54 protein-coding genes, 1 tRNA gene and 2 pseudogenes (2 of these 57 cut by a window edge) are annotated in these 57,671 nt (G+C 67.8%); 40 read left to right on the top strand and 17 right to left on the bottom strand.

Going from position 1 to position 57,671, the window contains the following annotated elements; genetic code table 11:
- From RS83_RS14795 to RS83_RS14915, 25 genes are all read left to right on the top strand, one after another.
- On the top strand, positions 1-289 hold the 3' portion of the coding sequence (locus RS83_RS14795; RefSeq protein WP_045280260.1) for a hypothetical protein. Its footprint begins 239 nt before the window's first position; the window shows 289 of its 528 coding nt (coding positions 240-528); the start codon falls outside the window, past its left edge; it ends in the stop codon at positions 287-289.
- The gene (gene carA, locus RS83_RS14800) at positions 286-1,431 is read left to right on the top strand and encodes a glutamine-hydrolyzing carbamoyl-phosphate synthase small subunit (protein ID WP_045280261.1); all 1,146 of its coding nucleotides are present in this window, start codon (positions 286-288) and stop codon (positions 1,429-1,431) included. Before RS83_RS14795 ends, carA begins: the two co-directional genes overlap by 4 nt.
- On the top strand, positions 1,431-4,718 hold the full coding sequence (gene carB, locus RS83_RS14805) for a carbamoyl-phosphate synthase large subunit (protein WP_045280262.1): 3,288 nt from the start codon (positions 1,431-1,433) through the stop codon (positions 4,716-4,718). Before carA ends, carB begins: the two co-directional genes overlap by 1 nt.
- Positions 4,715-5,557 (top strand): orotidine-5'-phosphate decarboxylase, encoded by an 843-nt coding sequence (gene pyrF, locus RS83_RS14810; RefSeq protein WP_045280263.1) that lies wholly within the window; start codon positions 4,715-4,717, stop codon positions 5,555-5,557. The genes carB and pyrF overlap by 4 nt, the downstream gene beginning before the upstream one ends.
- On the top strand, positions 5,550-6,458 hold the full coding sequence (gene gmk / locus RS83_RS14815; RefSeq protein WP_045280264.1) for a guanylate kinase: 909 nt from the start codon (positions 5,550-5,552) through the stop codon (positions 6,456-6,458). Before pyrF ends, gmk begins: the two co-directional genes overlap by 8 nt.
- Before the next feature lie 64 nt (positions 6,459-6,522).
- Positions 6,523-6,780 carry a DNA-directed RNA polymerase subunit omega gene (rpoZ, locus tag RS83_RS14820; protein ID WP_045280265.1) on the top strand — a complete coding sequence of 86 codons (258 nt, stop codon included), beginning with the start codon at positions 6,523-6,525 and terminating at the stop codon, positions 6,778-6,780.
- Positions 6,781-6,871: 91 nt separating this feature from the next.
- A complete protein-coding gene (gene metK / locus RS83_RS14825) occupies positions 6,872-8,065 on the top strand; it encodes a methionine adenosyltransferase (protein ID WP_045280266.1) in 1,194 nt (397 codons plus the stop codon).
- 16 nt (positions 8,066-8,081) lie between these two features.
- Positions 8,082-10,040, top strand: a complete 1,959-nt coding sequence (locus RS83_RS14830) for a primosomal protein N' (RefSeq protein ID WP_156153222.1) — start codon at positions 8,082-8,084, stop codon at positions 10,038-10,040.
- 15 nt (positions 10,041-10,055) lie between these two features.
- A complete protein-coding gene (fmt, locus tag RS83_RS14835) occupies positions 10,056-10,976 on the top strand; it encodes a methionyl-tRNA formyltransferase (RefSeq protein WP_045280267.1) in 921 nt (306 codons plus the stop codon).
- Complete coding sequence (locus tag RS83_RS14840) at positions 10,973-12,463, top strand: RsmB/NOP family class I SAM-dependent RNA methyltransferase (RefSeq protein ID WP_082071685.1); 1,491 nt, start codon at positions 10,973-10,975, stop codon at positions 12,461-12,463. The genes fmt and RS83_RS14840 overlap by 4 nt, the downstream gene beginning before the upstream one ends.
- 4 nt (positions 12,464-12,467) lie before the next feature.
- Positions 12,468-13,148, top strand: coding sequence for a ribulose-phosphate 3-epimerase (rpe, locus tag RS83_RS14845; RefSeq protein WP_045280268.1), 681 nt, complete (start codon positions 12,468-12,470; stop codon positions 13,146-13,148).
- Positions 13,145-13,408, top strand: coding sequence for a phosphoribosyl-ATP diphosphatase (locus RS83_RS14850; protein WP_045280269.1), 264 nt, complete (start codon positions 13,145-13,147; stop codon positions 13,406-13,408). The genes rpe and RS83_RS14850 overlap by 4 nt, the downstream gene beginning before the upstream one ends.
- A gap of 38 nt (positions 13,409-13,446) precedes the next feature.
- Positions 13,447-14,289, top strand: coding sequence for an ATP phosphoribosyltransferase (gene hisG, locus RS83_RS14855; protein ID WP_045280270.1), 843 nt, complete (start codon positions 13,447-13,449; stop codon positions 14,287-14,289).
- Positions 14,289-15,050, top strand: a complete 762-nt coding sequence (hisF, locus tag RS83_RS14860; RefSeq protein WP_045280271.1) for an imidazole glycerol phosphate synthase subunit HisF — start codon at positions 14,289-14,291, stop codon at positions 15,048-15,050. The genes hisG and hisF overlap by 1 nt, the downstream gene beginning before the upstream one ends.
- Positions 15,047-15,406 (top strand): phosphoribosyl-AMP cyclohydrolase, encoded by a 360-nt coding sequence (gene hisI / locus RS83_RS14865; RefSeq protein WP_045280272.1) that lies wholly within the window; start codon positions 15,047-15,049, stop codon positions 15,404-15,406. The genes hisF and hisI overlap by 4 nt, the downstream gene beginning before the upstream one ends.
- Positions 15,403-15,993: a Trp biosynthesis-associated membrane protein gene (locus tag RS83_RS14870; RefSeq protein WP_156153223.1), complete on the top strand. Its 591-nt coding sequence runs from the start codon at positions 15,403-15,405 to the stop codon at positions 15,991-15,993. The genes hisI and RS83_RS14870 overlap by 4 nt, the downstream gene beginning before the upstream one ends.
- A gap of 48 nt (positions 15,994-16,041) precedes the next feature.
- Complete coding sequence (locus tag RS83_RS14875) at positions 16,042-16,287, top strand: DUF6704 family protein (protein WP_045280273.1); 246 nt, start codon at positions 16,042-16,044, stop codon at positions 16,285-16,287.
- 2 nt (positions 16,288-16,289) lie between these two features.
- Positions 16,290-17,060 (top strand): indole-3-glycerol phosphate synthase TrpC, encoded by a 771-nt coding sequence (trpC, locus tag RS83_RS14880; protein WP_045280876.1) that lies wholly within the window; start codon positions 16,290-16,292, stop codon positions 17,058-17,060.
- Positions 17,060-18,328, top strand: a complete 1,269-nt coding sequence (gene trpB, locus RS83_RS14885; protein WP_045280274.1) for a tryptophan synthase subunit beta — start codon at positions 17,060-17,062, stop codon at positions 18,326-18,328. Before trpC ends, trpB begins: the two co-directional genes overlap by 1 nt.
- Positions 18,325-19,128 (top strand): tryptophan synthase subunit alpha, encoded by an 804-nt coding sequence (gene trpA / locus RS83_RS14890; protein WP_045280275.1) that lies wholly within the window; start codon positions 18,325-18,327, stop codon positions 19,126-19,128. The genes trpB and trpA overlap by 4 nt, the downstream gene beginning before the upstream one ends.
- A gap of 10 nt (positions 19,129-19,138) precedes the next feature.
- Entirely contained in the window at positions 19,139-20,179 is a 1,041-nt protein-coding gene (lgt, locus tag RS83_RS14895) for a prolipoprotein diacylglyceryl transferase (protein WP_045280276.1), read from the top strand.
- Between the two features lie 140 nt (positions 20,180-20,319).
- Complete coding sequence (gltB, locus tag RS83_RS14900; RefSeq protein WP_156153252.1) at positions 20,320-24,843, top strand: glutamate synthase large subunit; 4,524 nt, start codon at positions 20,320-20,322, stop codon at positions 24,841-24,843.
- Positions 24,836-26,302 (top strand): glutamate synthase subunit beta, encoded by a 1,467-nt coding sequence (locus tag RS83_RS14905; RefSeq protein ID WP_045280278.1) that lies wholly within the window; start codon positions 24,836-24,838, stop codon positions 26,300-26,302. Before gltB ends, RS83_RS14905 begins: the two co-directional genes overlap by 8 nt.
- 59 nt (positions 26,303-26,361) lie before the next feature.
- Entirely contained in the window at positions 26,362-27,813 is a 1,452-nt protein-coding gene (gene pyk / locus RS83_RS14910) for a pyruvate kinase (protein ID WP_045280279.1), read from the top strand.
- A gap of 77 nt (positions 27,814-27,890) precedes the next feature.
- Entirely contained in the window at positions 27,891-28,556 is a 666-nt protein-coding gene (locus RS83_RS14915; protein ID WP_045280280.1) for an esterase/lipase family protein, read from the top strand.
- On the opposite strand, the gene RS83_RS14920 is transcribed toward RS83_RS14915, so the two are convergent.
- Both RS83_RS14920 and RS83_RS14925 read right to left on the bottom strand, forming a co-directional pair.
- A complete protein-coding gene (locus RS83_RS14920) occupies positions 28,553-29,806 on the bottom strand; it encodes an alpha/beta fold hydrolase (RefSeq protein WP_045280281.1) in 1,254 nt (417 codons plus the stop codon). The genes RS83_RS14915 and RS83_RS14920 overlap by 4 nt on opposite strands.
- A gap of 135 nt (positions 29,807-29,941) precedes the next feature.
- Positions 29,942-30,024: transfer RNA gene (locus tag RS83_RS14925), tRNA-Leu, on the bottom strand.
- Positions 30,025-30,125: 101 nt separating this feature from the next.
- On the opposite strand from RS83_RS14925, the gene RS83_RS14930 reads away from it, so the two are divergent.
- Complete coding sequence (locus RS83_RS14930; RefSeq protein ID WP_045280282.1) at positions 30,126-30,746, top strand: ANTAR domain-containing response regulator; 621 nt, start codon at positions 30,126-30,128, stop codon at positions 30,744-30,746.
- A gap of 3 nt (positions 30,747-30,749) precedes the next feature.
- Complete coding sequence (locus tag RS83_RS14935) at positions 30,750-31,313, top strand: GNAT family N-acetyltransferase (RefSeq protein ID WP_045280283.1); 564 nt, start codon at positions 30,750-30,752, stop codon at positions 31,311-31,313.
- On the opposite strand, the gene RS83_RS14940 is transcribed toward RS83_RS14935, so the two are convergent.
- On the bottom strand, positions 31,288-31,716 hold the full coding sequence (locus RS83_RS14940) for a hotdog fold thioesterase (RefSeq protein ID WP_045280284.1): 429 nt from the start codon (positions 31,714-31,716) through the stop codon (positions 31,288-31,290). The two genes, RS83_RS14935 and RS83_RS14940, sit on opposite strands and share 26 nt — an antisense overlap.
- A 45-nt stretch (positions 31,717-31,761) precedes the next feature.
- Between RS83_RS14940 and polA the strand changes: the two genes are divergently transcribed.
- The 7 genes and pseudogenes from polA to RS83_RS18595 form a co-directional block, all read left to right on the top strand.
- Positions 31,762-34,395, top strand: coding sequence for a DNA polymerase I (gene polA / locus RS83_RS14945; protein WP_045280285.1), 2,634 nt, complete (start codon positions 31,762-31,764; stop codon positions 34,393-34,395).
- Positions 34,396-34,488: 93 nt separating this feature from the next.
- Complete coding sequence (locus RS83_RS14950; protein WP_045280286.1) at positions 34,489-36,165, top strand: DUF885 domain-containing protein; 1,677 nt, start codon at positions 34,489-34,491, stop codon at positions 36,163-36,165.
- A gap of 53 nt (positions 36,166-36,218) precedes the next feature.
- The gene (locus RS83_RS14955; protein ID WP_045280287.1) at positions 36,219-37,253 is read left to right on the top strand and encodes an LLM class flavin-dependent oxidoreductase; all 1,035 of its coding nucleotides are present in this window, start codon (positions 36,219-36,221) and stop codon (positions 37,251-37,253) included.
- A gap of 49 nt (positions 37,254-37,302) precedes the next feature.
- Positions 37,303-38,655 carry an MFS transporter gene (locus RS83_RS14960; RefSeq protein WP_156153224.1) on the top strand — a complete coding sequence of 451 codons (1,353 nt, stop codon included), beginning with the start codon at positions 37,303-37,305 and terminating at the stop codon, positions 38,653-38,655.
- A gap of 37 nt (positions 38,656-38,692) precedes the next feature.
- On the top strand, positions 38,693-39,448 hold the full coding sequence (locus RS83_RS14965) for an SGNH/GDSL hydrolase family protein (RefSeq protein WP_045280289.1): 756 nt from the start codon (positions 38,693-38,695) through the stop codon (positions 39,446-39,448).
- Positions 39,449-39,479: 31 nt separating this feature from the next.
- Complete coding sequence (locus tag RS83_RS14970; protein ID WP_045280290.1) at positions 39,480-40,226, top strand: formylglycine-generating enzyme family protein; 747 nt, start codon at positions 39,480-39,482, stop codon at positions 40,224-40,226.
- Positions 40,227-40,288: 62 nt separating this feature from the next.
- Positions 40,289-41,014, top strand: a pseudogene (locus tag RS83_RS18595) (arginase family protein); the annotation flags it as partial.
- 87 nt (positions 41,015-41,101) lie between these two features.
- On the opposite strand, the gene RS83_RS14975 reads toward RS83_RS18595, so the two are convergent.
- The 5 genes and pseudogenes from RS83_RS14975 to RS83_RS14995 all read right to left on the bottom strand — a co-directional run bounded on the left by RS83_RS14975 (position 41,102) and on the right by RS83_RS14995 (position 45,137).
- On the bottom strand, positions 41,102-42,433 hold the full coding sequence (locus tag RS83_RS14975) for an MFS transporter (RefSeq protein ID WP_045280291.1): 1,332 nt from the start codon (positions 42,431-42,433) through the stop codon (positions 41,102-41,104).
- Between the two features lie 113 nt (positions 42,434-42,546).
- On the bottom strand, positions 42,547-43,023 hold the full coding sequence (locus RS83_RS14980; RefSeq protein ID WP_045280292.1) for a hypothetical protein: 477 nt from the start codon (positions 43,021-43,023) through the stop codon (positions 42,547-42,549).
- A 98-nt stretch (positions 43,024-43,121) separates the two neighbouring features.
- Positions 43,122-44,388 (bottom strand): annotated as a pseudogene (locus tag RS83_RS18850) (MFS transporter).
- A gap of 73 nt (positions 44,389-44,461) precedes the next feature.
- Positions 44,462-44,692: a hypothetical protein gene (locus RS83_RS14990; RefSeq protein WP_045280293.1), complete on the bottom strand. Its 231-nt coding sequence runs from the start codon at positions 44,690-44,692 to the stop codon at positions 44,462-44,464.
- A gap of 94 nt (positions 44,693-44,786) precedes the next feature.
- Positions 44,787-45,137 carry a cupin domain-containing protein gene (locus tag RS83_RS14995; protein ID WP_045280294.1) on the bottom strand — a complete coding sequence of 117 codons (351 nt, stop codon included), beginning with the start codon at positions 45,135-45,137 and terminating at the stop codon, positions 44,787-44,789.
- A 173-nt stretch (positions 45,138-45,310) separates the two neighbouring features.
- Here RS83_RS14995 and RS83_RS15000 point away from each other — a divergent pair, with 173 nt between their 5' ends.
- Positions 45,311-46,156, top strand: coding sequence for a class I SAM-dependent methyltransferase (locus tag RS83_RS15000; protein ID WP_045280295.1), 846 nt, complete (start codon positions 45,311-45,313; stop codon positions 46,154-46,156).
- Positions 46,157-46,160: 4 nt separating this feature from the next.
- On the opposite strand, the gene RS83_RS15005 is transcribed toward RS83_RS15000, so the two are convergent.
- The 5 genes from RS83_RS15005 to RS83_RS15025 form a co-directional block, all read right to left on the bottom strand.
- Positions 46,161-46,553 carry a hypothetical protein gene (locus RS83_RS15005; RefSeq protein WP_156153225.1) on the bottom strand — a complete coding sequence of 131 codons (393 nt, stop codon included), beginning with the start codon at positions 46,551-46,553 and terminating at the stop codon, positions 46,161-46,163.
- Complete coding sequence (locus RS83_RS18395) at positions 46,541-47,113, bottom strand: hypothetical protein (protein ID WP_052679140.1); 573 nt, start codon at positions 47,111-47,113, stop codon at positions 46,541-46,543. The genes RS83_RS15005 and RS83_RS18395 overlap by 13 nt, the downstream gene beginning before the upstream one ends.
- Before the next feature lie 94 nt (positions 47,114-47,207).
- Positions 47,208-49,568: an ATP-binding cassette domain-containing protein gene (locus RS83_RS15015; RefSeq protein WP_082071690.1), complete on the bottom strand. Its 2,361-nt coding sequence runs from the start codon at positions 49,566-49,568 to the stop codon at positions 47,208-47,210.
- A 30-nt stretch (positions 49,569-49,598) separates the two neighbouring features.
- Entirely contained in the window at positions 49,599-50,009 is a 411-nt protein-coding gene (locus RS83_RS15020) for a VOC family protein (RefSeq protein ID WP_045280878.1), read from the bottom strand.
- A gap of 5 nt (positions 50,010-50,014) precedes the next feature.
- Positions 50,015-50,413, bottom strand: a complete 399-nt coding sequence (locus RS83_RS15025; RefSeq protein ID WP_045280879.1) for a helix-turn-helix transcriptional regulator — start codon at positions 50,411-50,413, stop codon at positions 50,015-50,017.
- 178 nt (positions 50,414-50,591) lie between these two features.
- Here RS83_RS15025 and RS83_RS15030 point away from each other — a divergent pair, with 178 nt between their 5' ends.
- Positions 50,592-51,188: an HdeD family acid-resistance protein gene (locus RS83_RS15030; protein ID WP_045280298.1), complete on the top strand. Its 597-nt coding sequence runs from the start codon at positions 50,592-50,594 to the stop codon at positions 51,186-51,188.
- A gap of 73 nt (positions 51,189-51,261) precedes the next feature.
- Here the strand turns inward: RS83_RS15030 and RS83_RS15035 are convergent, their stop codons facing one another.
- Positions 51,262-52,026, bottom strand: coding sequence for an SDR family oxidoreductase (locus RS83_RS15035; RefSeq protein ID WP_045280299.1), 765 nt, complete (start codon positions 52,024-52,026; stop codon positions 51,262-51,264).
- A 121-nt stretch (positions 52,027-52,147) separates the two neighbouring features.
- On the opposite strand from RS83_RS15035, the gene RS83_RS15040 reads away from it, so the two are divergent.
- The 4 genes from RS83_RS15040 (at position 52,148) to RS83_RS15055 (ending at position 54,840) form a co-directional block, all read left to right on the top strand.
- Positions 52,148-52,621 (top strand): NfeD family protein, encoded by a 474-nt coding sequence (locus tag RS83_RS15040; RefSeq protein WP_045280300.1) that lies wholly within the window; start codon positions 52,148-52,150, stop codon positions 52,619-52,621.
- A gap of 9 nt (positions 52,622-52,630) precedes the next feature.
- Positions 52,631-53,560: an SPFH domain-containing protein gene (locus RS83_RS15045; RefSeq protein ID WP_045280301.1), complete on the top strand. Its 930-nt coding sequence runs from the start codon at positions 52,631-52,633 to the stop codon at positions 53,558-53,560.
- Entirely contained in the window at positions 53,557-54,351 is a 795-nt protein-coding gene (locus RS83_RS15050) for a glycerophosphodiester phosphodiesterase family protein (RefSeq protein ID WP_045280302.1), read from the top strand. Before RS83_RS15045 ends, RS83_RS15050 begins: the two co-directional genes overlap by 4 nt.
- A gap of 105 nt (positions 54,352-54,456) precedes the next feature.
- Positions 54,457-54,840 (top strand): RNA polymerase-binding protein RbpA, encoded by a 384-nt coding sequence (locus RS83_RS15055; RefSeq protein ID WP_045280303.1) that lies wholly within the window; start codon positions 54,457-54,459, stop codon positions 54,838-54,840.
- A gap of 78 nt (positions 54,841-54,918) precedes the next feature.
- On the opposite strand, the gene RS83_RS15060 is transcribed toward RS83_RS15055, so the two are convergent.
- The 3 genes from RS83_RS15060 to lnt all read right to left on the bottom strand — a co-directional run.
- Entirely contained in the window at positions 54,919-55,719 is an 801-nt protein-coding gene (locus RS83_RS15060) for an NAD(P)H-dependent oxidoreductase (RefSeq protein ID WP_045280304.1), read from the bottom strand.
- Complete coding sequence (locus RS83_RS15065; protein WP_156153226.1) at positions 55,716-56,333, bottom strand: TetR/AcrR family transcriptional regulator; 618 nt, start codon at positions 56,331-56,333, stop codon at positions 55,716-55,718. The genes RS83_RS15060 and RS83_RS15065 overlap by 4 nt, the downstream gene beginning before the upstream one ends.
- Before the next feature lie 85 nt (positions 56,334-56,418).
- Positions 56,419-57,671, bottom strand: partial view of an apolipoprotein N-acyltransferase gene (gene lnt / locus RS83_RS15070; RefSeq protein ID WP_045280305.1) — the 3' portion only. 271 nt of this gene lie beyond the right edge of the window; only the last 1,253 of its 1,524 coding nucleotides appear in the window; the start codon falls outside the window, past its right edge — the gene reads right to left on this strand; its stop codon occupies positions 56,419-56,421.

A 57,671-nucleotide genomic window follows, 5' to 3' on the forward strand; every position in this document is an offset into this window, starting at 1 on the left:
CGAGCTCGCCGTGACCGATCGCGGCGTCGCCCTGTGCCTCGACGGCACCCCGACCGTCTTCCTCGCCTCGTCGCGCCTGGTCGGCGTCGACAGGGCGACCGTCACGATCGATCGGGTCGTCGAGCCGGGTGGACTGATCCGCATCGCCTGGAACGTCGACGACGAGACCGTCGTCGACTCGTATGTCCGCCTCGCCACCGGCGATCCGAAGAACCTCATCACTGCACTGCAGCACCTCGTCGCCGTGCGCGATGACACCGCTGCCCCCGACACTGGAGCCATACGATGACCTCCCTGCCAGAAACCGCCGTCCTCGTCCTGGAAGACGGCACCCGTCACGTCGGCCGCGCCTATGGAGCGCGCGGCACCACGCTCGGCGAGGTCGTCTTCTCGACCGGCATGTCCGGCTACCAGGAGACGATCACCGACCCGTCCTATGCAGGCCAGATCGTGCTGCAGACCGCACCGCACATCGGCAACACCGGGATGAACGAAGAGGACCCGGAGTCCCGTCGCATCTGGGTCGCGGGCTACATCGTGCGCGACCCCTCGCGTGTCGTGTCGAACTGGCGCGCGACCACCTCGCTCGACGAGACGCTCGTGCAGGACGGCATCGTCGGCATCAGCGGTATCGACACGCGCTCGATCACCCGGCACATCCGCTCCGCCGGTTCCATGCGCGGCGGCATCTTCTCCGGTGCCGATGCGGCGCTCGACGAAGCGGAGCAGGTGCGCATCGTCCGCGAGGCGCCGCAGATGGCCGGTCGTAACCTGTCTGCCGAGGTTTCGGTCGACGTCGCCACCGTGACGACCGCGGTGGGGGAGAAGGTCGGCAACCTCGCCGTCCTCGACCTCGGCGTCAAGCAGGCCACGATCGACAACCTGGCCGCACGCGGGTTCGAGGTGTTCGTGCTCCCGCAGGACGTGACGATCGACGAGATCCGCGCGATCGACCCGGTCGCGGTGTTCTACTCGAACGGTCCCGGCGACCCCGCCGCATCCGACCGCCATGTCGATCTGCTCCGCTCGGTGCTCGACGACGGTCTGCCGTTCTTCGGCATCTGCTTCGGCAACCAGCTGCTCGGCCGTGCGCTCGGCCTCGGCACCTACAAGCTGCCCTTCGGTCACCGCGGCATCAACCAGCCGGTGCTCGACAAGTCCACCGGTCGCGTCGAGATCACGGCGCACAACCACGGCTTCGCGGTGGACGCACCGCTCGACGGCACGTTCCAGAGCCCGAACGGCTACGGCGAGGTCGAAGTCAGCCATGTCGGACTGAACGACAACGTCGTCGAGGGCCTTCGCGCCCTCGACATCCCCGCATTCTCCGTGCAGTACCACCCAGAGGCCGCAGCCGGCCCGCACGACGCCAACTACCTCTTCGACCGGTTCCGCGATCTGGTCGTCGCCAGCAAGAAGGACTCCAAGTAATGCCAAAGCGTGACGACATCAAGTCCGTCCTCGTCATCGGCTCCGGCCCGATCGTCATCGGTCAGGCCTGCGAGTTCGACTACTCCGGCACACAGGCATGCCGCGTTCTCCGTGAAGAGGGCGTCCGGGTCATCCTGGTGAACTCGAACCCCGCCACGATCATGACCGACCCCGACTTCGCCGATGCCACCTACGTCGAGCCGATCACGTGGCAGGTCATCGAGTCGATCATCGCGAAGGAGCGCCCTGACGCGATCCTGCCGACGCTCGGCGGCCAGACCGCGCTGAACGCTGCGATCGAGCTGCACAACCACGGCATCCTCGAGAAGTACGACGTCGAGTTGATCGGCGCGAGCTTCGAGGCGATCAACAAGGGCGAGGACCGGCAGATCTTCAAGCAGCTGGTGCTCGACGCCGGTGCAGACGTCGCCGACTCCCGCATCGCGCACACGATGGACGAGGTGCTGGCAGCCGCTGGCGAGCTCGGCTACCCGCTCGTTGTCCGTCCGAGCTTCACGATGGGCGGCCTCGGGTCCGGCTTCGCCTACGACGAGAACGACCTCCGCCGCATCGCCGGCGCCGGTCTGCGCGACTCGCCGACCACCGAGGTGCTCCTGGAGGAGTCCATCCTCGGCTGGAAGGAGTACGAGCTCGAGCTCATGCGCGACACGGCCGACAACACGGTCGTCGTCTGCTCGATCGAGAACGTCGACCCGGTGGGCGTGCACACCGGCGACTCGATCACGGTCGCCCCGGCGCTGACCCTCACCGACCGCGAGTACCAGAAGATGCGCGACATCGGCATCGACATCATCCGTGCAGTCGGCGTCGACACCGGCGGCTGCAACATCCAGTTCGCGGTCGACCCGTCGAACGGTCGCATCATCGTGATCGAGATGAACCCCCGTGTCTCGCGCTCGAGCGCGCTCGCCTCGAAGGCGACCGGCTTCCCGATCGCGAAGCTCGCGGCCAAGCTGGCACTCGGCTACCGCCTCGACGAGATCCCGAACGACATCACCGGCGTGACGCCGGCGAGCTTCGAGCCGACGCTCGACTACGTCGTGGTGAAGGTGCCGCGGTTCGCGTTCGAGAAGTTTCCCGCGGCGGATGCGACGCTCACCACCACCATGAAGTCGGTCGGCGAGGCCATGGCGATCGGCCGCAACTACGCGACAGCGCTGCAGAAGGCGCTCCGCTCGCTCGAGAAGCGCGGATCCAGCTTCCACTGGGGCCGCGAGGACCGTTCGGTCGAGGAGCTTCTCGAGATCTCGAAGACCCCGACCGATGGCCGCATCGTGGTGCTGCAGCAGGCGCTGCGCAAGGGAGCGACGATCGAGCAGGCCTTCGAGGCGACCGCGATCGACCCGTGGTTCCTCGACCAGATCGTGCTCATCAACGAGGTCGCCGAGATCGTGCGCACAGCGCCGGAACTCGACGCCGCGACGCTGCGCTACGCCAAGGAGCATGGCTTCTCGGACACCCAGCTCGCCGAGATCCGCGGCGACGGCGAAGCGGAGATCCGTGGTCTCCGCCACGGCCTCGGCATCCGGCCGGTCTACAAGACGGTCGACACCTGCGCCGGCGAGTTCCCCGCACTCACGCCGTACCACTACTCGAGCTACGACTTCGAGTCCGAGGTCACGCCGTCCGAGCGCACCAAGGTCGTCATCATCGGCTCCGGCCCGAACCGCATCGGTCAGGGCGTCGAGTTCGACTACTCCTGCGTGCATGCATCCTTCGCGCTGTCGGATGCCGGGTTCGAGACCATCATGGTCAACTGCAACCCGGAGACGGTCTCGACCGACTACGACACCTCCGACCGCCTGTACTTCGAGCCGCTCACGCTCGAGGACGTGCTCGAGGTGCTCGACGCGGAGGCGGCGAGCGGCACCATCCTCGGCGTCGTCTGCCAGCTCGGCGGCCAGACGCCGCTCGGACTCGCGAAGGGCATCCAGGACGCGGGCTACACCGTGCTCGGCACCAGCCCGGAGGCGATCGACCTCGCCGAGGAGCGCGAGCTCTTCAGCGGCATCCTCGACGCTGCCGGACTCCTGGCCCCGCGCCACGGCACCGCGATCGACGTCGACGGCGCCATCCGCATCGCCGAGGACATCGGCTATCCCGTGCTCGTGCGCCCGAGCTTCGTGCTCGGCGGCCGCGGCATGGAGATCGTCTACGACTCCGCGAGCCTGCGCGACTACTTCGTGCGCACCGCAGGAGAGGTCGTCATCGAGCAGGGCAAGCCGCTGCTGGTCGACCGATTCCTCGACGACGCGATCGAGCTCGACGTGGATGCGCTCTACGACGGCACCGATCTCTACATCGGCGGCGTCATGGAGCACCTCGAGGAGGCCGGCATCCACTCCGGCGACTCGAGCTGCACGTTGCCCCCGATCTCGCTCGGCCGCTCCGACATCGACCGCGTCCGTACGGCAACGCTCGCGATCGCGAAGGGTGTTGGTGTGCGCGGCCTGCTGAACGTGCAGTTCGCGATCAGCGCCGGCGTGCTCTACGTGATCGAGGCGAACCCGCGCGCGAGCCGCACGGTGCCCTTCGTCTCGAAGGCACTCGGCATCCCGCTCGCGAAGGCCGCCAGCCGCATCATGACCGGTTCCACGGTGGCCGAGCTGAAAGCCGAAGGGCTGCTGCCGCAGAACGACGGCTCCCGCGTGCCGCTCGGCGCGCCGGTCGCGGTCAAGGAGGCCGTACTGCCGTTCAAGCGCTTCCGCACTGCCGAGGGCAAGACCGTCGACTCGATCCTCGGCCCGGAGATGCGTTCGACCGGTGAGGTCATGGGCATCGATCGTGACTTCCCGACCGCCTTCGCGAAGAGCCAGGCCGCGGCGTACGGCGGCATGCCGACCTCCGGCACCGTGTTCATCTCGGTCGCCGACTCCGACAAGCGCGCGGTGATCCTGCCGGCGCATCGTCTGCAGCAGCTCGGCTTCACGATCGTCGCCACCGAGGGCACCGCGGAGATTCTCTCGCGCAACGGCATCGCTGTCACGGTCGTCGAGAAGTACAGCGAGACGCAGGAGAGCGGTGCGCGCAACATCGTCGACCTGATCAACGACGGCGAGATCGACATCGTCGTGAACACCCCGTCCGGCGGCACCGCCCGCGCCGACGGGTACGAGATCCGCGCAGCGGCGGTCGCCGCCGACAAGGCGCTGTTCACGACCATGGCGGTGCTCGGTGCGGCGGTCAGCGGCATGGATGCTGCGCACGACGGTTTCGAGGTCAAGAGTCTTCAGGAGTATGCGCTCGACCGGAAGGCAGCGGTGTGAGCCACACCTTCGGTGAGCGGGTCAGGGCGGCGCTCGCGTCGTCCGGCCCGCTCTGCGTCGGGATCGACCCGCATGCGGGGCTCCTCGACGCCTGGGGCCTGAGTCAGGACGCCGCCGGTGTCCGGGAGTTCGGACTGCGGACGGTGGATGCCGCAGCCGGCCGTATCGGCATCGTGAAGCCGCAGGTGTCGTTCTTCGAGCGTTTCGGTTCCGCCGGTTTCGCCGCGCTGGAGGATGTGCTCGCGGCTGCGCGCGCAGCCGAGCTGATCGTGATCGCCGATGCCAAGCGCGGCGACATCGGCACCACCATGGACGCGTACGCGGCCGCCTGGCTCACGCCTGGATCGCCGCTGGAGGCGGATGCGCTCACCGTCAGCCCGTATCTGGGCGTCGGCGCCCTCGACGGAGTCTTCGACCTCGCTCGGACGCACGGCAAGGGAGCCTTCGTGCTCGCCGCCACGAGCAATCAGGAGGCGGAGCATCTGCAGCGCTCGCGCGACGGTGGCCGAACCGTGTCGGCCGGCGTGATCGTGGAGGTCTCGGCACGCAACGCCGCCGTGACACCGGAGGGCGAGTGGGGGAGCATCGGCTTCGTGATCGGCGCGACCGTCGACTGGACGGATGCCGGCATCTCGCCGTTCGCTCCCGCGGCGCCTATCCTGGCGCCCGGCTTCGGAGCACAGGGCGCCGAACCCGCCGATCTCACGACTCGCTTCGGAGCGATGTCCGCCCATGTCATCGCCAGCGAGAGCCGCAGCATCCTCAGCGCGGGTCCCGAGGGGATCGCCAGCGCGATCGACACCCGCGTCGCGCACTACCAGGAGGCCGTACGTGGCTGAGACACGAGTCGTTCCCGAGGTCGATCGAGCGGCGGCTGCGCGCAAGGCCGTCGAGCGGAGGCGCGCCCGCGCATCGCTCAAGCGCGACCTGACGACACGGGTCGTGGCACCGCAGACCGTGCTGCGCCGCGCGATCGCCGACCAGGACTCGGTCGAGGGCTCGATGCGCATCACCGACTTCCTGCTCGCTCTCCCGGCGATCGGCGCAGGCAAGCGCGACCGGGTGCTCGAGGATCTGCACATCTCGCCCGTCAAGCGTCTCGGCGGTCTGGGTGCGCGTCAGCGTGCCGTGCTGGAGGAGTGGCTCGACGGCCGGTTCCCGGTGCTGCGGCCGCGAGGCGCGCGCAGTCGCCTCCTCGTGCTCGCTGGGCCCACCGCTGTCGGCAAGGGCACGGTGGCCGCGCACATCCGCGAGCACAACCCGGAGATCCACCTGTCGGTCTCGGCGACCACGCGTGCGCCGCGCCCGGGGGAGATCGACGGCGTGCACTACTACTTCGTCGACGATGCCGAGTTCGACCGGCTGATCGAGCAGAACGAACTGCTGGAGTACGCGGTCGTGCACAACCGTTCCCGCTACGGCACCCCGAGGGCGCCGATCGACGCCGCGCTGGACGCCGGCAAGACCGTGCTGCTCGAGATCGATCTGCAGGGCGCACGCCAGGTCCGCGCCGCAGAACCGGCCGCGACGCTCATCTTCCTGCTCCCGCCGAGCTGGGACGAGCTGGTCCAGCGGCTCGTCGGACGCGGCACCGAAGAGGCCGAGGAACGCGCCAGGAGACTGCGCACCGCGAAGGTCGAACTGGCGGCTCAGAACGAGTTCGATCACCTCATCGTGAACGAGAACGTCGCCGATGCGGCCGCCGAGGTCGTAGAATTGTCTTCGAGCTCTGCACGCTGAGTACTCTCGCGTGCCCGCAGCATCGACTTCGCGACGATCCCGTCGCCTGATCAGGAGGTCCATCATGGCCGGACACCACAACAAGGGCATCATCGATCCCCCCATCGACAACCTGCTCGACCGCGTCGACTCGAAGTACGAGCTCGTGATCTACGCGTCGAAGCGCGCGCGTCAGATCAACGACTACTACTCCGACCTGCACGAGGGCAACCTCTTCGACAACGTGGGCCCGCTCGTCGACTCGTCGGTCGAGGACAAGCCGCTCACCATCGCGCTGCACGAGATCAACGAGGACAAGCTCCGCCTGCGTCACGCGGAGTGATATTCGGGACCGCGCCGCCCACACTGTCGGAGGCGCGGTCCAGAATGGGTGTATCAGCCCTTTCCCTGTCTCACCCCGTTCTGGAGCATCGATGAGCGCCCTGCGTCTGTTCACGTCCGAGTCCGTCACCGAGGGGCACCCGGACAAGATCTGCGACCAGATCTCGGACAGCATCCTCGACGGGCTGATCGCGAAGGACCGGGAGTCCCGCGTCGCGGTCGAGACCCTCGTCACGACCGGCCTCGTGCATGTCGCCGGTGAGATCCGCACCGAGGCCTATGTCGACATCCCCACGATCGTCCGCCAGGTCGTGAACGGCATCGGCTACACATCGAGCGATACCGGCTTCGACGGCGATTCGTGCGGTGTCAGCATCTCGGTGGGGGAGCAGTCGACCGACATCGCCCACGGTGTCGACAACGCGCAGGAGCATCGAGACGGTTCGTCTGTCGATCCTCTCGACGGGCTCGGCGCCGGCGACCAGGGCATCATGTTCGGGTTCGCGACCACCGAGACCCCGCAGCTCATGCCGATGGCCGCCTTCACGGCGCATCGCATCGCCGAGCGCCTCACCGAGGTGCGCCGCAGCGATGAGCTGCCGTTCCTGCGCCCTGACGGCAAGACCCAGGTGACGCTCGGGTACGACGGGTTCACGCCGAAGACGGTCGACGCCGTCGTGGTCTCGACGCAGCACCACCCTGACATCTCGCAGGACGAGCTCAAGCAGCTGGTCCGCGCGCAGGTCATCGATCCGGTTCTCGCGAACACCGGCCTCGACCTCGACGACGTCACGTACTACATCAACCCTGCCGGCCCCTTCGTCACGGGCGGACCGAAGGGCGACGCCGGTCTCACCGGCCGCAAGATCATCATCGACACCTACGGCGGTGCGTCGCGGCACGGCGGTGGCGCGTTCAGCGGCAAGGACCCGTCGAAGGTCGACCGCTCCGGCGCCTACGCCACCCGCTGGGTCGCGAAGAACGCCGTCGCCGCGGGGCTCGCCGATCGGCTCGAGGTGCAGGTCGCCTACGCGATCGGCGTCGCGCGTCCGGTCGGGCTCTACGTCGAGACGTTCGGCACCGGCAAGGTCTCCGACGACGTGATCATCCGCGCGATCAACGACGTGTTCGACCTCCGCCCGCAGGCGATCATCGAGCAGCTCGACCTGCTGCGGCCGATCTACGCGAAGACCGCGGCCTACGGCCATTTCGGTCGCGAACTGCCCGAGTTCACGTGGGAGCGGACCGACCGCGTCGAAGAGCTGCGCCGCGCTGCCGGGCTCTGAGGGGGCTCCGGTTCCCGTGAGCGTCGAGGGTCGGCGCATCGCGCGAGTGCTCCTGGACTCACCGCTGCCCCAGCTGGACCGCCTGTTCGACTATGCGCTGCCCGCCGAACTCGGCGACGTGACGATCGGCGTGCGCGTGAAGGTGCCGCTGCGCACCGCCGGACGCGTCATCGAGGGCTACGTCGTCGAGATCGACACTGAGGACGACGCGGATCGCCCCCTGTCCGAAGTCGACAGCATCGTCTCGCCGGTGCCAGTCCTGCCGGAACGTCTGCACCGGCTGGCACGGCGCGTCGCGGATCGTGCCGCAGGCTCCGCATCCGATGTCCTGCGGCTCGTCATCCCGAAGCGACAGGTGCGCGTCGAGAAGGCGTGGACAGCCGACACCCCGGCCATCGTGCCGGCCGCGGAGCTGCTGACCGACGCCGATGACGTGATCGCGCATTACGCCGGTCTCGCCGAGGTGCTGGCCGGGAGCGAGCGCGCAGCGGTCGAGGCGATCCCGGGGTTCCGCGACGGTGTGCCGGCCTGGGCGGCGCTGCTGGCCGCGAGTGCGACTCGGATGCTCGCTGACGGCCGCTCGTCGATCCTGGTCGTCCCCGACCACCGCGACCTCGATCGTCTGCTCGAAGCGCTCGAGCTCCTGACGCCGGCCGATGCCGTGGTGCGCTTCGACTCGCGGCAGACGAACCCCGATCGGTACCGCTCGTTCCTCCGCACCCTCGAGGATGCGCCATGCATCGTCGTCGGCAACCGTTCGGCGGTCTACGCACCGGTGACCGCCGGGCTCGTCGCCGTGTGGGACGACGGCGACTCACTGCTGAGCGAACCGCTCGCACCATACGTGCACGCCCGTGACTCGGCGCTCCTCCGGCAGGAGCAGGACGAGTGCGCGCTGCTGTTCGTCGGGCACACCCGCACCACCGATGTCGAGCGTCTCGTCGTGCTGGGCTGGCTGCAGGACATCCGTGCTGCGCGCCGCGTGCTCCCGCGAGTGGTGCTCAGCACCCCGAACGAGATGGAACAGCCGACGGCGCAGCGGATGCCGTCCTCAGCGTTCCTCGCGGCACGCAACGCGACCGCCGATGGTCCGGTGCTCGTGCAGGTGTCCCGCCCTGGGTTCTCGCCGTCGCTGGTCTGCGCGGAATGCCGCGCCCCTGCCCGTTGCGCGCACTGTGGTGGTCCGCTCGGCGCGCGCCATCGCGGCGCCGTGCCGGTCTGCGGCTGGTGCGGGCGCGCCGCGCGGGCATGGGCCTGCCCTGCGTGCTCGTCGACCAAGCTGCGTCTGGCGTCTTCCGGCAGCGAGCGCACCGCAGACGAGCTCGGTCGTGCGTTCCCGGGCGTCAGGGTGATCGTGGCCGATAGTGCGCACCCGGTCGAGCGCGTCGACGCGAAGCCGGCCCTCGTCGTGGCCACTCGAGGCGCCGAACCGGTCGCCGAGGGCGGCTATCGCGCGATCGTGCTGCTCGACGGCCCCCGCATGCTGCAGGCGCCTGATCTGCGGATCGGCGAGTCGTGCCTCCGATGGTGGTCGAACGCGGCTGCCCTGGCGGCTCCCAACGCTCCGATCCATCTCGTCGGCGTCGACGGTGAGACCGCTCGGGCGCTCGCGACCTGGAACCACGCCGGTTACGCGCGATCCGAACTCGAGAGCAGGGCGCCGCTGCACATGCCGCCGACCGCACGCGTCGCCGTGGTCGAGGGAACTGCGCCGTCGGTGTCACGCGCCCTGATCTCGCTCGGCGAGCTCGCCCTGCCGTCCGACGCGGTGCTCGGGCCGGTGCCGGTCGAATCCGACGACATTCCGCCGCGGGTCCGCGCCCTCGTGCGCTTCGACTACGGAGCCGGATCGAGGGTCGCGACCACCCTGCGCGCCTCGGTCGTCGCCGAAGCCGTCGCGAGTCGCCGCGGTCGCGGCCGCAATCCTCGCAGCACTCTCGCGGTGCGTCTCGATATCCTCGATCCTGAACTCTGACCCGGAGAACCTTCCATGCGCCTCGTCTTCGCCGGCACACCCGATGCCGCCGTCCCCACCCTGCACCGCCTCGCGTCCGACCACGGCGTCGCTGCGGTCATCACCCGACCCGATGCGCCGCTCGGCCGCAAGCGCGTGCTCACGCCATCTCCGGTGGCACGTGCCGCCGATGAGCTCGGCATCCCCGTGATCAGGGCCGCGCGCCTCGATGACGAGGTCACGCAGCGCATCGCCGCGCTCCGCGTCGAGCTCGGGGTCATCGTCGCCTACGGCGGTCTGGTGCGTGAGCCGCTGCTCTCGACGCCGAGGGCCGGATGGATCAACCTGCACTTCTCGCTGCTTCCGCAGTGGCGCGGCGCGGCCCCAGTGCAGCGGGCGCTGATCGCCGGCGACGCGCGTCTGGGCGCCAGCGTGTTCCAGCTCGTGCCAGAGCTCGATGCGGGTGACGTCTTCGCGAGCCGTGCGTTCGATGTCCCGGATGCCGCGACGGCTGAGGTCGCGCTGCGAACGCTCGCCGAGGCGGGTGCCGAGCTCACCGCCGAGGTGGTGTCGGGGATCGCAAACGGCACCGCGATCGCACAGCCGCAGCAGGGGGAGGCCAGCTACGCGGCCAAGCTCACCCTCGAGGATGGCGTGCTCGACTGGTCGCAGCCTGTCGAGGTCGTGTTCGCGCGCTTCCGCGGGGTGACCCCGGAACCTGGGGCGCACACCACGATCGACGGCCAGCGCCTCAAGATCCTCGAGGCGGCACCCGCGTTCGATGCCGAGGCGCTGCCGTCCGGGCACATCACGGCCACGAAGTCCGCTGTGCTCATCGGCACGGCGTCGTCGCCGCTCGCCGTCACCCGCGTGCAGCCAGCAGGCAAGGGCGCCATGCAGGCAGCGGATTGGTGGCGCGGTCAGCGCGCCGCAGAAGGGCTGCGTGCCGGATCATGAGCGAAGGACAGCAGAGACGACAGCAGCGGGGTCCGCAATCGGGCGGACGATCCGGCGGACGCGATACGGGTGGCCGCGCGCGGCAGTCGCAGGGCGGGCCGCGCGGTCCCGTGCGCACCGTGCAGCCGGCACGACGGGTGGCGTTCGACGTGTTGCGGGCGGTGTCGGAGGTCGACGCCTACGCCAACCTCGCGCTCCCGGGCGCGATCGCCGAGGCCGGCCTGACTCCGCAAGACGCCGCGCTGGCCACCGAGTTGACCTACGGCACCCTGCGTCGCCGCGGCACGTACGACGCGATCATCGCCGCAGCGGCGGAGCGCGACGTCGACAGCATCGACCCGGTCGTGCTCGATGCGCTGCGGCTCGCGGTGCACCAGCTGCTCGCGACCCGCGTCGCATCGCATGCCGCCGTCAACGAGTCGGTGAATCTCGTGGCGACCGCGGTCGGACGCGGCGCCTCGAGCTTCGCCAACGCGGTGCTGCGGCGCATCTCCCGCGACACGCCGGAGCAGTGGGAGGAACGCATCGAACAGGATGCGCGTTCCGACGACGAACGGCTCGCGCTGCGCACGGCGCACCCGGTCTGGGTGATCAGAGCGCTGCGTCGTGCCCTCGCCTCCGAGGGCCGAGCAGATGAGCTGGAGGACCTGCTCGACGCAGACAACGCCTCGCCGGAGGTCACGCTCGTCGCCCTCCCTGGACTCGCCGAGCCGGGCGAGCCGCGCCGCCCCTTCGCCGAGACGGCGTTCGCCTCGCCCGGCGGTGATCCGCACACCATCGTGGCCGCGTCCGGCGGCAGGGTCCGCGTGCAGGACGAGGGGTCCCAGCTCGTGGCGCTGGCCCTCGCCGCTGCGGCACCGGTCCGCGCAGGTGAACGCTGGATGGATCTCTGCGCCGGCCCCGGTGGCAAGACCGCGCTGCTCGCGGCGATCGCCCGGCCGCAGGATGTCGACATCGAGGCGAACGAGGTGGTCGCTGCTCGCGCGGGGCTGGTCCGTAACGCGCTCCGCGCCGTGCCTGGCGAGGTGGTCGTGCACCAGGGGGACGGCCGTGACCTCGGCACGACCCGACCGGCCGCGTTCGACCGCATCCTCGTCGACGCGCCCTGCACCGGCCTCGGCGCCTTGCGTCGGCGTCCGGAGGCGCGGTGGCGCAAGACTGCGGCCGACGTCGCAGAGCTCGTGCCGCTGCAGGTCGAGCTGCTGAACTCGGCGCTCGACGCGCTGGCACCCGGTGGCATCGTGGCGTACGTCACCTGTTCGCCGCACCTGGCCGAGACGACCGGCGTGGTGCAGGACGTGCTCCGCGGGCGCAGCGACATCACCGAGCTCGACGCCAGAGCGGTGGTGTCAGGGCTCAGCATGTCGCCGATCGATCTCGCCGATGACGGACGCACGACAACGGGCTCCGTCCAGTTATGGCCGCACCGTCACGGCACCGATGCCATGTTCCTCGCGCTGCTCCAGCGCGCACCGAAGGAGAGCTGACACCATGGATCTGCCCAGCGCACCGCGCATCAATCCGAGCATCCTCGCCGCCGATTTCGTGAACATGCAGGCGGATCTCGCCCGGATCGCGACCGCCGACTTCGCGCACGTCGACGTGATGGACAACCACTTCGTGCCGAACCTGACGTTCGGTCCGCAGATGGTCGAGCGCATCCAGGCGACGAGCCCGATCCCGCTCGATGTGCACCTGATGATCACCGACCCGGACCGCTGGGCCCCCGAGTACGCCGAGATCGGCGCCGCGAGCGTCACCTTCCACCTGGAGGCGGCCGCAGACCCGATCTCGCTCGCGCGTCGGATCCGTGACATCGGCGCCCGGGCAGGTGTCGCGATCAAGCCGGGCACGCCGGCGGACGGTCTGTACTCGGTGCTCGACGAGTTCGATCAGATCCTCGTGATGACGGTCGAGCCCGGATTCGGCGGCCAGGGATTCATGCCCGAGACCATGCCGAAGCTGCGCACGCTGGCCGAGGAGGCGAAACGTCGCGGCTCGCGTGTCTGGCTGCAGGTCGACGGCGGCATCTCCGACAGCACGATCGAGATGGCAGCGGCCGCAGGAGCCGACACCTTCGTCGCCGGCTCCGCGGTGTACGGCGCAGATGACATCGAGGCGGCCGTCACCCGGCTCAGGGACCGCGCGCGAGCCGCTAGCCTTGAATCGTGAAGACTTTCGACGAGCTGTTCGCTGAACTCACCCTCAAGGCGCAGACCCGCCCTGAGGGTTCCGGAACGGTCGCGGAGCTCGACGGCGGCATCCACACGATCGGCAAGAAGATCGTGGAAGAGGCCGCCGAGGTCTGGATGGCGTCCGAGTACGAGACCGACGAGGCGGCTGCAGAGGAGATCTCGCAGCTGCTCTACCACCTGCAGGTGATGATGATCGCGAAGGGTCTCAGCCTGCAGGATGTCTACCGACATCTGTGATGCGCTCCGTTCCCACTCCTTCGAACTGAAAGCAATCCATGCTGCGCATCGCTGTTCCCAACAAGGGCTCGCTCTCCGAGACCGCTGCCGAGATGCTCGCGGAGGCCGGATACGCCGGTCGTCGTGACCCCAAGACCCTGCACGTGATCGACGCCGACAACGACGTCGAGTTCTTCTTCCTCCGTCCGAAGGACATCGCGACCTACGTCGGCTCCGGTGCGATCGACGTCGGCATCACCGGTCGAGACCTCCTGCTCGACGCACGGATGCCGGGCGCGCGCGAGATCGAGGCGCTCGGTTTCGCCGGCTCCACGTTCCGTTTCGCCGCGCCGTCCGGACGCTACACCGACGTGTCTCAGCTCGACGGGCTGCGCATCGCGACGTCGTACCCCGGACTCGTCGATGCGTTCCTCGACGAGCGCGGCATCGCGGTCGACCTGGTACCGCTCGACGGTGCCGTCGAATCCGCTGTTCGACTCGGCGTGGCCGATGCGGTCGCCGATGTCGTCGAGACCGGCACCACGCTGCGTCAGGCCGGCCTCGACGTGTTCGGCCCGGTGATCCTCGAATCGGAGGCCGTGCTGATCGCTGGTCCTGTCGACGCCGAGGGTTCTGAGACACTGCTGCGCCGCCTGCGCGGCGTGATGGTCGCCCGCCGCTTCGTGATGATCGACTACGACCTGCCGGTCGCACTGCTCGACGATGCAGTGCAGATCGCGGGCGGCGTCGAATCGCCGACGGTGTCGCCACTGCGCGATCCCGAATGGGTTGCGGTCCGGGTCATGGTCGCCCGCTCCAGGGTCAACCCAGTGATGGACGCGCTCTACGCGCTCGGCGCACGGGCCATCCTGGTCACCGCCATCCACAACGCGAGGCTCTGATGACGCTCGCCAGCCGGGTCATCCCGTGCCTCGACGTCGCGGCAGGACGCGTCGTCAAGGGTGTGAACTTCGAGAACCTCCGTGACATGGGCGACCCGGTCGAGCTCGCACGGCACTACGCCGCGCAGGGTGCAGACGAGATCACCTTCCTCGACGTCACCGCGACGGTCGACGAGCGCGCCACCACCTACGATGTCGTGCAGCGCACGGCCGAGCAGGTCTTCGTGCCGCTGACCGTGGGCGGGGGAGTGCGCAGCGTCGACGACGTGGCGCGCCTGCTCGCGGTCGGTGCAGACAAGGTCGGTGTGAACTCCGCGGCGATCGCGCGTCCTGCCCTGGTGGGGGAGATCGCCGATCGTTTCGGCGCGCAGGTGCTGGTGCTGTCGCTCGACGTGAAACGCGCAGACACCACGCCCTCCGGCTTCGTCGTCACGACGCACGGCGGACGCACGCAGACCACGCTCGACGCGGTCGAGTGGGCACGCGAGGCAGCCGAGCGCGGTGCCGGCGAACTGCTCGTGAACTCGATCGACGCCGATGGCACGCGCGACGGCTTCGACCTCGAACTCGTCCGCCTCATGCGCGAGGTCGCGACCGTGCCGGTGATCGCCTCAGGCGGCGCAGGCACCGTCGAGCATTTCGCCCCGGCCATCAAGGCGGGTGCGGATGCCGTGCTCGCCGCGAGCGTGTTCCACACCGGAGCGCTCACCGTCGGAGCTGTGAAGGAAGCGCTGCGCGCTGAGGGAGTGATCGTCCGATGAGTGATCTCGAGACCCGGATCGCACAGGTCGCCTGGAACGCCGACGGACTCGCTCCGGTCATCGTGCAGCAGTGGGACTCCAGCGAGGTCCTGATGCTCGCCTGGGTCGACGCCGAGGCGCTCCGCCGCACCCTCACGTCCGGTCGAGCCACGTACTGGTCGCGGTCTCGCCAGGAGTACTGGCGCAAGGGCGACACCTCCGGCAACATCCAGGTCGTGCACGAGGCGCGACTGGACTGCGACGGAGACGCGATCCTGTTGCGGGTGGACCAGACGGGCCCGGCGTGTCACACCGGCACGCGGACCTGCTTCGACACGACCGACCTCGAAGCCGCTCCGGGGAGCGCCGCATCGTGAACATCGCGCGGCGCGGCCGCTCCCTCTCGGTGATGGGGTTCCTGCTCGCCGGAGCCATCGGCATCATCTCGTCGACGCAGACCTGGGTGACGGTCGAACGTGCGGATGCCGGGGAGGCGATCCTGGTTCCGGGCGCTTCCGCGCTGGTGCTCCTGGCACCGCTCAGCCTCGCAGTGCTCGCCCTCGGAGCTGCGCTTGCGATCTCCGGGCGCGTGTTCCGACTGATCTTCGGCGTCCTCGCCGGGGCATGTGCCGTGTTCCTCGGCTGGAGCACGCTGCAGCTGCTGATCTCGGTGCCCGAGTCGGCGATCGCGCCCACCGTCACCGAGGTCACCGGCCTTGCGGGCACGGCAGCACTCGCGGATGTCGTGCAGTCCGTGGCACCGACCGCGTGGCCCGTGATCGCACTCGTCGGCTGGGTGATCCTGCTCGCGGCATCGCTGCTCGTGCTGATCACGTGGCGTCGGTGGAAGGCGGGTGGCCGCCGCTACCGCACCACGACGGAGGAGCCGGTCGTGCACGACGGACCCGTCGATGCGGTCGATTCCTGGGACGACCTGTCCCGTGGAACCGACCCGACGCGCTGACCCCGATAGACTGACAACCGATCCAGATCGCCGTCCCCGGAGGAGAACATGACCAACCCGATCGCCGACCCCGGCCACGGACACTCGCCGGCCGCATGGACCGCCGTGATCATCATGCTGTTCGGCTTCGTCCTCGGCACGCTGGCATTCTGCCTCGCCGAGTTCAGCCCGATCTGGGTCGCCCTCATCTGGGTGGGTGCGGCGATCGTTCCGATCGGTGCGCTGGTCGGTGTGGTCCTCGCCAAGGCCGGATACGGTGTGAGAGGCCCCAAGTACGCCCCGAAGGCGCACTAATGGTGCTCGCCGACCTGACGGCCGGCGCTGTCGCCGACGCAGAGCGTCGTTCGCTCACGAAGCCGCTGGCAGTCGTGGAACGGGAGGCGCTCGCGCGCCCCGCGGCCAAGGACGCCCTCGCGGCGCTGGCACCTGCCGACCGCGTCAAGATCATCGCCGAGGTCAAGCGCGCGAGCCCATCGCGCGGCGCGCTCGCGTCGATCCCGGACCCCGCCCACCAGGCCTCGCTGTACGAGACCGGGGGAGCGTCTGCGATCAGCGTGCTCACCGAGGAGCGTCGCTTCGGCGGCAGCCTCGCCGATCTCGAGGCCGTCACGGCCCGCGTCTCGGTCCCGGTGCTTCGCAAGGACTTCATCGCGACGCGGTACCAGGTGCTCGAGGCTCGTGCCGCTGGCGCCGACCTGGTACTGCTCATCGTCGCCGGTCTCGACCGAGCGGTGCTGCACGAACTCTTCGCGTTCATCACCGAGCTGGGTATGACACCGCTCGTCGAGACGCACTCGGCCGAGGAGCTCGAGGTCGCGATCGACCTCGGGGCCCCGCTGATCGGCGTCAACGCTCGTGACCTCACCACGCTCGAGCTCGATCGCGACCTGTTCGGACGCCTGTCCGACCGCATCCCCGCGACCGCGGTGAAGATCGCCGAATCCGCGGTCCTCACCCCCGACGACGTCGCCCATTACCGCTCGGCCGGTGCCGACGTGGTGCTGATCGGCGAGGCGCTCGTCACCGGCGACCCGGTCGCCACACTCGCACGTTTCCTGGAGGTCTGATGAGCCTGCGCGACCAGCACGGTCCGTACTTCGGTGACTTCGGCGGCCGGTTCATGCCGGAATCGCTGATCGCCGCGATCGATGAGCTGTCGGCGGCATATGCCTCCGCGATGGCCGATCCCGAGTTCACGGCCGAGCTGGCGTCATTGCTCAGCTCGTACGCGGGTCGCCCATCGGCGATCACCGAGGTCGCTCGATTCGCCGAGCACGCGGGTGGTGCACGGGTGTTCCTCAAGCGCGAGGACCTGAACCACACCGGCTCGCACAAGATCAACAACGTGCTCGGTCAGGCGCTGCTCACCAAGCGCCTCGGCAAGACGCGCGTGATCGCCGAGACCGGCGCAGGCCAGCACGGCGTCGCCACCGCGACCGCCGCCGCACTGTTCGGCCTGGACTGCACGATCTACATGGGCGAGGTCGACACCGAGCGCCAGGCACTCAACGTGGCGCGCATGCGACTGCTCGGCGCCGAGGTCGTCGCGGTGACCTCCGGTTCGCGCACGCTCAAGGACGCGATCAACGACGCGTACCGCGACTGGGTTGCCTCGGTCGAGACGACCAACTACATCTTCGGTACCGCCGCCGGCCCCCACCCGTTCCCCGCGATGGTCCGCGACTTCCAGAAGATCATCGGCGAGGAGGCGCGCGAGCAGCTCCTGGCCGAGGTCGGCCGACTGCCGGACGCCGTCGTCGCCTGTGTCGGCGGCGGGTCCAACGCGATCGGCATGTTCGACGCATTCCTCGACGACGAGGGCGTGAAGCTCTACGGTGTCGAAGCGGCCGGTGACGGTGTCGACACGCCTCGCCATGCCGCCTCGATCGAGCGCGGACGCCCCGGCGTGCTGCACGGCGCCCGCACCTACGTCCTACAGGACGGCGACGGCCAGACCGTCGAATCGCATTCGATCTCGGCCGGACTCGACTACCCGGGCGTCGGCCCTGAGCACTCATGGCTCGCTGACATCGGCCGCGCGGAGTACATCCCCGCGACCGACGACGAGGCGATGCAGGCGCTGCGCCTGCTCAGCCGCACCGAGGGCATCATCCCAGCGATCGAGTCGGCGCACGCCCTCGCCGGCGCGCTGCGGATCGGCCGCGAACTCGGCCCGGACGGCGTGATCGCGATCTGCCTCTCCGGACGCGGTGATAAGGACATGGATACAGCGGCACGGTACTTCGAGCTGTATGACAAGGCCGCACTCGAGCACGATGTGACCGAGGAGAGCGCCGAGCAGGACGCCGCCTCGAAGGGGGAGCCAGAGCTATGAGTCGCGTGGAACAGGCGATCGCCGCCGCTCACGATGCCGGTCGCAGCGCGTTCGTCGGCTACCTCCCCGTCGGCTTCCCCGATCTGCAGACGAGCATCGACGCCGCGATCGCGCTCGCGCAGAACGGCGTCGACATCATCGAGCTCGGCCCGCCCTACAGCGACCCGGTCATGGACGGTGCGGTGATCCAGGAGGCCACGACCGCAGCCCTGGCCGCCGGTTTCAAGACCGCCGACCTGTTCACGGCCCTGCGGGCGATCACCGCGGCGACCGATGTCCCTGTCCTCGTGATGACCTACTGGAACCCGGTGATGCAGTACGGCGTCGACCGCTACGCCGACGACCTGCTCGCCGCGGGCGGCGCTGGCCTCATCACTCCGGACATCACGCCTGAGGTCGCTGGTGACTGGATCGCCGCGAGCGAGCGCACCGGTCTCGACCGCGTCTTCCTCGCCGCGCCGACATCATCCGATGAGCGTCTCGAGCTCGTCGTGAAGTCGTCGACCGGCTTCGTCTACACCGTGTCGACCATGGGCATCACGGGGGAGCGCACCGAACTCGACCGCGCCGCCCGCACCCTCGTCGAACGCCTGCGCGCCCATGGCGCAGTGCGCGCCTGCGTCGGCATCGGCATCTCCACCGCCGAGCAGATCGCCGGCGTCTCGGAGTACGCCGACGGCGCGATCGTCGGCACCGCACTCGTCCGGGCGCTCCGTGATGGCGGCATCCCCGCCCTCGCCGAAGTCACCCGCTCCCTGGCCTCCGGCACGTCGTCGGCGCGCTCCATCCCCTCGAACTAGAATCGCACTCATGTCCCTCGCGCTTCACAGCACCTTCACCGGTGTGCTCGCCAGCATTCCGAGCCCGCCCGTGTCCTACATCGACCTGGGTCCGCTGCGGATCCACTTCTACGCGCTCTGCATCATCGCCGGCATCATCGCGGCCGTGATCCTGACGAACCATCGTCTGACCAAGCGTGGCGCGGAGCCGTGGGTCGTGATCGACATCTCGATCCTCGCCGTGCCGATCGCGATCGTCGGTGCGCGCATCTTCCACGTGCTCACGCACCCGAACTTCTACTTCGGTGAGGGCAAGAACACCTGGAACCCGTTCGAGCCGGGCTCGGTGTGGGCGATCTGGGAGGGCGGCATCGCCATCTTCGGCGCGCTCATCGGTGGCGCGATCGGCGCGTACCTCGGTTGCCGCTGGACCGGCATCCGCTTCTGGACCTTCGCCGATGCCCTCGCTCCCGGCCTCCTGCTGGCGCAGGCCATGGGGCGCTTCGGCAACTGGTTCAACCACGAGCTCTTCGGTCTGCCGACCGACCTCCCGTGGGGCCTCGAGATCGAGTCCACGAACTCCGCGTTCCCTCCGGGCCTTCCCGAAGGCACGCTGTTCCACCCCACGTTCCTGTACGAGGTGCTCTGGAACGGTCTGGGTGTGCTCGTGCTGCTGTGGCTCGGCCGCAAGCTCTTCTTCCAGTGGGGTCGCCTGTTCGCGATCTACCTGATCTGGTACAGCGCCGGTCGCGTGGTCTGGGAGTCGATCCGCATCGACCCGAGCGAGATCATCCTGGGTCTTCGCAGCAACGTCTGGGCCGCGATCATCGGCATCGTCGTCGGCATCGCCATCCTCATCGTGCAGTCGCGTCGTCACCTCGGCCTCGAGCCCTCGCCCTACAAGCCGGGGCGCGCGCGGAAGGATCTGGACGCTGATGTACAATCGCAGGACAATCCCCATGATTTCGTTGACGTGAGCGAGCCTCCGTCCGAGGAAGTCTCAGCAGGAGCCACTGCCACAAGCACTGCTCCCACACGCACCGCTCCCACGAGCGAGGCAGGCACTCGATAAGCCGCCCTCGTGGTGGGAGAACATGTACTGAACGAGCGGGCCGACGTCGTCCCCGGTGTCACTTGAGTATCTGAGGACGGTAACTGGTGTATTTCCAGCCACCCTACGGCGCGTCCGGCGCCTACCCCCCGAAGCAGGGCATGTACAACCCGGCGTTCGAGAAGGACGCCTGCGGCCTCGCCATGGTCGCGACCCTGCGCGGCACTGCCGGGCATGACATCATCTCGCTCGCCCTCGAGGCGCTGCGAAACCTCGAGCACCGCGGGGCCATCGGCTCCGACGCAGGCACGGGTGATGGCGCCGGCATCCTGACGCAGATGCCCGACGAGTTCCTCCGCGCTGTCGTGGGGTTCGAACTCCCGCCGGTCGGCGAGTACGCCGCCGGTCTCGCCTTCCTGCCGCGCGACTCGAGCCAGCGCCGCCAGCAGAAGGCCGGCATCGAGCAGATCGCCCGCTCCGAGGGCCTGCGGGTGCTGGGCTGGCGCGAGGTCCCGACGGTCAACGAGAACCTCGGCAAGCTCGCCGATGAGGCACGTCCCGCCTTCGAGCAGCTCTTCGTGAGCGCCGGGGGAGCGACCCACGCGGATGCTCCGCTCACCGACATCGCGCTCGACCGCGTCGCGTACCGCCTGCGCAAGCGCGCGGGCCACGAGCTCGGCGCGTACTTCGTGTCGCTGTCCAGCCGCACGCTCGGCTACAAGGGCATGGTCACGACCCTGCAGCTGGAGCCGTTCTACCCCGACCTGCAGGATGAGCGCTTCGCCTCCGAGCTCGCGGTCGTGCACTCGCGCTACTCCACGAACACCTTCCCGTCGTGGCCGCTCGCACAGCCGCTGCGCATGCTCGCGCACAACGGCGAGATCAACACGGTCGGTGGCAACCGCAACTGGATGCGCGCCCGTCAGTCCCAGCTCGAGTCCGAGCTGCTCGGCGACGTCTCGCCGCTGCTGCCGATCTGCACCGACGGCGCCAGCGACTCCGCATCCTTCGACGAGGTGCTGGAGCTGCTGACGCTCACCGGTCGCAGCCTGCCGCACGCCATCATGATGATGGTTCCCGAAGCGTACGAGAAGCAGTCCGACATCACCCCGGAGCTTCGTTCGTTCTACGAGTACCACTCGAACCAGATGGAGCCGTGGGACGGTCCCGCTGCGCTCATCTTCACCGACGGCACCGTCGTGGGGGCGACCCTCGACCGCAACGGTCTGCGACCCGGCCGCTGGACCGAGACCACCGACGGCCTCGTCGTGATCGGTTCCGAGACGGGTGTGCTGCAGTTCGAGCCGGAGCGCATCAAGCGTCGGGGTCGCCTGCAGCCGGGCAAGATGTTCCTTGTCGACACCGCTCAGCAGCGGATCGTCAGCGATCAGGAGATCAAGCAGCAGCTCGCCACGCAGGAGCCGTGGCAGGAGTGGCTCGACGCCGGCGCCGTTCGGCTCGCCGACTTGCCGGAGCGCGAGCACATCGTGCACCCGCCGGCATCCATCACTCGTCGTCAGCGCACCTTCGGCTACACCGAGGAAGAGGTGCGCATCCTGCTCACCCCGATGGGGCAGACCGGCGTCGAGCCGCTCGGCGCCATGGGGTCGGACACGCCGATCGCCGTGCTCAGCAAGCGTCCGCGCCTGCTGTTCGACTACTTCACGCAGCAGTTCGCACAGGTGACCAACCCGCCGCTGGACTCGATCCGCGAAGAGGTCGTCACGAGCCTCAAGCTCGGCCTCGGACCAGAGCGCAATCTGCTGTCCTGGGGACCGGAGCACACCCGAACGGTGTCGCTCGACTTCCCGGTGATCGACAACGACGAGCTCGCGAAGATCCGCCACATCGACAAGGCGCTTCCCGACCGCTCGAGCGTCACGATCCGCGGGCTCTACCACTTCGACGCCGGCCCCCAGACGCTGGAGGATCGGCTCACCGAGATGTGCGCCGAGGTCGACGCCGCGATCGAGAGCGGCGCGGAGTTCATCATCCTGTCGGACCGCGACTCGAACAAGGACCTCGTGCCGATCCCGTCGCTGCTCATGGTGTCGGCGATCCACCATCACCTGATCCGGCGTGAGAACCGCATGAAGGTCGGCCTGATCGTTGAGGCCGGTGACGTCCGCGAGGTGCACCATGTCGCCACGCTGATCGGCTACGGCGCGTCGGCGATCAACCCGTACCTCGCGATGGAGACGGTGGAGCACCTCGTGCGCACCGGATACATCACCGGCATCTCCACCGAGAAGGCCGTCAAGAACCTGATCTACGCGCTCGGCAAGGGCGTGCTGAAGATCATGTCGAAGATGGGTATCTCCACGGTCTCGTCCTACGCAGGCGCGCAGGTCTTCGAAGCCGTCGGCCTCGGCCAGGAGTTCATCGACGCGTACTTCACCCGCACCGAGTCCAAGCTCGGCGGCATCGGGCTCGCCGAGGTGTTCGCCGAGAACCAGGCGCGGCACGACTACGCCTACCCGGAGGATGCCGCTGCGCGGGCCCATGAGCGACTGTGGACGGGCGGCGAGTACCAGTGGCGTCGCGACGGCTCACCGCACCTGTTCAGCCCGGAGACGGTGTTCAAGCTGCAGCATGCCACGCGCACCCGGCGCTACGACATCTTCCGCGAGTACACGAAGCTCGTCGACGATCAGGCTGCCGAGCTGAAGACCCTCCGCGGTCTCTTCCAGCTGCGCACCGGCACCCGCAAGCCGGTGCCGCTCGACGAGGTCGAGTCGGTGTCCGACATCGTGAAGCGCTTCTCCACCGGCGCGATGAGCTACGGCTCCATCTCCCGGGAGGCGCACGAGACCCTGGCGATCGCGATGAACCGCATCGGCGGCAAGTCGAACACGGGCGAGGGTGGCGAAGACACCGACCGCCTGGTCGACCCGGAGCGCCGCAGCTCCATCAAGCAGGTCGCGTCTGGACGCTTCGGCGTCACGAGCCTCTACCTGACCGAGGCCGATGACATCCAGATCAAGCTCGCGCAGGGTGCCAAGCCCGGCGAGGGCGGTCAGCTGCCGCCGACCAAGGTGTACCCCTGGGTGGCTCGCACACGGCACGCGACCGCAGGTGTGGGGCTCATCTCGCCGCCGCCGCACCACGACATCTACTCGATCGAAGACCTCAAGCAGCTCATCTTCGACCTGAAGCGGGCGAACCCCGAGGCGCGCATCCACACCAAACTGGTCAGCCAGTCGGGTATCGGTGCGGTGTCCGCTGGTGTCGCCAAGGCGCTCAGCGACGTGATCCTGGTCTCCGGGCACGACGGCGGTACCGGCGCCAGCCCGATGAACTCGCTCAAGCACGCGGGCACCCCGTGGGAGCTCGGCCTCGCCGAGACCCAGCAGACGCTGATGCTCAACGGCATGCGCGACCGCGTGGTCGTGCAGGTCGACGGGCAGCTCAAGACCGGCCGCGACGTCATCATCGGAGCGCTGCTCGGCGCCGAGGAGTTCGGTTTCGCGACCGCTCCGCTCGTCGTGAGCGGTTGCATCATGATGCGCGTCTGCCACCTCGACACGTGCCCGGTCGGCGTCGCGACGCAGAACCCTGCGTTGCGCGACCGCTTCACCGGCAAGCCCGAGTTCGTCGTGAACTTCATGGAGTTCATCGCCGAAGAGGTGCGCGAGCTGCTCTCCGAGCTCGGCTACCGCTCGATCGACGAGATCGTCGGCCGCGCCGACCTGCTGCAGATGAACGCGGCGGTCGACCACTGGAAGACCCAGGGTCTCGACCTCGCTCCGATCCTCGACGGCCCGGCGTTCCCGGCCGGCGAGCCGCGTCGCAACGCGCGCACGCAGGACCACGAACTCGAGAAGCACTTCGACGTGCAGCTGATCGACATCGCGGCAGGTGCGCTGCTGAACGGCGAGCCCGTCGTCGTCGAGCTGCCGATCGCCAATACGGAGCGCGCCGTCGGCACGATGCTCGGTCACCAGGTGACCTCGCGTCACGGTGCCGACGGACTCCCGCGCGGGACGATCGACGTGACGCTGCACGGCACCGCCGGGCAGTCGCTCGGCGCGTTCATGCCTCCTGGCATCGTGCTGCGTCTCGAGGGCGATGCGAACGACTACGTCGGCAAGGGCCTCTCGGGCGGTGACATCACGATCCGTCCGCCGCGCACGTCCCAGATCGCTCCGGAGGAGAACGTGATCGCCGGCAACGTGATCGGCTATGGCGCGACCTCGGGCACGATGTTCATCTCGGGTGTCGTCGGCGAGCGGTTCCTCGTGCGCAACTCCGGCGCGACCGCGGTCGTCGAGGGCGTGGGCGACCACGCGCTCGAGTACATGACCGGCGGTCTCGCGGTGATCCTCGGCACCACCGGACGCAACTTCGGTGCAGGCATGTCCGGGGGAGTGGCGTATGTCCACGCCCTCGAGACGGCGAAGGTCAACGCCCAGTCGCTCGGCAGCGGGGAACTGCTGTTGGAGCCGCTGGACCGTGCCGACCTCGAGGTGCTCCGCAGCCTGCTCGTCGAGCACGTGGAGCGCACGGCATCCCCGCTCGCGTCGAAGCTGCTCGCAGACTTCGAGACGACGGCATCCGAGTTCGTGAAGGTGCTTCCCCGCGACTTCGCCGCTGTGCGGAGCATGCGTGAGGAAGCAGTGGCCGAGGGGATCGACCCCGACGGCGACATCGTGTGGAACCGCATCCTGGAGGTGACCGGTGGCTGATCCCAAAGGCTTTCTGAAGGTGACCGAGCGGGAACTCCCCGCACGACGTCCGGTGCCGGTGCGCATCATGGACTGGAAAGAGGTCTACGAGCCCGGAGACCAGGCAGTGCTGCGCCGTCAGGCCGGCCGCTGCATGGACTGCGGTGTGCCGTTCTGCCACTCCGGCTGCCCGCTCGGCAACCTGATCCCGGAATGGAACGATCTCACCTGGCGCGGCGAGGGCCGTGCGGCGATCGATCGTCTGCACGCGACGAACAACTTCCCGGAGTTCACCGGCAGACTGTGCCCCGCGCCCTGCGAGAGCTCGTGCGTGCTCGGTATCAACCAGCCGGCCGTCACGATCAAGCAGATCGAGGTCTCCATCATCGATGAGGCCTTCGCGAAGGGCTGGGTCGAGCCGCAGCCGCCCGAGCGCCTGACCGGGAAGACGGTCGCGGTCGTCGGTTCCGGCCCCGCTGGCCTCGCCGCTGCACAGCAGCTGACCCGCGCCGGCCACACGGTCGCGGTGTTCGAGCGCGATGACCGCATCGGCGGCCTGCTGCGCTACGGCATCCCCGACTTCAAGATGGAGAAGGGGCAGCTGGAGTCGCGTCTGCGTCAGATGCAGGAAGAGGGCACGCGCTTCCGCGCTGGTGTCGAGATCGGCAAGGACATCTCCTGGTCCGATCTCCGCGCCCGTTACGACGCCGTGGTCATCGCCACCGGCTCGACCGTGCCGCGCGACCTCTCGATCCCCGGCCGCGACCTCGACGGCGTCCACTTCGCCATGGAGTACCTCGTCGAGTCGAACCATGCGGTCGCCGGCGACAAGGTGTCCGACCAGATCACGGCAGAGGGCAAGCACGTCATCGTGATCGGCGGCGGCGACACCGGTGCGGACTGCATCGGCACCGCGCACCGTCAGGGCGCGCTGAGCGTGACCAACCTCGCGATCGGCAAGCAGCCTGGCACCGAGCGACCCGACCACCAGCCGTGGCCGATGATGCCGACCGTGTTCGAGATCGCGTCAGCGCACGAGGAGGGCGGCGAGCGGATGTTCCTCGCCTCCACGGTCGAGTTCCTGTCGAACGAGGTCGGAGAGGTGCGCGCTCTGCGCGTCGCCGAGACCGAGTACATCGACGGTCGACGCGTGCCCAAGAGCGGCACCGAGCGCGAGATCCCCGCCGACCTCGTGCTCATCGCGATGGGCTTCACCGGTCCGGAGCAGGACGGCTACACGGAGGACACCCTCCCGCAGCTGACCGACCGCGGTGCATTCCGCCGCGACTCCTCGTACGAGTCCACCGTCCCCGGTGTGTTCGTCGCCGGCGACGCCGGTCGTGGGCAGTCGCTCATCGTCTGGGCCATCGCCGAGGGCCGCGCCGCGGCTGCGAACGTGGACCGGTTCCTGATGGGCACCACCGTGCTGCCTGAGCCGGTGCGTCCGAGCGATGTCGCGTTGGGCCTCCAGCCCGCGTAGGCTGAGCCGCGGCGCTTGCGCCTGTAGTACCTTCCCCCACAACTACCCTGGAGAATCTGTTGAGACGCGCGAAAATCGTCGCCACCCTGGGCCCCGCAACATCCACCTATGAGACCGTCCGTGCTCTGATCGACGCAGGTGTGGATGTCGCACGTCTGAACCTGAGCCACGGGGACTACTCCGTGCACGAGAACAACTACGCCAACGTCCGTCGCGCCGCCGACGACGCCGGCCGGGCAGTCGCGATCCTCGTCGACCTCCAGGGACCGAAGATCCGCCTCGGCAAGTTCGAGAACGGCCCGTACGAGCTGGCGGCCGGTGACATCTTCAAGATCACCACCGAGGACATCATCGGCAACAAGGACATCTGCGGCACGACCTTCAAGGGTCTGCCGCAGGACGTCAAGCCCGGTGACTTCCTCCTCATCGACGATGGCAAGGTCCGCGTCGAGGTCGTCGAGACCGACGGTGTCACCGTCACCACCAAGGTGATCGTCGCCGGAGCGGTCTCGAACAACAAGGGCATCAACCTGCCCGGCGTCGCCGTCAACGTCCCCGCGCTGAGCGAGAAGGACGAGGAAGACCTCCGTTGGGGTCTGCGCATCGGCGCCGACCTGATCGCGCTGTCGTTCGTGCGCAATGCGTCGGACGTCACCCGCGTGCACGAGATCATGGCTGAGGAGGGCATCAAGCTCCCCGTCATCGCCAAGGTCGAAAAGCCGCAGGCCGTCGATGCGCTCGAGGAGATCGTCGACGCGTTCGACTCCATCATGGTCGCCCGTGGTGACCTGGGTGTCGAGCTGCCGCTCGAGGCAGTGCCGATCGTGCAGAAGCGTGCGGTCGAGCTCGCCCGCCGCATGGCGAAGCCGGTCATCGTCGCGACGCAGATGCTCGAGTCGATGATCAACAGCCCGGTTCCGACCCGCGCCGAGACGTCTGACGTCGCCAACGCCGTCCTCGACGGTGCTGACGCCGTGATGCTCTCCGGTGAGACCAGTGTCGGCGACTACCCGGTCGTGGTCGTCGAGACCATGGCTCGCATCATCGAGTCGACCGAGGAGCACGGCCTGGAGCGCATCGCGCCCCTGACCACGAAGCCCCGCACGCAGGGTGGCGCCATCACCCTCGCCGCACTCGAGGTCGCTGAGTTCGTCGAGGCGAAGTTCCTCTGCGTGTTCACGCAGTCCGGTGACTCCGCTCGCCGCCTCTCGCGTCTGCGCTCACGCATCCCGATGATCGCCTTCACGCCGGAGCCCGACATCCGTCGCCGCATGGCACTGACCTGGGGCATCCAGTCGACGCTCGTCGACATGGTGCAGCACACCGACCTGATGTACCTGCAGGTCGATGACTACCTGCTCAGCAACGGTCTGGCCAAGGAAGGGGACAAGGTCGTCGTGATCTCCGGTTCCCCTCCCGGAATCGTCGGCTCGACGAACGACATCCGCGTCCACAAGGTCGGAGACGCCGTGAACGGCGCAGCGCCGATCTACAAGGAAGCGACCGTCTGATCTGACGGAATGGCGAAGGGGCGGAACTCCGGTTCCGCCCCTTCGTCGCATTCACGGGGGAGGAGCACGTCATCCGGATGCTGAGCAGAGCTGCGTGGTGGGTGGCGGACTACGCCTATGCCGCGTACTGGCAGGTGCGCGCCTCGTTCGGGCGCCTCGGTGCCGACTCGTTCACCTCGGGTGATCGCGCGCCGATCGTCATCCTCCCTGGCGTGTACGAGACGTGGCGATTCATGCAGCCGCTGGTCACGGCCCTGCACGATCGGGGCCATCCCGTGCATGTGCTCGATGTGCTGGCGCGCAACCGCCTGCCCCTCGTGGAGGCGGCGCAGCTGGTCACCGACTTCTTGGAGCGGGCCGACCTCTCCGGTGTGATCCTCGTGGCGCACAGCAAGGGCGGACTCGCCGGCAAGCTCGTGATGACGGGACCGGCGGCCGGACGAGTCAGAGCGATGCTCGCGATCGCCGCGCCGTTCGGTGGATCCAGGTACGCACGGCGGATGCCGGGGCGCACGCTGCGTGCGTTCTCGCCGGACGATCCCTCGATCCGGAGTCTGGCCGGGTTGCGCGACGTCAACGCCAGGATCGTCTCGGTCTATGCGGCATTCGACCCGCACATCCCGGAGGGCAGCGAACTCATCGGCGCGAAGAACGTGCGGTTGGAGACCGGGGGACACTTCCGCGTGCTCGCGCATCCGCGTGTGCTGGGCGAGCTCGCGGCTCTCGCCGATACGGGGGCCTAGGGGCACGTGCTCGTCGGCGACCTGCCCGAGGTGACAGCGCTCAACCAGCCCAACATGTCCGGCAGCGCCGCATACGCAGCGAAGCCGTGGTCGACGCCCTCGTAGCGGTGGAAGCTCACGTCCGTCTGCTGCGAGCACAGCAACGCCACGTAGTCCTCGGTCGCCGTCGGCTTCACGAGCTCATCGGCGAGTCCCTGTCCGACGAAGACGGGGACGGAGATCGGCTGCGAACCGGCGCTGTTCTCGGCGAGCATCGTCATCCACGGATCGGTGGTGGCTGGATCGCTCGTCACGTACCTGCCGATGAGGGGGTCGGCGATCGCATGGATCTCCGAGTTCTGCGAGAGCAGGCACATGGCGGCCATCTGCGGTGTCGCGGTCGTTCCGGCCGGCGTCAGGATCGCCGAGATCTGACCCTCCGGGTACCTGTCCTGATACGCGGTCTCGTAGGCGGGGATCGCGTAGGACGCGATCGTGACGCCTGAGACGTTCACGATGTCATCGCTCATCAGTTCGCCGAGGTCCGCGGCCGGTGCAGCGACTGCGACGCCGATGATGTCGAGGTCCGGCGCATAGTCGGCTGCACGCTCGGCGGCGAACAGCACCGCCTGGCCGCCCTGGGAATGCCCCCACAGCACGACGCGGTCACCGGCATCCGCTCCGTCGATCTGCTGCGCGGCACGGACCGCGTCGAGCACGCTGTTCGACTCCGGCACGCCGAGGAGATATGACGACGCAGCCTCGACCCCGAGTCCCGGGTAGTCGGTGGCGACGATCGCGTAGCCCTCGGCGAGCAGCTCATGGAGACCCTCGACGTACTGGAACGGATCGAGTCCGAGTGATGGAGCGCATTTCGCGGCGGCACCGGTCGTCGGATGACCCCATGCGACGACCGTCCGACCTTCGCGCGGCGGCGGGAGATCAGGCACGATGACGACACCGGAGACCGGCACATCATGGCCCTGCAGATCGCGCGAGTGATAGATCACCCGCCACGCCGCCGAACCGAGCGGAGCACTTGGGATGTCTTCGATTCTGATGATGTCACCGGGGTCGCCGTTCGGTACGGGGGAGGAGAGCCGGTAGAACGCCGGGTCCGTGTGCCGATCACCCTCGCCGTCGACGTATCGCCGGATCGCATCGGCTGCGAGCACGCCGGCGATCAGCGCGATCACGATGACGACACCGAGGAACACGCGACGGAACAGCCTCGTGCGGCTCCAGATGTCCGCTGTCGGGCGGGAGATCATGGGGAATGTCTACCGCATCGCGTGATCCGGCGGCACTCCATCACCTGCTCCGTCGCGCCGAGAACCCGTCGACCGCTGCTGGCGGCTGAACCGAGCCGGGGCAGTGCGCCTGTGTCTCGGGTTCTCGATCAGATGTGCCGGCGGTGGGACTCGAACCCACACGCCCTTTCGGACAAAGCATTTTGAGTGCTCCGCGTCTGCCATTCCGCCACGCCGGCTCGTGTGTCGCGACTTCGACTTTAGCGGATGCGTGCCGTCTTCCACGCCGCTGTGCGCTCGTCGTGGCCGATGCGGACAGGCACTCGACTAGGATGGATCCGTGACCGAGCAAGAACAGGCAGTCGAGCAGCCCACGTCATCCGCACCCCGACGCGTCGTCGTCGCCGAGGACGAATCGCTGATCCGTCTCGACATCGTCGAGATCCTCCGCGACAACGGCTTCGATGTCGTCGGTGAGGCCGGTGACGGCGAGACCGCCGTGGCTCTGGCGACCGAGCTGCGTCCTGACCTCGTCATCATGGATGTCAAGATGCCGCAGCTCGATGGCATCAGTGCCGCCGAGAAGCTGCATAAGGGGAACATCGCCCCGGTCGTGCTCCTCACGGCGTTCAGCCAGAAGGAACTCGTCGAGCGCGCGAGCGAAGCAGGCGCACTCGCCTACGTCGTGAAGCCGTTCACGCCGAACGACCTGCTTCCCGCGATCGAGATCGCGCTGGCACGCCACGAGCAGATCATCACGCTCGAGGCCGAGGTCGCCGACATGGTCGAGCGCTTCGAGACCCGCAAGCTGGTCGACCGTGCAAAGGGTCTTCTCAACGAGAAGATGGGGCTGAGCGAGCCCGAGGCCTTCCGCTGGATCCAGAAGGCGTCCATGGACCGCCGTCTGACGATGCAGGACGTCGCCAAGGCGATCATCGAGCAGCTCGCACCCAAGAAGTAGTCGGTGCTCCGGCTCGATGCCGAGCACCAGCTCCGCCCGGTTCGCGCCGGCGACGGTGCGGCCATGGCGCGGGCGTATCTGGCGAACCGAGAGCACCTGGCTCCCTGGGAGCCGGTTCGCGACGCGGCATTCTTCACGCCTGCGTGGCAGGAGGCCGATGTCGCGCGCTCGGTGGCCGATGCCGCGGACGGACGCAACGTCCGTTTCGTGATCGTGTCGGACGACGGCGAGATCCGAGGTCGGATGAACCTGAACAACGTCGTCCGCGGGGCGTTCCGCAACGCAGACCTTGGCTACTGGATCGATGCGACCCGGCTGCGCCGAGGACTCGCCTCCCGTGCGGTCTCAGCGACGCTGATCTTCGCTCGTGACGAGCTGATGCTGCACAGGGTGCAGGCTGCGACGCTGCTGCACAACGAGGGGTCGCAGCGGGTGCTCGCCGGCAACGGCTTCGAGCGGATCGGCATCGCGCCTCGCTACCTCTACATCGCCGGCAGCTGGCAGGACCATGTGCTGTTCCAACGGCTGCTCGACGAGCCGATCACGTCGCCTGCGGCGCGTCCTTGATCATGTTCGTGATGCGGATCGTCGAGCAGCGACGCCCCTGATCGTCGGTCACCACGATCTCGTGCACCGTGATGCTGCGTCCGAGGTGCACCGGCGTGCAGACGCCCGTCACGACACCGGAGACCGCGGATCGGGTATGGGTCGCGTTGATGTCGACGCCGACCGCGAGACGACCGGGACCAGCGTGCAGGTTGGCCGCCATCGATCCGAGCGACTCGCCGAGCACCACGTAGGCGCCGCCGTGCATCAGGCCGACCGGCTGCGTGTTGCCCTCGACCGGCATGGTCGCGACCGATCGCTCGATGCTGAATTCGGTGAACTCCATGCCCATCTTCTGGGCGAGTGCGCCCATCCCGCGGGCAGTCGCCCAGTCGAGTCCCTCGGTCGTCGAGACGTCGCTCATGAATCCTCCTCAGCGGGTGTCCGTCGTGCTCGTTAGGCTGACAGGGTGACGGACTCCGCAAAGCCTACCCTCATGGTCATCGACGGCCATTCGCTCGCCTATCGTGCCTTCTTCGCCCTGCCGGTCGAGAACTTCACGACCAAGGACAACCAGCACACGAACGCCATCTACGGCTTCCTCTCGATGCTGGTGAACCTCATCAAGGCCGAACAGCCCACCCACATGGCGATCGCCTTCGACACCTCGAGGCACTCCTTCCGCACCGACGAGTACCCCGAGTACAAGGCCACGCGCTCCGAGACGCCGCAGGAGTTCCGCGGACAGATCCCGCTGCTGCAGGACTGCCTCGCAGCGATGTCGATCCAGGTGCTCACCAAAGAGGGCATCGAGGCCGACGACATCCTCGCGACGCTGTCGTCGCAGGGCGCTGAGCAGGGCTTCGACGTGCTGGTCGTCTCCGGCGACCGCGACTCGATCCAGCTCGTCAACGACGACGTCACGTTGCTCTACCCGTCAGTGCAGGGCGTCTCGCAGCTGAAGCGCTACGACCCGACGACCGTGCAGGAGCGCTACGGCGTGCGTCCGGAGCAGTATCCGGACATCGCGGCGCTCGTCGGCGAGACCAGCGACAATCTGCCCGGTGTGCCGAAGGTGGGGGAGAAGACCGCTGTGAAGTGGCTCACCCAGTTCGGTTCACTCGACGAGCTGCTCGATCGGGCCGACGAGATCAAGGGCGTCGTCGGCGGCAACCTGCGCGATCACATCGACGACGTGCGCCGCAACCGCAAGCTGAACCGGCTGCTGACCGACGTCGAGCTGCCGCTCGCGCCGAACGACCTGGCTGTCGCGCCGATCGACGCCCAGGCCGTCCGCGACATCTTCGCCCGTCTGGAGTTCCGCACGCTGTTGCCTCGCGTCTTCGAAGCCGTCGGTGCCGGAGAGGTCGCCGACGACCCGGCATCCGTGGTCGTCCTTCCAGAGCCGGTGCAGGTCTCCGCAGCCGACTTCGTCACCTGGGCATCCGCCGTCGAGGGTGATGTCGCGGTCCGCATCGTGACGCAGGGTGGTGCGCCGGTGCGCATCGGAGCGGCGACCGAGACGGAGCTGCGAGAGACCGACTGGATCGCAGGCGACGCCGATGTGCTCAGCCGTTGGCTGGAGTCCGGTGCATCCAAGGTGCTGCACGACGCCAAGCCGCAGGTGAAGGCCCTGCTGCGCCAGGGCACGCGGCTCGGCGGACTCGCGTACGACACGAGCCTCGCAGGTTGGATGCTGCGCCCGAGCTTCCCCGACAAGACGCTCGGCGACCTCGTCGAGCGCTATCTCGGTGAGAAGCTGCCGGAGGCCGATCCCTCCCAACTCGTGCCGGAGACCGAGGGGGCGACGCCGTCGCAGGAGGCCTGGTTCATTCTGCGCGTCGCGAACGCGCTGCGTGAAGACATCCCCGAGTCCGTCGCCAAAGTGCTGGTCGACATCGAGCTGCCGACGTTGCTGACCCTCGCCGACATGGAGGTCGCGGGCGTCGCGGTCTCCCACGAGGTGCTCTCGACATTCTCCGGCGAGCTCGCGACGCGCGCCGAGGGCCTCGCGGCGGAAGCGTTCTCCGTCGTCGGCCGCGAGTTCAACCTCGGTTCGCCGAAGCAGCTGCAGGAGGTGCTGTTCGAAGACCTGCAGCTTCCGAAGACTCGCAAGACCAAGACCGGCTACTCGACGGATGCCGCAGTGCTCGCCGACCTGCAGGAGACGAACCCGCATCCGTTCCTGAGCCTGCTGCTGCAGCACCGCGAGGCGACCAAACTGCGGCAGATCATCGAATCCCTCGACTCGGCGATCGGCGAAGACCACCGGGTCCACACGACCTATGTGCAGACCGGTAGCCAGACCGGCCGGCTCTCCAGCACCGATCCGAACCTGCAGAACATCCCGGTGCGCACCGAGGAGTCGCGTCGCATCCGCAGCGCATTCCAGGTCGGCGAGGGCTACGAGGCGTTGCTGACCGCCGACTACTCGCAGATCGAGATGCGCATCATGGCGCACCTCTCCGGCGACGAGGGCCTGATCGAGGCGTTCAACAGCGGCGAAGACCTGCACCGGTTCGTGGGCGCTCGCGTGTTCGGTGTCGACCCGAGCGAGGTCACCGCCGCGATGCGCACGAAGGTGAAGGCGATGTCGTACGGCCTGGTCTACGGGCTCTCGGCCTTCGGCCTGTCCAAGCAGCTGCGCATCGAGCAGTCCGAGGCGAAGCAGCTGATGGTCGAGTACTTCGCACGCTTCGGTGCGGTGCGCGACTACCTGCGTGCCTCCGTCATGAAGGCCAAGGAAGTCGGCTACACCGAGACGATCTTCGGCCGCCGGCGCCCGTTCCCCGACCTGGCCAGCCCGAACCGGGTGCTCCGTGAGAACGCAGAGCGCGCAGCGCTGAACGCACCGATCCAAGGCAGCGCGGCCGACATCATGAAGATCGCGCTGTTGCACATCCATGCCGACCTCCAGGCCGAAGGCCTCGCCTCACGTGCGCTGCTCCAGATCCACGATGAGCTCGTGGTCGAGGTGGCGCCAGGGGAGTGGGACGCGGCCGAGCGGATCGTTCGGGCGCGCATGGGCGACGCGGCAGACCTGACCGTGCCGCTCGACGTGCAGGTGGGCCGCGGCAAGGACTGGAACGAGGCCGCGCACTGACGCGGCACCGTCCCGATTCGGCGCAGCGCGGTTCCGACACGAGCGATATATCAACTCCTGCGGTGGCGGAGGGGCGGGATTAGGGTGGAGTCCATGACTTCATCCCCTCGTACTCCCTCCGCCATCGACAAGGTCGCCGATGAATGGGTCGACACGATCGCTGTGCTCGCCCCGACGCTCGGCACCTACATCGGGCGCGACGAGGTCAACGACCAGTTCGGCGATCTGAGTCCCGCCGGGCACGAGGAGATCGCCACCGCGACGCGCAAGACGCTCGGGGCGCTCAATGCCCTCGAGCCGGTCGACGCGATCGACGAGGTCACCAAGGCCGACCTGAGTTCCGAGCTCGGTCTCGACCTCGAGTTCCATGATGCGCGGTGGCACCTGCGCGACCTGAACGTGATCGCCTCGGCGGCACAGGATGTGCGTTCCGCATTCGACCTCATGCCCACCTCGACGGCGGACGACTGGTCCGTCATCGCGACGCGTCTCGCCGCAGTGCCCGGCGCACTGCGCGGCTACGTCGCGACGCTGCGCGCTGGCATCGCCGAGGGCGTGACGCCCGCGCGACGCCAGGTCGTCGAGGTCGCCACGCAGATCGATCGGTACACGGCAGACGACGGCTTCTTCGCGGCGTTCGTGGCCGACGCCGCGCCCGACGAGGGACAGTTGCCGGCATCCCTCGCACGCACCCTGGCAGACAACTCCGCTGCCGCTCGTGTCGCGTACGGCGAGCTGCGTCGCTTCCTCGCCGAGGAACTCGCCCCGGCCGCGAGTGAGACGGATGCTGTCGGTCGCGAGCTCTACGCCCTGCACTCCCGCCGCTTCCTCGGCGCCACGATCGATCTCGACGAGACCTACGAGTGGGGCCGCGAGGAGCTGGCGCGCATGGTCGCCGAACAGACGGCGATCGCGAACGAGATCCTTCCCGGCGCCTCGGTCGAAGAGGCCGTCGCGCATCTCGAAGCGGATCCCGCGCGCAAGCTCGTCGGCACCGACGCGCTCCAGCGGTGGATGCAGGAGACCAGCGACCGCGCCGTCGCCGAGCTCGGTGCTTCGCACTTCGACATCCCCGAGGCGATCCGCACGCTCGAGTGCATGATCGCGCCGACGCAGGAAGGCGGGATCTATTACACCGGTCCCACCGACGACTTCTCTCGCCCCGGTCGCATGTGGTGGTCGGTGCCCGAAGGCGTCACCGAGTTCGACACGTGGCGCGAGCTGACGACGGTCTACCACGAGGGCGTTCCAGGACACCACCTGCAGATTGCGCAGGCCGTGCACAACCGCGCCGAACTCAACTCGTGGCGCCGGCTGCTCGCCGGCACCTCGGGTCACGCCGAGGGGTGGGCGCTGTACGCCGAGCGTCTGATGCAGCAGCTGGGCTATCTCGACGACCCGGCAGATCGACTCGGCATGCTCGACGGGCAGCGCATGCGCGCGGCCCGTGTGGTGCTCGACATCGGCGTGCACCTGGGCAAGCCGCGGCTGGAGGGCGATGGCGTGTGGGATGCTCCGTACGCGCTCGACTTCATGCGTAAGAACGTGAACATGTCGGATCAGTTCGTGCAGTTCGAGGTCAACCGCTATCTCGGCTGGCCAGGACAGGCGCCGTCGTACAAGGTCGGTCAGCGCATCTGGGAGCAGGTCCGCGACGCGGTGCAGGCCGCCGAAGGCGACGACTTCTCGTTCAAGGCGTTCCACAAGCGTGCGCTCGATATGGGCGGCGTCGGGCTCGACACGCTCCGCACCGCACTGCTTCCGCGATGAGGGAATGCCTCAGCTCCGACCGGTGTTCATTCACGTGAATGGAAAGGGCTGACATGGCTATCGAATTCGGACTGGACACCTTCGGCGACATCACCCGTGATGCGGACGGCCAGCTGCTGAGCGGAGCGCAGACGATCCGCAACGTCGTCGCGCAAGCTGAGATGGCAGACTCCGTCGGCGTCGACTTCTTCGGGGTGGGGGAGCACCACCGCAAGGAGTTCGCGGTCTCGTCTCCCGAAATGGTGCTCGCTGCGATCGCTGCACGCACGGAGCGCATCCGACTCGGCACCGCAGTGACGGTGCTGTCATCCGATGACCCCGTGCGCGTCTTCGAGCGCTTCTCGACCCTCGACGCCATCTCGAACGGTCGCGCAGAGGTGGTGCTCGGACGCGGCTCGTTCATCGAGTCCTTCCCCCTGTTCGGCTACGACCTCCGCGACTACGACGCGCTCTTCGAGCAGAAGCTCGAGTTGTTCGTCGAACTCCTGAAGGAGGAGCCGGTCACCTGGTCCGGCACGATGCGGGCGTCGCTCGACAACGCCAACGTGTTCCCCAAGACCGAGAACGGCCTCCGCACCTGGGTGGGCGTCGGAGGCAGCCCTGAATCGGTGGTCCGCGTGGCCAGGCACGGCCTCGGTCTCATGCTCGCGATCATCGGTGGCTCGGCTGCGCGGTTCCGGCCGTTCGTCGACCTGTATCACCGTTCGGTCGCGTCGTTCGGCACGACCTCGCACCCGATCTCGGTGCACTCGCCCGGCCACATCGCCGATACGGATGCCGAGGCATGGGACGCCGCATATTCGGGCTTCGAGGCGATGAACAACACGATCGGCGCAGAGCGCGGGTGGCCGCCCTATAGCCGTGCCCGCTTCCAGAACGACATCGGCCCTGAGGGCGCGATCTACGCGGGCTCGCCGGATCGCGTCGCGGCGAAGATCGCCGACACCATCACGACGCTCGGCCTCGGCCGTTTCGACCTCAAGTATGCGACCGGGACGCTGTCGCATGAGGCGATGATGCGCAGCATCGAGCTCTACGGCAGCGAAGTCATCCCGCGGGTGCGCGCACTGCTCGACGCACGCTCCTGATCCGTCATCGGAGAGTCGCCCGCATGCGGGCGGCTCTACGATGAGGAACATGGCCAACACCGCCCTGCCGAGCCGCGCGTCGCTCGCAGCGAGACTCGACGAGCTGCCGTTCACACGGCGGCATTTCCGGCTCCTCGGCGGCTCGGGGGTCGGGTGGGCGCTCGACGCCATGGACGTGGGGCTGATCTCGTTCATCCTCGCCGCGCTCACGCAGCAGTGGGACCTGACGAAGGGCGAGGCCGGGTGGATCGCCTCGGTCGGCTTCATCGGCATGGCGCTGGGCGCCACGCTCGGCGGACTCCTGGCTGACCGCTTCGGACGACGCCAGGTCTTCGCGCTGACGTTGCTGATCTACGGCGTCGCCACCGGCGCCAGTGCCCTCGTCGGTGGCATCGCAGCGCTGCTCGTGCTCCGCTTCCTGGTGGGACTCGGGCTCGGCGCCGAGCTTCCCGTCGCCTCGACCTATGTGAGCGAGTTCGCTCCGGCTCGCATTCGTGGACGCCTGATCGTCATCCTCGAGGCATTCTGGGCACTCGGGTGGACAGCCGCCGCGCTGATCGGGTTCTTCGTCATCCCGGCGTCCGAGGACGGCTGGCGCTGGGCGTTCGCGCTCGGTGCCATCCCCGCCGTCTATGCGCTGATCGTCCGCTGGGGCCTGCCGGAGTCGCCGCGCTGGCTCGCATCGAAAGGCCGCATCGCCGAGGCCGACCGCATCGTGTCCGAGTTCGAAGCGGATGCCGGCATCGTCCACGGCCCGGCGATCCGCAAGGAGCCGCAGTCCCGGCCCATCGCCGTCACCGCACGGGCCAGGGTCACGACACTCTGGAGTCGTGAGTTCCGGGTCCGAACCCTCTGCCTCTGGGTCGTGTGGTTGTGTGTGAACTTCGCCTACTACGGGGCGTTCATCTGGATCCCGAGCATCCTCGTCGACGCGGGGTTCGATCTCGTCCGGTCCTTCGGCTTCACGCTCATCATCACGCTGGCGCAGCTTCCCGGGTACGCCGTCGCCGCGTGGCTGATCGAGGTGTGGGGCCGACGCACGACACTCTCGGTCTTCCTGGTCGGCTCTGCGGTCTCGGCCGTGTTCTTCGGGACGGCATCTACCGAGGGCGCGATCATCGCCTCCGGCATGGCGTTGTCGTTCTTCAACCTCGGTGCGTGGGGTGCGCTGTACGCGGTGACCCCGGAGGTCTATCCGACGTCGTTGCGGGGGACCGGTGCGGGGTGGGCGGCCGGCGTGGGCCGGATCGCCTCGATCATCGCTCCGCTTGCTGTCCCGGCGCTGCTGCTCGCCGGTGGCGCGCCGCTGCTCTTCGTCATCTTCGGTGCGTGCTTCCTCGTCGCGGCTGCCGCCGCGTGGGGGCTGCAGGATCGTGGCGGCGTCGCCCTCGACGATCGATGAGAGCGGTCGGCGCCTCCAGCAGGAATAGGCTGGGCGGGTGACAGACGTACGCTACGTGGCCATCGGCGATTCCTTCACGGAAGGAGTCGGCGACGTGCTGCCGGACGGCAGCGAACGCGGCTGGGCCGATCTGGTGGCACAGGGCTGGGCGGATGCCGCAGGGCACCCGATCCAGTACGCGAACCTCGCGATCCGCGGCAGGCTCGCCTGGCCGATCGTCGACGAGCAGCTCGAGTTCGCGCTCGCCCTGCACCCGACGCACCTGTCGTTCAACGGAGGCGGGAACGACATGCTCCGTCCGCGCGCGGATCTCGAGCACGTCGCGGATGCTTTCAGTCGAGTGCTGCGCCGCTGCGACGAGGAGGGCGTGACGGTGATCCTGCTGTCGGGTGCGAACCCGAGCGCACAGCTGCCGATGGGCGACCTGGTGCAGCGACGCGGCGACCAGCTCTCCGAAGCGGTGCTGCGTCGCATCGAGGATCGACCCGACGTCGTGCAAGCGCTGAACTGGCCGGACACCGAGCTCTCCCGCAGTGTGTACTGGTCCGCGGACCGTCTGCACATGAATGCGGCAGGACATCATCGAGTCGCCGCCCGCGTGCTGCAGGCGCTGGACCTCGAGCCGCCGGCGAGCTGGTGGTCACTGCCTGACGCGTTCGCCGCTGGCCCTGCCGGATTCGCCTACTACCGGCAATTCGTCGGACCGTGGGTCAAGCGCCGGGTGACGCGCACCTCGTCAGGAGACGGCCGCACTGCGAAGTATCCGGTCTGGGTCGAGCGGTCGCCCGCGTGAGGGCGTCGGATCAGTCGATCGTCGCTGCCGCATGAGCGATATCCAGCTGCAGCGCATCGCTGCGGGTGCGGTGACGCTGCACGATGCACGACGGAAGGTCCAACGGACGGTCGTGCTGGAGACCTTCGAGATCGGCGTGTATGCGGTCACCGAGGACCAGATGGCCGAGGTGCTCGGGGTCGCATCCAGACACCCGGACCGCCCTGCCGTCGACGTCAGCTGGTTGCGAGCCGTTCACTTCTGCAACGCCGCTTCGGAGTGGGAGGGACTCGACCAGGTCTACTTCTTCGACGGCGAGCAGGTCACGTGGGACGTCACGGCTGACGGCTATCGGCTTCCCACCGAGGCAGAGTGGGAGTTCGCCTGCCGCGCCGGATCGGTCGGACCGCACTACGCGCCACTCGCGGACGCCGCCTGGACCAGCGCGGACGGCGTATCAGGCCCGCAGAACGTCGGCGGCAGGATCCCGAACCTGAACGGGCTCTTCGACACCCTCGGCAACGTGTGGGAATGGTGCTGGGACCTCCTCGACCCGGCCCGGTACGACGACTATCGTGTGTTCCGCGGCGGCGGCTTCGCGGATGACGCCTGGAGCGTTCGCGCGTCGGTTCGACGCGGGGGAGCGCCACGCCTGCAACAGGACGACGTGGGCCTGCGGCTGGCTCGCGGTGCCTTCGACACACCCGGGCTCGCACAGGGCTGGTCGGCCGCCGCCGATCTCGAACGCGCAGCGTTCGACGGTCCGGTTCCGGTGGGGTGGACGCCGCTCCGACGGTGAAGGCGAAGCGCCCGGGCACCGGCGTTTTGGCCCGGAACCGGCTCGACTGGGAAGCTGGAGACATGGCCGCACCGTTCTCGCTCATCGTCTCTCAGGGCCGCGTGGCCGATCGTACGGATGGCGCCCTCGTCGGCGCCCGACGAACTGCGTCTGCACTCGGAGCGCTGCTCGGACTCACGCCGACGATCGTCGGCGAACCCACCCCGGCGGTGACGGACGACTGGACGGTCGCCCTGCCGCAGGCGGCCGCCACCCTCGCGGGGCTCCGCGATGTCGTCCGCGAGTCGATCGACGCCGGAAGCATCCCGCTGCTCGCGACCAACACGTGCGCTGCGAGCCTCGGCACGCTCCCGACGGTCGCCCAGCGGCATCCGGACGCCGTCGTGCTCTGGATCGACGCGCACGGCGACTTCAACACACCGGACACCACCGACTCCGGCTACCTGGGCGGCATGGTGCTCGCCGCGGCGTGCGGGCTCTGGGACAGCGGCCATGGCGCGGGGCTGGATCCGACCCAGGTCATCGTCGTCGGTGGGCGGGACATCGATCCGGCCGAGAGCGAGCTGCTCGCAGATGCCGGCGTCACGGTGCTGCCTCCTGCCGAGAGCACCCCTGAGCGGCTGCTCGAACTCATCGACGGCCGGCCGGTCTGGATCCACGTCGACTGGGACGTACTCGAACCCGGCTATATCCCTGCTGCGTACCAGGTGGATGCGGGACTGCGTCCGCATGAGGTCGCGGCGCTGTTCGCGGCGATCCCCATCGAGTCGGTGCGCGGTGTCGAGCTCGCCGAATTCGAGGCAGGCGACGCGGACGTCCCTGAGCACGTGAGCATCGAGCTCATCATCGAGACCTTCCAACACCTGCTGCGGCAGCTAGCGGCGACGAGGGCGCTCAGGGTCGAGACCGACGCGTATCCGGGTGCGCTTGCGCTCGATGATGATGAAGACGACGCCGATGATCCACAGCGGCACCGGCATCAGGAACGCGATTCGGAACGCGTCGAGTGTGTACGTCTCGGGTGTTCCTGCGCCCTGGATGTCGAGCGCGAGCCCGATCAGGAAGATCGCGATGAGCGCGGCGATGAACCCGCCGGCGTTCGTCAGCCCCGTCGCCGTGCTGAGCCGATGCGAGGGGTTGTGGGTTCGCGCGTGGTCGAACGCGATCATCGACGCAGGGCCGCCGGTCGCGATCGCGACGGCGAGCAGATACAGCATCCAGATCGGAGCCGGACCGGGCATCGCGATCACCATCAGCCACGCCGCCATCTGCACACCCACGGCCGGGAGCACCAGTGCAAGCGAGCGGTGGTTGGGCAGGCGCCGTGACAGGTCGCCGATGATGGGGCCCATCGCCATGCCCGCGACCACGTAGACCGAGATGATGCCGGCCGCGTGCGCGGAGTCGAGCCCCTGAGCGGCGGTGAGGAACGGCATCCCCCAGAGCAGCACGAACGCGGTGCCGGCGAACGGTGTCGTGAAATGCGACCAGAATGCCAGACGGGTACCGGGGTGCGCCCACGCGGCGCGGATGCCGACGCCGGTGTCGATCGCCGAGGTCACGACACGGATCACACCGGTATCGGTGTTCACGGTGACGTCGGCGCCGCGCTCTGCCGGGTGATTGCGGATCACGAGCGCCACCAGGATCGTGAACAGCACCCCGAGTCCTGCGATGCTCCCGAACGTGATCGACCAGCTCGTGGCATGCAGGAGCGCGGCGACCGGCACGAGCGCGATGAGCTGTCCGGCCTGACCGAGGATGCCGGTGAACTGCACCATGAGCGGGCCGCGCTGTGCGGGGAACCAGGTCGCGACGAGACGGAGAACGGCTGGGAAGATCGCCGCATCTCCTGCGCCGAGCAGCACACGAGCGATGATCGCGACGCCGATGCTGGGGGAGAGGGCCATGGTGAGCTGGCCGGCCGCCATCAGCAGCATCCCGATGGTCATGATCGGCCGTGAGCCGAACCGGTCGAGGAGCACACCGATCGGAATCTGCATGCCGCCATACACCGCGAGCTGCACCACGGCGAAGAGCGCGAGCGTGGAGGCATCCGCCTGGAATCGGTCAGCCGCCTCGACGCCGACGGCGCCGAGCGAGGTGCGGTTCGTGATCGCGAGCACGTAGGCGGCGACACCGACCGACCAGATCACCCAGGCTCGCCATCCCGGCGTCGAGACGGGGGAGAGGGGGACGCGCTGCACCCTTCAACGCTACTCCTGGTCGTCATCCCTCGATTCCACGGACAGTCACGGACTGACAGCAGAGAGCCCCGCCGACCGTGTGGTCGACGGGGCTCCGGTGATGCTGGGTGGGCTCAGCCTGCGCAGAGCGTGCCGATGGCGGTCGCCGACTCCTGCACGTCAGCGGAGACGCTGGCCCATTCGGATACAGCGCTCGGATCGTGATCGATCAGAACCTTCGAGAGGACGTCACGCATGGCGCCGAAGTCCTCGTAGATCGCCGACACAGCTTCCTTCACCTCGGGATTCGCAATGGATTCGGCGGCGGTACCGATGGCATCGACGGACTGCGTGAACGTGTCGATCGTGCCCTGCGGGTCTGCTGTCGCGGTGGTCATGTCGATCGACGTGAGGTCCTTGGTGGCGTCCTGCACTTGAGCGGCAGCGCTGGCGCACGCGTCGGCGATGCTCTGGTCGGAGCTCTCCGCTGTGGGAGCAGCAGTCTGGTTCGAGGACGCGGTGTCCTCTGGGGCGCCGGGCGTTCCGGAACATGCCGTGAGACCGAGCACGGCGACGGCTGCGATCGTCAGGGCTGCGAGACGACGGTTCATGAAATTCCCCCTTCAAGGGCGCTGTCATCCGACAGCACCGGTTTGCAAACGGCAGTCAGTCAACCACATCGCTCTGACGTCATGCTCGTGCCACTCGCTCAGTCGCTCTGTTCCGTGGTCGCCGCGGGCGTTCGGCGCACGACGAGTGAGAGCAGCGCGGCGATCGCGCAGAGGGCTGCACCACCCCACCATGCGTAGGTATACGTGCCGAAGGTGTCGCGGATCACGCCGGCGCCGAGTGCGGCGACAGCTGCCCCGATCTGGTGCGCCGCGAAGACCCAGCCGAACACGATGGTGCCGCGGTCGCCGAAGATCTCACGGCACAACACCGCGGTCGGCGGCACGGTCGCCACCCAGTCCAGTCCGTAGATCACGATGAACAGCACCATGCTCGGATGCACCACATCAGACAGGAGCCAGGGGAGGAGCACGAGTCCGACGCCCCGGAACGCGTAATACGTGACGAGCAGGATGCGCGGATCGAAGCGATCGGTGAGCCAGCCGGATGCGATCGTGCCCGCGATGTCGAAGATGCCGACGACGGCGAGGAGGCCCGCCGCCGTCGTGGTGGCCATGCCATGGTCGTGCGCAGAGGGGATGAAGTGGATGCCGATCAGGCCGTTCGTGGTCGCGCCGCAGATCGCGAACGCGAAAACCAGAGCCCAGAACGAGGGCTTCTTGGATGCGAACCGCAGCCCGTCGAGCGCTCGCACGGCAGCGTTCCCGGTGGCTCGCGCCGGCGGAGTGAAGGTCGCGGGATCAGCGCCGAGGGGGAGAACACCACGGTCCTCCGGATGATCGCGCAGCACCAGCCAGACGACCGGCACCGCGGCTAGTGCGACCGCGGCGACGAGCAGGGAGGCGGCCCGCCAACCGGCGCTTTCTGCAAGCGCGGCGACGGGGTGGCAGGAAGATGAGCTGTCCGGTGGCCGATCCGGCGGTCAGGATGCCCATCACGAGTCCGCGCCGTTGCACGAACCACCGGTTCGCGATCGTCGCGGCGAACACGAGCGCCATCGATCCGGTGCCGAGACCGATGAGCACGCCCCAGAAGAGCAGCAACTGCCAGGACGCGGTCATCAGGATGCTGCCGCCGGCGCCGAGTGCGACGAGAGTCAGCGCTGAGGCGACGACCTGCCGGATGCCGAACCGGTCCATCAGGGCGGCCGCGAACGGCGCGGTGAGCCCGTACAGGAGGAGGTTGATGCTGACCGCGAGCGACATGACCGTGGTCGACCAGCCGAACTCTTCGTGCAGCGGCACCATCAACGCACCAGGTGCCGCTCGGAATCCGGCGGCAGCGAGCAGGGCGAGGAATGCGACAGCGGCAACCCACCATGCGGGATGCACGCGGTGTGGTCTCATGCGATCGACCGGTGGTTCAGCGGGTGTGCGTCGGTCATCGCGGCCTGTTCTCATCATGGACGAGCAAACTCAATCAAGTCGGAGTCGCCTCGCCAGACTTCAGCTTTGCCCTGATAGCAGCGAAAGCGCCCGACCACCCGCTGGCCAATGCCGCGAACATCGCGCTGGCCGCGGCCATGTGAGCACCAGACGCATGGGCGGCGGCGAACCCGAACCAGACAATCGCAGCGCCCACACCGACGATCGCGACGACATTGACGAGCCGCGCCGTCAGCTCCAGCCGATGAACGTTGTGAACGCTCACTTCACGTCCTCGAAGCATTGAATCCATAGGCCAACTGCACCACATTCCCCTGAAGACGGACATTGGCTACGGCTCGCTCATTGTCAGACACGCCCTAGGCAGGATGTTGCGGGCCGAGGGGAGCGGATGACAGCTCGCCCGCAGCATCGCCCTTGAGTTCGATGAGGATGGAGTGCGTCGGCGTCGTGCCGGTGTTCTCGCCGGCGTGACGCTGGGACGGCAACCAGACGGCCTGTCCAGCGGTGAGCGCCGTGTCGAATGTCCGTTCGCCGGCCGTCAGTCGACGCGAGAAGTCACTGAGCGTGACCATGACGCTGTTCGGATGATCGTGCGGGGTCGTCCGATCTCCAGGCTCATCGGTGTACTCGAGGACGCGCACGAAGTCGTTCTCCCAGAGCGTGCGGTAGTGATCAGGATTCGTGACCGTGGGATCGTCGGTGATCATGTCGCGACACTACGCCTGCATCGGCGAACGCATCAGGGGGACTTCCGGCCGGGGAGGTGCCCGATTTCACCAGACTGACGTCCCTTCCACGCCCACCTCTCCTCGTCGTGCTGACATAATGTGCATTATCGGTGTTATCGAAAAGAGGCAGAAGGGGTGGATAGGCTCATACGATGACCGGACAGAATGTGGAGATCGGCTGGGATGCAGCGCGGCAGGCCAACCAGGAGAACTGGGAGGATCGCGTACCGCTGCACGAGTCGGCATACGGGCTCGACGCCTACGACGATCCGGATCACCTCAGCGACGTCGTCCGGCATGACGTGGCGGTTCTTGAACCGTTCCTGCCGTCGAACAGCCTGTCAGGACTCGACCTGTGCCACCTGCAATGCCACATCGGCACCGACACGGTGTCACTGGCGCGTGCCGGAGCTCGCGTGACCGGCGTCGACTTCTCGCCGTCGGCGCTCGGGGTCGCGTCGACGCTCGCGGACCGCGCCGGGGTCGACGCACGATGGGTGCAGACCGATGTGTTGGACGCCCGAAGCGCCGTGGACGGCGACTTCGACGTCGTCTACACGAGCATCGGGACGATCACCTGGCTGCAGGATCTCGATCGCTGGGCCGCACAGGTCAGCGCCTTGATTCGCGCGGGCGGAACATTCTTCATCCGAGACGGTCACCCAGCGCTGTACGCGCTCGACGAGAACGCGCAGGGTCTCACCACGCGGTACCCCTACTTCGGCGACGGGCGCGCGCAGCAGTGGGATGAGGAGTCGACGTACGTGGGTGATGGAAAGGTCGCCCATCCTCGCACCTACGAGTGGCCACACCCGCTGTCCGAGATCTTGGGGGCACTGCTCGGTGCGGGGTTGCGCCTCTTGCACTTCGATGAGGGGCGGATGCTCCCGTGGCAGTTCAGCCCACGCATGGTCGAAGTGCCGGGCGGGTACGCCTGGCCGGAAGCCGAGCGCAACCTGCTCCCCTGCACCTACACGATCATCGCGCGGAAAGACTGACGCGTCAGCGGTACTCGCGTCCTTGGCAATCCACGGCGTCGTCGAACGCACCATCTGAGAGCTCCTTGCGCACCGCCGACGACAGACTCGCCTTCGGGATCACGGCGACCTCGACGGACTTCGCCGCACTCAGATACTCGTTGTCAGCGCACGCCGCGACCACGATCCACTGTGCCTGCGCTGCTGTGGTCGTATAGGACGCAGGTTCTCCGACGCGCGGCGACACGTCTTGAATCAGGAGCAGCGATGTCTCCGGCACAGCATCCGACACCGTGTTGAGCGGCTTTCTGACAGCCTCGTCCGTCGGCAGGCCAGTGGGTGCGCAGCCGGCCAACCCTGCGCAGCACACGATCAGTGCTGCGCAGGCTGCCAGGCCAGTCGGGGTCAGAGTCCGCACGAGATCGCCGAAGGCGACGGGTTGAATGCCGTCAGTTTGCCGCTCGTCTCAACCGTCTTCCAGTAGGTCGGCCCGATCCGCGGCTTGTATGCCTCCTGCTTCTGGAGGTTGTAGCGGTACTTCGTGCCGACGGAGTGCGCCTTCCAGGTCTGGCCACTCTTCAGGGGCGGAGATGTGCATCCCACGGTCGTCGTGACGCTCGAGGTCGCGCTGATCTTCAGTCCGGCAGACACACTCGCCCGACTCGCCCCGACGCTGAGCTCGATGTTCCTGGTCGCGGTCTTCCCCTTCGTGATGACGCACGTGCCGCCTCCGGTCGTGATCCTGCAACTCGCGATCACTCCCCCGATCGAGTTCGAGGTGGACGTCACGTTCAACACGTTGTAGCGATACACCGCGGCCTCTGCCGCCTGCGTGGCGCCCAGCGTGAAGACACCGATGCAGAGTGCGCCGACGACGGCGAGGAGACCGCTTCGGGCCGCGTTGCGCTTCGGTCGGTCGGACATCGTCGTCGATGAATCGTGAGTGCGATCGAAGAATCGCGGGATTCGAATGGTCATCAGTGCTCCCTTGCTGAGTGGATCAGTCAAGAGAACGCTATCTGCTGTCATTCGACGACAAAACCCCCGTAAATGGGGAATCTTGGGAAATGAATCACCCGCTGACGTAGGCCGCCAGGTGCTCCCCCGTCAGTGTGGATCGTTGGGAGACCAAGTCGGCTGGGGTTCCTTCGAACACGACACGTCCGCCGTCGTGCCCGGCTCCCGGGCCGATGTCGATGATCCAGTCGGCATGCGCCATCACGGCCTGGTGGTGTTCGATCACGATCACGGTCTTCCCCGACTCGACCAGACGATCGAGCAACCCGAGGATCTTGTCGACGTCAGCCAGGTGGAGGCCCGTCGTCGGCTCGTCGAGCACGTAGATGTCGCCCTTCTCCCCCATCTGGATCGCCAGCTTGATGCGCTGCCGTTCACCGCCCGAGAGCGTCGACAACGGCTGTCCGAGCGAGAGATACCCGAGGCCGACGTCGTCGAGTCGCCCCAGGATCGCGGTGGCAGCGGGCAGCTTGGCCTCGCCCTCGGAGAAGAACGCCCGTGCGTCCGAGACGGGCAGGTCGAGCACTTCGGTGATGTCCTTGCCTGCGAGCTTGTACTCGAGCACGGCGGCCTGGAAGCGCTTGCCCCCGCAGTCCTCGCACGGCGTCTCGATCGAGTCCATGAACCCGAGTTCGGTGACGATCACACCGGCGCCCTTGCACGTCGGGCATGCCCCTTCGGAGTTGGCGCTGAACAGCGCCGGCTTCACACCGTTGACCTTCGCGAACGCTTTGCGGATCGGCTCCAGCAGCCCCGTGTACGTTGCCGGGTTGCTCCGGCGCGAACCCTTGATCGCGGCCTGGTCGATCGCGACGACACCCTCGCGCTTCGTCACTGATCCGTGGATGAGCGAGCTCTTGCCCGACCCTGCGACGCCGGTGATCACACTGAGCACACCCATCGGGATGTCGACGTCGACGTTCTGCAGGTTGTTGGCTGTCGCGCCGCGCACCTCGATCGCCCCGTCACCGCTGCGGACAGCATCCTTCAGTGTGGCGCGGTCGTCGAGGTGCTCGCCCGTCCGTGTGCCGCTGGCCTTGAGGCCGTCGACCGACCCCTCGAAGCAGATCTCGCCGCCGCCGCTGCCGGCGCCGGGTCCGAGATCGACGACATGATCAGCGATCACGATGGTCTCGGGCTTGTGCTCGACCACGAGCACGGTGTTCCCCTTGTCGCGCAACTGCAGCAGCAGACCGTTCATGCGCTGGATGTCGTGCGGGTGCAGACCGATCGTCGGCTCGTCGAACACGTAGGTGATGTCGGTCAGCGATGAGCCGAGGTGTCGCAGCATCTTGATGCGCTGCGCCTCTCCCCCTGACAGTGTGCCGGACGGGCGCTCCAGGCTGAGGTACCCGAGGCCGAGCGTGACGAAGGCGTCGAGGTTGGCGCTCAGCGCTTCGAGCAGCGGCCCGGCACCCGGAAGGTCGAGACCGCGCACCCAGGCCGCGAGATCGGTGACCTGCATCCGGCACGCGTCGGCGATGCTCACCCCATCGATCTTCGATGAGCGCGCGCCCTCGGTGAGTCGGGTGCCGTCGCATTCAGGACAGACGGCGAAGGTCGCGACCCGCTCGACGAATGCACGGACGTGCGGCTGCAGCGCATCGAGGTCCTTCGAGAGCATCGACTTCGTGATCTTCGGGATCAGCCCCTCGTAGGTCATGTTGATGCCGGAGATTTTCACCTTGGTGACCTCGCCGTACAGGAACAGATGCCGCTGCTTCTCGGTGAACTGCTCGATCGGCTTGTCGCCCGGGTAGAAACCGGACTGGGAGAACCCCTTCACCATCCAGCCGTCAGCCGTGTACCCGGGGACCATGATCGCGCCCTCGTCCAACGATTTGGACTCATCGACGACCTGCGCAAGGTCGAGATCCGATACCGCTCCCCTGCCCTCGCACCTCGGGCACATGCCGCCGAGGTAGATCGCATCCTTCACGATCTTCTTCTCACCGCCCGGCCCTGTCATCACGCCGCTCGCCCGCTGCGTCGGGATGTTGAACGAGAACGCGGTCGGTCCGCCGATGTACGGGGTACCGAGCTTGCTGAACAGGATGCGCAGCATCGCATTCGCATCGGTGACGGTGCCGACGGTCGAGCGCGGGTTCGCACCGAGCCGCTCCTGATTCACGATGATCGCCGTCGTGAGTCCTTCCAGCACGTCGACGTCCGGACGCGGCACCGAGGGCATGAAGCCCTGCACGAACGCGCTGTACGTCTCGTCGATCATGCGACGCGACTCGGCCGCGATGGTGTCGAAGACGAGCGAGCTCTTGCCGGACCCCGACACCCCGGTGAACACCGTCAGCCGTCGCTTCGGGATATCGACGCTGACCTCCTTGAGGTTGTTCTCGCGTGCGCCCTGCACACGGATGAGGTCGTGGCTGTCGGCGGCGTGTGGGGCAGGAGAGGACATCGGCATCCTTGGTGTTCGAGGCTGAGGGGCTCAGCCGGCCTGATTGATTCGGAGCAGATTGCCTGCGGGGTCGCGGAAGGCGCAGTCCCGCACGCCGTAGGGCTGATCCATGGGCTCTTGCACGACATCCGCCCCGTGCTCGACGAGTCGGTCGAAGAGCGCGTCGAGGTCATCGCTCGCCAGCGTGAGGGCGCCGTAGCTGCCCTTCGCGATCAGCTCGAGGATGGTCTGGCGCTCGGCATCCGTGATTCCGGGGTCTGTTGCCGGCGGATGCAGCACGATCGACGTCTCCGGCTGCCCGGTCGGGCCGACCGTGAGCCAGCGGAGGCCGTCGTACCCCACGTCGTTGCGCACCTCGAATCCGAGCGCGTCGCGGTAGAAGCCGAGTGCCGCGTCGGCGTCGGTGTGCGGAAGGAATGCGTAGTGGATGCTGATGTTCATGGTGTTCACGCTAGATGTGCGCCCGTTCGGGGCGCTTCTTGATTCCTGATCGGTCTGGTCACGTGCTTGGCCTGGAAGACAGGGATGCCTTCCACGGTGGCGGCTCGTTCACGGTACACGCTGGGTGGGACTCCGACGAGCTCCGTGAACCGGGTGCTGAACGTGCCGAGCGACGAGCATCCGACATCGAAGCAGACCTCCGTCACGCTGCGGTCGCCACGGCGCAGCAGGGCCATCGCCCGCTCGATGCGGCGCGTCATCAGATACGAGTACGGAGACTCTCCGTACGCCTCGCGGAACTGCCGGCTCAGGTGTCCGGCAGACATGTGCACGCCACGCGCGAGCGCCTCCACATCGAGGGGCTCGGCGTACTCCCGATCGATGCGATCCCGGACTCTCCGCATCACCGCGAGATCGCGGAGGCGGGAATCGTCTGGTGGAGTCACGAGATGATCCTGCCATGACGGTGCATCACGCGGAATGACGGGATACGACGCACTTCTGCGGTCCTCCCCCATGATGCGCATCGCGAGCGATACCCTGAAGACGCCCTCACAGGATTCTCCCAGAAAGGCATCTCCCATGTCCGAAGCACTCTCCGGAGCGAAATCGCTCTTCAAGTCGATCCGCATCACGCTCGCCGTCTCCGGCGTCATCGCCCTCATCGCAGGCATCGTGCTGCTCGTCTGGCCCGTGAAGTCCGCCGTCATCGTGACCGCGATCTTCGCCTCCTATCTCGTCGTCGCCGGTCTCGTCTACATCGGTCTCGGCATCTTCTCCCATGCCCGCGGTGGCTGGGCGCGCGTCGGCCACATCGTGCTGGGCCTCTTCTACATCGCGGCAGGCGTGATCGCCTTCGCCAACCTCGGCGTCGCCGCGGCGACACTCGCGCTCGTGGTCGTGATCTTCATCGGCATCAGCTGGATCATCGACGGCGTGGTGTCCCTGTCGCTGCTCGGACAGGACGGTTCGCGCGTCTGGACCCTGCTCTACGCGCTGCTCAGCATCATCGCCGGCGTCGTGGTGTTGTTCTCGCCGCTCATCGCGGGCCTCGCGATCTGGCTCTTCTTCGGCATATCGCTGGTCGCACTCGGCATCGTCCAGATCATTCGCGCGATCACGCTCGGCCGCGACGGCAAGGACTTCGTCGCGGCGGTGCAGTCGGAGACCACGGTCTGATCCGCTCCTCGAACCGGATGAGAACGGCCCCGCCCTGCTGCTGCAGGACGGGGCCGTTCTCGCATGGATGGGACTACTCGGCAGCGAACGCGCTGACGTCGCCGACGAGACGCGTGTTGTCGGCCGGCACCGGGTCGACGGCTGCCTGTGCGACCTCTGCGGCGAACTCCGAGACGTTGTAGAGCTTGCCGGCAGACTCGCGCCGCTCGGCGATCGCACCCGGGTTGGCGCGCTCCAGCAGCGTCGCGGTGATGGTGCCCTCGATCATGTCGCCGGAGACGACGGTGAAGCCGACGCCCTTCTCGGCGAGGCCGGGGATCAGCTCGCGCAGCGCGTCTTCGCCAGCTCGCTTCGACAGTGCGACGGGCTCGTACTCCGGCATGGTCGGGGTGGTGCGGATGAAGTGCGCCTGGTGGCTGGTCACGAACACGACGCGCGAGCCCTCACCGAGCAACGGCGTCGCGGCCTCCAGCACGTTGACCTGCGCATCGCGGTTGAGGGTGAGCGCGTAGTCCTCGGCCATACCGGACTCCATGCCGCCGGAAGCGTTCAGGACCAGCACGTCGAGGCGACCGTACTCGGCGCGTACCGCGTCGAACATCGCTGCGATCGACTCCGGATCGGTGAGGTCGGCGCCGACGACGAGCGCGCGGCGTCCGAATTCGCGGAGCTGGGCGGCGAGCTTCTCCGCACGAGGCGCCTTGTTGCGGAAGTTGATGACGACGTCGGCTCCGGCCTGTGCCAGGTAGCGCACCGTGTCGGCTCCGATCCCGCGAGACGAGCCGGTGACAAGAGCGACCTTGCCGTCGAGAGATCCTGCGGGAAGAACGTCGGTCACGGTGACTCCTCTTGATGCGTGAAACGCCGCGATCACGCGGCGTTCCCAGACTATCAAGACCGCCTCGCGGCACCCCGGCGACGTCACACCCGCATGATAGGTTGACGCCAAAGGAGGCCGCATGGACAACTTCGCGACATTCGTACAGTTCATCGACCAATGGGCATGGATCGGGTGGCTGGTCCTGATCGCCCTCTTTCTCGTGATCGAGATGCTGACCCTCGACTTCACCTTCCTGATGTTGAGCTTCGGCAGCCTCGTCGGTCTCGTGACCGACTTCGTGGGCATCCCGATCTGGGTCCAAGTGCTCATCGCCGCCGCCGCGGCCGCGCTCTTCATCCTCTTCCTGCGACCACCCCTGCTCAAGAGACTGCGTCGCGGGGAGGACCCGACGAAATCGAACGTCGACGCACTCATCGACCTCCGCGGCATCGCTCTCCACGACATCACGCAGATCTCCGGCCAGGTCAAGCTCAGCAACGGCGACACCTGGACCGCCCGCACATCCACTTCCGTGCCGATCCCCCAGGGCTCACCGATCGCCGTCACGGCGATCACCGGGGCGACCGCCACAGTCCGTCCCGTCAACGACTAGGAGAACCTCATGGACGACGCCTCGTTCATCCCCGCGGCCATCGGTTGGATACTCGTGATCGCGGTGATCATCTTCGTGGTGGTCACCCTCGCCCGCTCGATCAGGATCATCCCCCAGGCGACAGCCGGGGTCGTGGAGCGGCTCGGCCGGTACCACAAGACCCTCATGCCGGGTCTGAACATCCTCGTACCGTTCATCGATCGTCTTCGGCCCCTGATCGACATGCGCGAGCAGGTCGTGTCCTTCCCGCCGCAGCCGGTGATCACCGAGGACAACCTCGTGGTCTCGATCGACACGGTCGTCTACTTCCAGGTCACCGACGCGCGAGCGGCGACCTACGAGATCGCGAACTACCTCGGTGCGGTGGAGCAGCTCACGACGACGACGCTCCGTAACGTCGTGGGTGGACTGAACCTCGAGGAGGCCCTCACCAGCCGTGACAACATCAACGGGCAGCTGCGTGTGGTCCTCGATGAGGCGACCGGCAAGTGGGGCATCCGCGTCGGCCGGGTCGAGCTCAAGGCGATCGACCCGCCCATCTCCATCCAGGACTCGATGGAGAAGCAGATGCGCGCGGAGCGTGACCGTCGAGCGGCGATCCTGACCGCGGAGGGAACCAAGCAGTCCGCCATCCTCGAGGCCGAGGGCTCGCGTCAGGCGGAGATCCTCCGAGCTGAAGGTGACAAGCAGGCGGCCGTGCTGCGTGCACAGGGTGAGGCCGAAGCCATTCAGAACGTCTTCACCGCGATCCACCAGGGCGCACCGGACGACAAGCTGCTGGCCTACCAGTACCTGCAGATGCTGCCGAAGATCAGCGAGGGCCAGTCGAACAAGCTGTGGATCATTCCGAGTGAGCTCACGGAGGCGCTGAAGGGCATCGGCAGCGCGTTCACGCCCAAGCCCGGCCAGGCGCCGACGAACACCCCTCCCGGCGTGTGACGCACCCGTACTTCGAGAAGGCACAGCACCCCAGAGTCCTCGCGCATCGCGGTCTTGTGACCTCGGTGGGCGAGGACTCCGGTGTCTGGGAGAACTCCGCAGCCGCCTTCGCCGCTGCCCACGCGGCGGGCGCCGAGTTCATCGAGACTGACTGCCAGGTCACCGCTGACGGTGACGTGGTGCTGTTCCACGACGCGACGATCGAGCGGCTCACCGGCGACCCCCGGTCCGTCCGAGAGGTGCGGACGCGCGAACTTGCACTGTTGTTTGCAGATCACGGTGGCCTGCTCACCGTCGCCGACGCGCTCGATTCCTTTCCGCTGACGCGGTTCAACATCGATGTGAAGACAGCTGCCGCAACCGATCTGCTGGGCCCGATCCTGGCCGAGCACACGCACCGCGTGCTCGTGACGAGCTTCTCAGACGCGAACCGTCGAGCCACGGTCGCCGCCACGGTGCGGGCAGGAGCATCGATCCGCCCAGCGACTTCGGGAGGCAGCTGGACGATCGCTGCGGTCCGGGCGCTCTCGGCGCTCCGGGTCTCGTCGTCTCGGGCTCTGAGAGAGATCGATGCGCTCCAGATCCCGGAGCGTCACGGCCGGCTCCAGGTGCTGACGCCTGCAGTGCTGCGCGCTGCGCACCGTGAGGGGGTCGAGGTGCACGTGTGGACCGTGAACGAGCCCGAGGCCATGCGCCGACTTGTGCTCGCCGGTGTCGACGGGATCGTGACCGACCGCGCCGATATCGCTGTAGAGGTCGTGCGCGATATCGAGCCGCCACGCCGCCCATAACCTCCTGCGCTGGGATTCCGCTGTGAATCCGGCCGAGAAGTCGCTCGCATGGATGAAGCCCACAGGCTGGAGCGTTATACCTGACAGCGACGAGAGGACCACACAATGGCAGATCGCAGCCTGCGCGGCATCCGACTCGGCGCCCAGAGCCTACAGAGCGAAGAGGGCGTCGTTTTCATGGAGCGCCGTGAAACCACCTATACCTGTGACACGTGCGGCCACGTTACGAACCTCATGTTCGCGGCCGACGCCGAGCCGCCCCAGACCTGGGAATGCCGCTCCTGCGGCGCGGAGGCACGACTGAACGTCGACGGCCAGGCCGTGACGCTCGAGGTCACCGACGAGAAGGCGGCGCGTACCCACTGGGACATGCTGCTGGAGCGCCGCACCCGTGCCGAGCTCGAAGAGCTCCTCGAGGAGCGCCTGGCCTTCATCCGCGCCCGCCGAGGCGCCGGCGAAGACCCCACTCGGGAGAAGATCGGGGCCTGACCCGCTGCACCACGAACGCGACGACGGATCGGGTGATCCGCCGTCGCGTTCTGCTGTGCGCCTGCGCGTCGTCGCGTGCTACCGGCCGGCGTCGAGGTGGATCCCGAGGTCGGTTCGACCGGGTAGGAGATCCGGTCGAAGCGCTCGGGTCCCCGCGTAGTCGCCATCGCGCAGCCGCCGGAACGGCTGCACGGCCTCCGCATCGATCGTCTGCAGTCGGTCACGGAGACGTGTCACCTCACGTTCGACTGCATCCGTGTCGAGCGCGTCAGCGTCATGGATCACGTGCAGGTCGAGCACGTCGATGCCCACGTACCAGAGCGTGCCGTGGGTCAGCGGGAACAGCAGCGCGTCGAGGTCTCCGCTGATGCCGCGTGGGCCGATCGACCGTGCGTCCTCCCCCGCGGTCACCACGATCAGTGCCTTTCGCCCGGTGAGGCCGCCTTCACCGTAGCGACGCGGCACCCCGAGATCCGGGTCCATGTCTCCGTACGCGAACCCGCTCGTGAGCACCCGATCGAACCAGCCCTTCAAGATGGCGGGCATCCCGTACCACCACAGTGGGAACTGGATCACGAGCAGTTCGGCGTCGGCGAGCTTCGACTGCTCCGCGAGCACGTCGGCGGCGGCCTGGCCGCGGAGGTAGGCCTCCCCTGCCTGCTCGGCGAGGTTGCCCGGTATCGCCGCGAGGTCGCCGAGATCACCAACACTCAGCACCGGGTCGAAGCCCTGCGCGTGCAGGTCGGAGGTCGCGACGGCGTACCGCTCCCTCAGAGCCGTCGTGCCCTCCTCGAAGAGCCGATGGTTGAACGACCCGTGACGCGGGTGGGCGTACAGCCACAGGGCGCTGCCTGGCGTGGGCGTGTGGCTGATGGTCATCGTGCGTCCTCGCGTTCCTGGGAGCGGTGTTCGGTCGCGATGGCGAGCACCACCGTCGTGAGGGCGTCGCGTGCGCGATCGGTGCCGATCGATCCGGCGAGGGCGGCCCGGGCGAGCGCGTCACCCGCACCGATGAGCGCCCGCAACCCGGCGGCGTCCAGCGAGCCCGAAGACGGCTCGAGCGCAGCGCGGCACATGTCGAGGTAGGCCTGCTCGGCCTCCTCCCTGAGCCGGCGGAGCGTCGACGAACCGGCGAGGGCAGCGACCACGTCGGCGAGCTCTCTGCCCTCGGCGAGGCTGCAGTCGACGTAGGCGCCGGCGACGAGGGCTGCGGTCGTGGACAGATCTGGAGCCGCCCCATGGAGCGCGTCGCGCAACGTCTGACGCTGACGATGCTCGAACTCCCGGTAGAGCTCGGCGAGCACCCCCGCGCGGTCGCCGAAGTGGTCGTACACGAGCGGCTTGGTCACCCCTGCTCGCTCGGCGAGACGCCCCAGCGAGAGCTCGTCCGTGCCCTCCTCGCGGATGAGCGTGCGCGCCGTGTCCAGCAGCTGGGCGTGACGGTCGGGCTTGGTCAGACGTCTCCGGGGTTCGGTTTCCGATACGGCGTGCATTTCTGCCCCTCTGATCGATGCGAAGAACTTACCCTTAGTAACTTACCATTCGTAAGTTACGCGAGGGTGGTTCCGCGCGACGATGTCAGCGGCGTCTGCTGCGCCACCATCCCACGAGGAGTGTGATCAGACCGCCCCATAGCAGCACCTGCTGCACCCAGGGGCCGAGCACGATGCCGGCCGTCAGTCCAGTGCGCAGGTCGACATCCTCCAGCATCGCGCCCGACTCGTCGGCGTCGAGGCTCGTCACCGTCTCGCCGTTCGGCCGGATGATCTGACTCGTGCCGACGGTTGAGACGTTGACCACGCTTCGTCCGGTCTCGATCGCCCGCATGCGCGCGAAGGCGAGCTGCTGCAGGTTCTCATCGGTGCCGCGGAAATCCGCATTGTTCGTCTGGAAGACGAGCACCTGCGCGCCGGCGTTCATCCCTTCGAGGATCACGTCGTCATAGATCACGTCGAAGCAGATCGCGAGACCGACTGCGACGCCGTCGATGTCGACGATCGGCGGGTTCTCGCCGGGAGTGTACTCGCGCTGGATGAGACCGATGAGATCGGGAGCCAAGGCATTGAAGAAGGCGCGGTCAGGTACGTATTCGCCGAAGGGCACCGGGTGACGTTTGTCGTGCAGCTGCGTCGCTCCCCCGGCATCGGTCCACAGCAGCGAGGTGTTGAAGTATCGGTCGGCGCGGCCGGTCGCCGCGTTCGCGAGCAGCGGTGCACCGATGCGCGTGGTGATCAGCGTCATCCGTCGGGCGAGCGTCTCGTTCTGGAATGGATCGGTGTCGAGCGATCCCTCCGGCCACACCAGGAGGTCGACGTCCTCCCCATACAGCGGCTCGGTGGCCTCGGTCTGCGCGTCGATCACCGAGTAGGGTTCCCGCTGGTCGAAGTACCCGGTCGGGCCGTTCCCCTGCACTGCGGCGATCCGCATGGTGCCGGCATCCGCGGTGGGGAAGATCGGCGTGAAGGCGAGCACGAGGACCAGCGCCGCTGGGACGACGAGCGGCAGCGGTCGCCGCCAGGCACGCAGCCGGACGACCTCGACGACCATCGCGACCAGCAGCACCATGAGGAACCCGAGACCGCTCACGCCGACCCATGAGGAGAGCGACGCGAGCGGGCTCTGCGCTTGGCTCATACCGATTCGAGCCCACGGGAAGCCGCCATACGGCCAGGTTCCGATGAAGAGCTCTCGCCCGACCCACAGCGCTGCCACGACCACTGGCAGCAGGAACAGACGGGCGGCGGCCGAGGGGAACGCGCGCGGCACCCAGCGGTACGCCAGAGCGATCGGGATCAGTGCGAGAGCGGTCAGCGCGCCTTCCAACACGCTGA

This window comes from Microbacterium oxydans (assembly GCF_000956525.1).
Classification (GTDB): Bacteria; Actinomycetota; Actinomycetes; order Actinomycetales; family Microbacteriaceae; genus Microbacterium; species Microbacterium oxydans_A.

Coding starts and splice junctions, on each gene's coding strand:
- carA (WP_045280261.1), top strand. CDS start 286: ATGACCTCCCTGCCAGAAACCGCCGTCCTCGTCCTGGAAGACGGCACC.
- carB (WP_045280262.1), top strand. CDS start 1,431: ATGCCAAAGCGTGACGACATCAAGTCCGTCCTCGTCATCGGCTCCGGC.
- rpoZ (WP_045280265.1), top strand. CDS start 6,523: ATGGCCGGACACCACAACAAGGGCATCATCGATCCCCCCATCGACAAC.
- metK (WP_045280266.1), top strand. CDS start 6,872: ATGAGCGCCCTGCGTCTGTTCACGTCCGAGTCCGTCACCGAGGGGCAC.
- fmt (WP_045280267.1), top strand. CDS start 10,056: ATGCGCCTCGTCTTCGCCGGCACACCCGATGCCGCCGTCCCCACCCTG.
- RS83_RS14840 (WP_082071685.1), top strand. CDS start 10,973: ATGAGCGAAGGACAGCAGAGACGACAGCAGCGGGGTCCGCAATCGGGC.
- rpe (WP_045280268.1), top strand. CDS start 12,468: ATGGATCTGCCCAGCGCACCGCGCATCAATCCGAGCATCCTCGCCGCC.
- hisG (WP_045280270.1), top strand. CDS start 13,447: ATGCTGCGCATCGCTGTTCCCAACAAGGGCTCGCTCTCCGAGACCGCT.
- hisF (WP_045280271.1), top strand. CDS start 14,289: ATGACGCTCGCCAGCCGGGTCATCCCGTGCCTCGACGTCGCGGCAGGA.
- hisI (WP_045280272.1), top strand. CDS start 15,047: ATGAGTGATCTCGAGACCCGGATCGCACAGGTCGCCTGGAACGCCGAC.
- RS83_RS14875 (WP_045280273.1), top strand. CDS start 16,042: ATGACCAACCCGATCGCCGACCCCGGCCACGGACACTCGCCGGCCGCA.
- trpB (WP_045280274.1), top strand. CDS start 17,060: ATGAGCCTGCGCGACCAGCACGGTCCGTACTTCGGTGACTTCGGCGGC.
- trpA (WP_045280275.1), top strand. CDS start 18,325: ATGAGTCGCGTGGAACAGGCGATCGCCGCCGCTCACGATGCCGGTCGC.
- lgt (WP_045280276.1), top strand. CDS start 19,139: ATGTCCCTCGCGCTTCACAGCACCTTCACCGGTGTGCTCGCCAGCATT.
- gltB (WP_156153252.1), top strand. CDS start 20,320: ATGTACAACCCGGCGTTCGAGAAGGACGCCTGCGGCCTCGCCATGGTC.
- RS83_RS14915 (WP_045280280.1), top strand. CDS start 27,891: ATGCTGAGCAGAGCTGCGTGGTGGGTGGCGGACTACGCCTATGCCGCG.
- RS83_RS14920 (WP_045280281.1), bottom strand. CDS start 29,806: ATGATCTCCCGCCCGACAGCGGACATCTGGAGCCGCACGAGGCTGTTC.
- RS83_RS14940 (WP_045280284.1), bottom strand. CDS start 31,716: ATGAGCGACGTCTCGACGACCGAGGGACTCGACTGGGCGACTGCCCGC.
- RS83_RS14950 (WP_045280286.1), top strand. CDS start 34,489: ATGACTTCATCCCCTCGTACTCCCTCCGCCATCGACAAGGTCGCCGAT.
- RS83_RS14955 (WP_045280287.1), top strand. CDS start 36,219: ATGGCTATCGAATTCGGACTGGACACCTTCGGCGACATCACCCGTGAT.
- RS83_RS14960 (WP_156153224.1), top strand. CDS start 37,303: ATGGCCAACACCGCCCTGCCGAGCCGCGCGTCGCTCGCAGCGAGACTC.
- RS83_RS14970 (WP_045280290.1), top strand. CDS start 39,480: ATGAGCGATATCCAGCTGCAGCGCATCGCTGCGGGTGCGGTGACGCTG.
- RS83_RS14980 (WP_045280292.1), bottom strand. CDS start 43,023: ATGAACCGTCGTCTCGCAGCCCTGACGATCGCAGCCGTCGCCGTGCTC.
- RS83_RS14995 (WP_045280294.1), bottom strand. CDS start 45,137: ATGATCACCGACGATCCCACGGTCACGAATCCTGATCACTACCGCACG.
- RS83_RS15000 (WP_045280295.1), top strand. CDS start 45,311: ATGACCGGACAGAATGTGGAGATCGGCTGGGATGCAGCGCGGCAGGCC.
- RS83_RS18395 (WP_052679140.1), bottom strand. CDS start 47,113: ATGACCATTCGAATCCCGCGATTCTTCGATCGCACTCACGATTCATCG.
- RS83_RS15015 (WP_082071690.1), bottom strand. CDS start 49,568: ATGTCCTCTCCTGCCCCACACGCCGCCGACAGCCACGACCTCATCCGT.
- RS83_RS15020 (WP_045280878.1), bottom strand. CDS start 50,009: ATGAACATCAGCATCCACTACGCATTCCTTCCGCACACCGACGCCGAC.
- RS83_RS15025 (WP_045280879.1), bottom strand. CDS start 50,413: ATGCGGAGAGTCCGGGATCGCATCGATCGGGAGTACGCCGAGCCCCTC.
- RS83_RS15030 (WP_045280298.1), top strand. CDS start 50,592: ATGTCCGAAGCACTCTCCGGAGCGAAATCGCTCTTCAAGTCGATCCGC.
- RS83_RS15040 (WP_045280300.1), top strand. CDS start 52,148: ATGGACAACTTCGCGACATTCGTACAGTTCATCGACCAATGGGCATGG.
- RS83_RS15045 (WP_045280301.1), top strand. CDS start 52,631: ATGGACGACGCCTCGTTCATCCCCGCGGCCATCGGTTGGATACTCGTG.
- RS83_RS15055 (WP_045280303.1), top strand. CDS start 54,457: ATGGCAGATCGCAGCCTGCGCGGCATCCGACTCGGCGCCCAGAGCCTA.
- RS83_RS15060 (WP_045280304.1), bottom strand. CDS start 55,719: ATGACCATCAGCCACACGCCCACGCCAGGCAGCGCCCTGTGGCTGTAC.
- RS83_RS15065 (WP_156153226.1), bottom strand. CDS start 56,333: ATGCACGCCGTATCGGAAACCGAACCCCGGAGACGTCTGACCAAGCCC.